The organism is Kribbella sp. NPDC050124, from assembly GCF_044460355.1.
Lineage (GTDB): Bacteria > Actinomycetota > Actinomycetes > Propionibacteriales > Kribbellaceae > Kribbella.
Genome location: NZ_JBITJU010000004.1, coordinates 337,019 through 394,689 on the forward strand (window position 1 = coordinate 337,019; position 57,671 = coordinate 394,689).

Annotated in this window: 49 protein-coding genes (2 of these 49 running past the window's edge); 37 read left to right on the forward strand and 12 right to left on the reverse strand. The window is 68.8% G+C overall.

The features are described from left to right. Positions 1-273: the final stretch of an HTH-type transcriptional activator IlvY gene (gene ilvY, locus ACIBL3_RS13980; protein WP_396353659.1), read on the forward strand. The gene continues 549 nt to the left of window position 1, outside the view; 273 of the gene's 822 nt are visible here — the last part of the coding sequence; its start codon lies off the left edge, out of view; its stop codon occupies positions 271-273. 41 nt (positions 274-314) lie between these two features. On the opposite strand, the gene ACIBL3_RS13985 is transcribed toward ilvY, so the two are convergent. Genes ACIBL3_RS13985 through ACIBL3_RS14005 form a run of 5 tightly spaced genes read right to left on the reverse strand, consistent with a single transcriptional unit; the run spans position 315 to position 5,235 of the window. Continuing rightward, positions 315-1,421 (reverse strand): Gfo/Idh/MocA family protein, encoded by a 1,107-nt coding sequence (locus ACIBL3_RS13985; protein ID WP_396353660.1) that lies wholly within the window; start codon positions 1,419-1,421, stop codon positions 315-317. Next, positions 1,399-2,190 carry a ThuA domain-containing protein gene (locus ACIBL3_RS13990; RefSeq protein WP_396353661.1) on the reverse strand — a complete coding sequence of 264 codons (792 nt, stop codon included), beginning with the start codon at positions 2,188-2,190 and terminating at the stop codon, positions 1,399-1,401. The genes ACIBL3_RS13985 and ACIBL3_RS13990 overlap by 23 nt, the downstream gene beginning before the upstream one ends. A gap of 19 nt (positions 2,191-2,209) precedes the next feature. Continuing rightward, positions 2,210-3,025 carry a carbohydrate ABC transporter permease gene (locus tag ACIBL3_RS13995; protein ID WP_396353662.1) on the reverse strand — a complete coding sequence of 272 codons (816 nt, stop codon included), beginning with the start codon at positions 3,023-3,025 and terminating at the stop codon, positions 2,210-2,212. A 15-nt stretch (positions 3,026-3,040) separates the two neighbouring features. Further along, positions 3,041-3,997 (reverse strand): carbohydrate ABC transporter permease, encoded by a 957-nt coding sequence (locus ACIBL3_RS14000; protein WP_396353663.1) that lies wholly within the window; start codon positions 3,995-3,997, stop codon positions 3,041-3,043. Between the two features lie 5 nt (positions 3,998-4,002). Continuing rightward, positions 4,003-5,235 carry an extracellular solute-binding protein gene (locus ACIBL3_RS14005; protein WP_396353664.1) on the reverse strand — a complete coding sequence of 411 codons (1,233 nt, stop codon included), beginning with the start codon at positions 5,233-5,235 and terminating at the stop codon, positions 4,003-4,005. Between the two features lie 188 nt (positions 5,236-5,423). Here ACIBL3_RS14005 and ACIBL3_RS14010 point away from each other — a divergent pair, with 188 nt between their 5' ends. The 7 genes from ACIBL3_RS14010 (at position 5,424) to murQ (ending at position 15,805) form a co-directional block, all read left to right on the forward strand. Further along, complete coding sequence (locus ACIBL3_RS14010; protein WP_396353665.1) at positions 5,424-6,440, forward strand: LacI family DNA-binding transcriptional regulator; 1,017 nt, start codon at positions 5,424-5,426, stop codon at positions 6,438-6,440. A gap of 99 nt (positions 6,441-6,539) precedes the next feature. Then, positions 6,540-8,342 (forward strand): glycoside hydrolase family 3 protein, encoded by a 1,803-nt coding sequence (locus tag ACIBL3_RS14015; RefSeq protein ID WP_396353666.1) that lies wholly within the window; start codon positions 6,540-6,542, stop codon positions 8,340-8,342. A 2-nt stretch (positions 8,343-8,344) separates the two neighbouring features. After that, positions 8,345-10,888 (forward strand): glycoside hydrolase family 3 N-terminal domain-containing protein, encoded by a 2,544-nt coding sequence (locus ACIBL3_RS14020; RefSeq protein ID WP_396353667.1) that lies wholly within the window; start codon positions 8,345-8,347, stop codon positions 10,886-10,888. A 25-nt stretch (positions 10,889-10,913) separates the two neighbouring features. Then, positions 10,914-12,197 (forward strand): exo-beta-N-acetylmuramidase NamZ domain-containing protein, encoded by a 1,284-nt coding sequence (locus ACIBL3_RS14025; RefSeq protein ID WP_396353668.1) that lies wholly within the window; start codon positions 10,914-10,916, stop codon positions 12,195-12,197. Beyond that, positions 12,194-13,918 (forward strand): serine hydrolase, encoded by a 1,725-nt coding sequence (locus tag ACIBL3_RS14030; protein WP_396353669.1) that lies wholly within the window; start codon positions 12,194-12,196, stop codon positions 13,916-13,918. The genes ACIBL3_RS14025 and ACIBL3_RS14030 overlap by 4 nt, the downstream gene beginning before the upstream one ends. A gap of 35 nt (positions 13,919-13,953) precedes the next feature. Further along, a complete protein-coding gene (locus tag ACIBL3_RS14035; RefSeq protein WP_396353670.1) occupies positions 13,954-14,841 on the forward strand; it encodes a MurR/RpiR family transcriptional regulator in 888 nt (295 codons plus the stop codon). Positions 14,842-14,911: 70 nt separating this feature from the next. Next, a complete protein-coding gene (murQ, locus tag ACIBL3_RS14040) occupies positions 14,912-15,805 on the forward strand; it encodes an N-acetylmuramic acid 6-phosphate etherase (RefSeq protein WP_396353671.1) in 894 nt (297 codons plus the stop codon). A 102-nt stretch (positions 15,806-15,907) separates the two neighbouring features. On the opposite strand, the gene ACIBL3_RS14045 is transcribed toward murQ, so the two are convergent. Beyond that, positions 15,908-16,486, reverse strand: a complete 579-nt coding sequence (locus ACIBL3_RS14045; protein ID WP_396353672.1) for a 4'-phosphopantetheinyl transferase family protein — start codon at positions 16,484-16,486, stop codon at positions 15,908-15,910. A gap of 90 nt (positions 16,487-16,576) precedes the next feature. Here ACIBL3_RS14045 and ACIBL3_RS14050 point away from each other — a divergent pair, with 90 nt between their 5' ends. Next, positions 16,577-17,746: an MFS transporter gene (locus ACIBL3_RS14050; protein WP_396353673.1), complete on the forward strand. Its 1,170-nt coding sequence runs from the start codon at positions 16,577-16,579 to the stop codon at positions 17,744-17,746. Here the strand turns inward: ACIBL3_RS14050 and coaA are convergent. Next, on the reverse strand, positions 17,722-18,675 hold the full coding sequence (coaA, locus tag ACIBL3_RS14055; protein ID WP_396353674.1) for a type I pantothenate kinase: 954 nt from the start codon (positions 18,673-18,675) through the stop codon (positions 17,722-17,724). The two genes, ACIBL3_RS14050 and coaA, sit on opposite strands and share 25 nt — an antisense overlap. Positions 18,676-18,898: 223 nt before the next feature. Here coaA and ACIBL3_RS14060 point away from each other — a divergent pair, with 223 nt between their 5' ends. From ACIBL3_RS14060 to ACIBL3_RS14090, 7 genes are all read left to right on the forward strand, one after another. Beyond that, on the forward strand, positions 18,899-19,831 hold the full coding sequence (locus ACIBL3_RS14060) for an ABC transporter permease (RefSeq protein ID WP_396353675.1): 933 nt from the start codon (positions 18,899-18,901) through the stop codon (positions 19,829-19,831). After that, positions 19,825-20,715, forward strand: coding sequence for a carbohydrate ABC transporter permease (locus ACIBL3_RS14065; protein ID WP_396353676.1), 891 nt, complete (start codon positions 19,825-19,827; stop codon positions 20,713-20,715). The genes ACIBL3_RS14060 and ACIBL3_RS14065 overlap by 7 nt, the downstream gene beginning before the upstream one ends. Before the next feature lie 51 nt (positions 20,716-20,766). After that, on the forward strand, positions 20,767-22,401 hold the full coding sequence (locus tag ACIBL3_RS14070) for an extracellular solute-binding protein (protein ID WP_396353677.1): 1,635 nt from the start codon (positions 20,767-20,769) through the stop codon (positions 22,399-22,401). Then, positions 22,401-23,006 carry a hypothetical protein gene (locus ACIBL3_RS14075; RefSeq protein WP_396353678.1) on the forward strand — a complete coding sequence of 202 codons (606 nt, stop codon included), beginning with the start codon at positions 22,401-22,403 and terminating at the stop codon, positions 23,004-23,006. The genes ACIBL3_RS14070 and ACIBL3_RS14075 overlap by 1 nt, the downstream gene beginning before the upstream one ends. Beyond that, complete coding sequence (locus ACIBL3_RS14080; protein ID WP_396353679.1) at positions 23,003-24,991, forward strand: beta-galactosidase; 1,989 nt, start codon at positions 23,003-23,005, stop codon at positions 24,989-24,991. The genes ACIBL3_RS14075 and ACIBL3_RS14080 overlap by 4 nt, the downstream gene beginning before the upstream one ends. Further along, on the forward strand, positions 24,981-26,921 hold the full coding sequence (locus tag ACIBL3_RS14085; RefSeq protein WP_396353680.1) for an alpha-glucuronidase: 1,941 nt from the start codon (positions 24,981-24,983) through the stop codon (positions 26,919-26,921). The genes ACIBL3_RS14080 and ACIBL3_RS14085 overlap by 11 nt, the downstream gene beginning before the upstream one ends. A gap of 70 nt (positions 26,922-26,991) precedes the next feature. Continuing rightward, positions 26,992-28,419 carry an ATP-binding protein gene (locus ACIBL3_RS14090; protein WP_396353681.1) on the forward strand — a complete coding sequence of 476 codons (1,428 nt, stop codon included), beginning with the start codon at positions 26,992-26,994 and terminating at the stop codon, positions 28,417-28,419. Here the strand turns inward: ACIBL3_RS14090 and ACIBL3_RS14095 are convergent. Then, entirely contained in the window at positions 28,416-30,704 is a 2,289-nt protein-coding gene (locus tag ACIBL3_RS14095; protein ID WP_396353682.1) for a glycoside hydrolase family 3 N-terminal domain-containing protein, read from the reverse strand. The two genes, ACIBL3_RS14090 and ACIBL3_RS14095, sit on opposite strands and share 4 nt — an antisense overlap. 110 nt (positions 30,705-30,814) lie before the next feature. On the opposite strand from ACIBL3_RS14095, the gene ACIBL3_RS14100 reads away from it, so the two are divergent. From ACIBL3_RS14100 to ACIBL3_RS14115, 4 genes are all read left to right on the forward strand, one after another. After that, positions 30,815-31,807, forward strand: a complete 993-nt coding sequence (locus ACIBL3_RS14100) for a LacI family DNA-binding transcriptional regulator (RefSeq protein WP_396353683.1) — start codon at positions 30,815-30,817, stop codon at positions 31,805-31,807. 9 nt (positions 31,808-31,816) lie between these two features. Further along, positions 31,817-32,167 carry a holo-ACP synthase gene (locus ACIBL3_RS14105; RefSeq protein WP_360530599.1) on the forward strand — a complete coding sequence of 117 codons (351 nt, stop codon included), beginning with the start codon at positions 31,817-31,819 and terminating at the stop codon, positions 32,165-32,167. Then, positions 32,167-33,564: an NAD(P)H-hydrate dehydratase gene (locus ACIBL3_RS14110; RefSeq protein ID WP_396353684.1), complete on the forward strand. Its 1,398-nt coding sequence runs from the start codon at positions 32,167-32,169 to the stop codon at positions 33,562-33,564. The genes ACIBL3_RS14105 and ACIBL3_RS14110 overlap by 1 nt, the downstream gene beginning before the upstream one ends. Positions 33,565-33,908: 344 nt before the next feature. After that, positions 33,909-36,842 carry a PIG-L family deacetylase gene (locus ACIBL3_RS14115; protein WP_396353685.1) on the forward strand — a complete coding sequence of 978 codons (2,934 nt, stop codon included), beginning with the start codon at positions 33,909-33,911 and terminating at the stop codon, positions 36,840-36,842. A gap of 54 nt (positions 36,843-36,896) precedes the next feature. Here ACIBL3_RS14115 and ACIBL3_RS14120 read toward each other — a convergent pair whose 3' ends face one another. Then, the gene (locus ACIBL3_RS14120; protein WP_396353686.1) at positions 36,897-37,679 is read right to left on the reverse strand and encodes an META domain-containing protein; all 783 of its coding nucleotides are present in this window, start codon (positions 37,677-37,679) and stop codon (positions 36,897-36,899) included. A gap of 304 nt (positions 37,680-37,983) precedes the next feature. On the opposite strand from ACIBL3_RS14120, the gene ACIBL3_RS14125 reads away from it, so the two are divergent. The 9 genes from ACIBL3_RS14125 (at position 37,984) to ACIBL3_RS14165 (ending at position 45,753) form a co-directional block, all read left to right on the forward strand. Then, entirely contained in the window at positions 37,984-39,201 is a 1,218-nt protein-coding gene (locus ACIBL3_RS14125) for a hypothetical protein (protein ID WP_396353687.1), read from the forward strand. A gap of 77 nt (positions 39,202-39,278) precedes the next feature. After that, positions 39,279-39,920, forward strand: a complete 642-nt coding sequence (locus tag ACIBL3_RS14130) for an HAD family hydrolase (protein ID WP_396353688.1) — start codon at positions 39,279-39,281, stop codon at positions 39,918-39,920. Positions 39,921-39,935: 15 nt separating this feature from the next. Then, positions 39,936-41,093 carry an alanine racemase gene (gene alr, locus ACIBL3_RS14135; protein WP_396353689.1) on the forward strand — a complete coding sequence of 386 codons (1,158 nt, stop codon included), beginning with the start codon at positions 39,936-39,938 and terminating at the stop codon, positions 41,091-41,093. A gap of 6 nt (positions 41,094-41,099) precedes the next feature. Then, on the forward strand, positions 41,100-42,215 hold the full coding sequence (locus ACIBL3_RS14140; RefSeq protein ID WP_396353690.1) for an alpha/beta fold hydrolase: 1,116 nt from the start codon (positions 41,100-41,102) through the stop codon (positions 42,213-42,215). Further along, positions 42,212-43,138, forward strand: coding sequence for a tRNA (adenosine(37)-N6)-threonylcarbamoyltransferase complex ATPase subunit type 1 TsaE (gene tsaE / locus ACIBL3_RS14145; protein WP_396353691.1), 927 nt, complete (start codon positions 42,212-42,214; stop codon positions 43,136-43,138). Before ACIBL3_RS14140 ends, tsaE begins: the two co-directional genes overlap by 4 nt. After that, positions 43,138-43,806 (forward strand): tRNA (adenosine(37)-N6)-threonylcarbamoyltransferase complex dimerization subunit type 1 TsaB, encoded by a 669-nt coding sequence (tsaB, locus tag ACIBL3_RS14150; protein WP_396353692.1) that lies wholly within the window; start codon positions 43,138-43,140, stop codon positions 43,804-43,806. Before tsaE ends, tsaB begins: the two co-directional genes overlap by 1 nt. Beyond that, positions 43,803-44,255, forward strand: a complete 453-nt coding sequence (locus ACIBL3_RS14155) for a GNAT family N-acetyltransferase (RefSeq protein ID WP_396353693.1) — start codon at positions 43,803-43,805, stop codon at positions 44,253-44,255. The genes tsaB and ACIBL3_RS14155 overlap by 4 nt, the downstream gene beginning before the upstream one ends. Then, positions 44,252-45,307 carry a tRNA (adenosine(37)-N6)-threonylcarbamoyltransferase complex transferase subunit TsaD gene (gene tsaD, locus ACIBL3_RS14160; RefSeq protein ID WP_396353694.1) on the forward strand — a complete coding sequence of 352 codons (1,056 nt, stop codon included), beginning with the start codon at positions 44,252-44,254 and terminating at the stop codon, positions 45,305-45,307. The genes ACIBL3_RS14155 and tsaD overlap by 4 nt, the downstream gene beginning before the upstream one ends. Next, on the forward strand, positions 45,304-45,753 hold the full coding sequence (locus ACIBL3_RS14165) for a GNAT family N-acetyltransferase (RefSeq protein WP_396353695.1): 450 nt from the start codon (positions 45,304-45,306) through the stop codon (positions 45,751-45,753). The genes tsaD and ACIBL3_RS14165 overlap by 4 nt, the downstream gene beginning before the upstream one ends. Before the next feature lie 298 nt (positions 45,754-46,051). Here the strand turns inward: ACIBL3_RS14165 and ACIBL3_RS14170 are convergent, their stop codons facing one another. Genes ACIBL3_RS14170 through ACIBL3_RS14180 form a run of 3 tightly spaced genes read right to left on the reverse strand, consistent with a single transcriptional unit; the run spans position 46,052 to position 48,615 of the window. Next, the gene (locus tag ACIBL3_RS14170) at positions 46,052-46,813 is read right to left on the reverse strand and encodes an alpha/beta hydrolase (protein ID WP_396353696.1); all 762 of its coding nucleotides are present in this window, start codon (positions 46,811-46,813) and stop codon (positions 46,052-46,054) included. Between the two features lie 29 nt (positions 46,814-46,842). Further along, positions 46,843-48,012, reverse strand: a complete 1,170-nt coding sequence (locus ACIBL3_RS14175) for a methyltransferase domain-containing protein (RefSeq protein ID WP_396353697.1) — start codon at positions 48,010-48,012, stop codon at positions 46,843-46,845. Between the two features lie 9 nt (positions 48,013-48,021). After that, entirely contained in the window at positions 48,022-48,615 is a 594-nt protein-coding gene (locus tag ACIBL3_RS14180) for a peptidoglycan-binding protein (protein ID WP_396353698.1), read from the reverse strand. Between the two features lie 323 nt (positions 48,616-48,938). Between ACIBL3_RS14180 and groES the strand changes: the two genes are divergently transcribed. The 8 genes from groES to ACIBL3_RS14220 all read left to right on the forward strand — a co-directional run. Next, entirely contained in the window at positions 48,939-49,235 is a 297-nt protein-coding gene (gene groES, locus ACIBL3_RS14185; RefSeq protein ID WP_130384566.1) for a co-chaperone GroES, read from the forward strand. 176 nt (positions 49,236-49,411) lie between these two features. After that, positions 49,412-51,031, forward strand: a complete 1,620-nt coding sequence (gene groL / locus ACIBL3_RS14190; RefSeq protein WP_396353699.1) for a chaperonin GroEL — start codon at positions 49,412-49,414, stop codon at positions 51,029-51,031. A gap of 280 nt (positions 51,032-51,311) precedes the next feature. Beyond that, positions 51,312-52,034, forward strand: coding sequence for a DNA alkylation repair protein (locus tag ACIBL3_RS14195; RefSeq protein WP_396353700.1), 723 nt, complete (start codon positions 51,312-51,314; stop codon positions 52,032-52,034). Between the two features lie 122 nt (positions 52,035-52,156). Further along, positions 52,157-52,777, forward strand: a complete 621-nt coding sequence (shbA, locus tag ACIBL3_RS14200) for an RNA polymerase sigma factor ShbA (RefSeq protein ID WP_360530661.1) — start codon at positions 52,157-52,159, stop codon at positions 52,775-52,777. Beyond that, positions 52,770-54,068 (forward strand): hypothetical protein, encoded by a 1,299-nt coding sequence (locus tag ACIBL3_RS14205; protein ID WP_396353701.1) that lies wholly within the window; start codon positions 52,770-52,772, stop codon positions 54,066-54,068. Before shbA ends, ACIBL3_RS14205 begins: the two co-directional genes overlap by 8 nt. A 160-nt stretch (positions 54,069-54,228) precedes the next feature. Continuing rightward, on the forward strand, positions 54,229-55,743 hold the full coding sequence (guaB, locus tag ACIBL3_RS14210) for an IMP dehydrogenase (protein ID WP_396353702.1): 1,515 nt from the start codon (positions 54,229-54,231) through the stop codon (positions 55,741-55,743). A gap of 186 nt (positions 55,744-55,929) precedes the next feature. Next, the gene (locus ACIBL3_RS14215) at positions 55,930-57,036 is read left to right on the forward strand and encodes a GuaB3 family IMP dehydrogenase-related protein (RefSeq protein ID WP_396353703.1); all 1,107 of its coding nucleotides are present in this window, start codon (positions 55,930-55,932) and stop codon (positions 57,034-57,036) included. A gap of 7 nt (positions 57,037-57,043) precedes the next feature. Then, positions 57,044-57,671: the 5' portion of an acyl-CoA thioester hydrolase/BAAT C-terminal domain-containing protein gene (locus ACIBL3_RS14220; RefSeq protein ID WP_396353704.1), read on the forward strand. 101 nt of this gene lie beyond the right edge of the window; 628 of the gene's 729 nt are visible here — the first part of the coding sequence; the start codon lies at positions 57,044-57,046; its stop codon lies off the right edge, out of view.

The following is a 57,671-nucleotide window of genomic DNA, read 5'->3' on the forward strand; positions in this document are numbered from 1 at the left end:
GGTCTGGTGCGCGAGGCAGCCTTCCGCTGGTTCCGTCGCCGGGGCATCAAGCCGGCGATCGCGGCAGAGCCGGATGGGCATGAAGCCCTGCTTGCGCTGGTGGCACTGGGTTGTGGCACCGGGATCGTGCCCCGGCTGGTCCTGGAGTCCTCACCCTCGGCGGACCGGCTGATCGAACTCCCCGCTGACCTCGAACCGCTCACGATCGGCCTCTGTGCCCGCCGGGCCGACCTGCGCAAACCCCTGATCGCAGCCCTCTGGGGACTGACCTGAAGTACGCGCGGAGAAGCCGGACCTCCTCCGCGCGTACTGCTTCAGGACTCCAGACCGACGGCCTTCAACGGATTCGGCCACGCCTGGAGGGCGGCGTGCAGCGTCGGGTCCTGGACGGTCGCCAGGGCTTCGGCGTACGCGTCGGTGATGACGTCGGCGATCTGAACCGGTGTGCCAAGGGATGCAGACCGTACGGCGGCCTCGACCATGGCGACGCTGACGACGTTGGAGTGCACCTCGGACTGCGGGACCGTCGACTCCCGGACGGCGTCGACGAACTCCGCCAGTGAGCCCGCGATCTGCTCGGGTTCGTCCAGCAACGCGGACGGCAACGCCTCGCCTGATTCCAGTTCGGCGACGGGTGGGTTGTCGCCGTCCCAGGTCGCCGTACCGCCGGCTGCGCTTGCCCGCCAGCGGCCGTTCCACGACGTCTCCAGGCCGGGTGCGCACCAGCTTCCGGTGAAGGCGAAACGAGTGCCGTCGGCAAAGGTGAACACGGCGTTGGCGGCCGCGTTGCCGTCGAACCAGCTCCAGTCCGGGTTGTAGGACTCGCAGTACACCGACACCGGTTCGGAGCCGATCAGCTTGCGGGACAGGTCGAACTGGTGAATCGCCATGTCGACAAGCAGTGGCTCGGCCATCCGCTCCCGGAATCCGCTGAAGTGTGGCGCCTTGAAGAACTCGCAGGACAGTGACCCGATCCGGCCGAGCTCGGCGAGTTGGCGGCCGAAGGCGTTGCCGGCCTGGAAGTAGCGCCGGGACTGCGACACCATCAGCAGCTTGCCGCTCACCTCGGACGCGGCGACCATCCCGAGGCACTCGCGGACCGTCTCGGCCAGCGGCTTCTCGCACAGCACTGGAAGCCCACGCTGCAAGGCCTCCACGCTCACCTTGGGATGCGCGACCGGCACCGTGACGTCGATGACCGCATCCGCCGCGTCGGCGAGTTCACCGAGCGACGCGGCCACCGGTACGGCGCCGTACCCGTGCTCGTCGGCCGCCTTCCGGGCCACGTCGACGTCGAGGTCGACCAGGCCGACCAAGTCGACATCAGGATTGTCGGCAATCGTCCGGAGCCAGGCCCGGCCCATGCCGCCGGCGCCGACCTGGAGAAGGCGCAATGGCTCAGGCATCAGCACGCTCTTCATGGGACTCAGCCTCGATGGGGCCGGTGTAGCCGTGGCCGTTGAAGAAGTCCTCGGTCTCGTAGCGAAGGAGAGTCGGCACCTTCCGCTCGGGCAGGTCGGTGTTCACCCACGCGACGCCGTTCGCGATCACCTTGCGGACGTCCTTGTGGTGGTAGACCGGGTAGTCCTGGTCGCCCGGCGAGAAGTAGAAGATCTTGCCGTGCCCGCGCCGGAACGTGCAGCCGGACCGGAACACCTCGCCACCGGAGAACGACGAGACGAAGATCAGCTCGTCCGGCACCGGGATGTCGAAGAACTCGCCGTACATCTCCTGCTGCTCGATGATGATGGGGTGCGGCACGCCCTGCGCGATCGGGTGCGTCGGGTTCACCGTCCAGACCAACTCGCGGTCCCGCTCACTGCGCCACCGCAGCGTGCACGACGTCCCCATCAGCTTGCCGAAGATCTTCGACCAGTGGCCGGAGTGCAGTACGACGAGACCCATCCCGGACAGCACGTGCTGGTAGACCCGCTCGACCACCGCGTCGTCGACCTCGCCGTGCGCCGCGTGCCCCCACCACACCAGGACGTCGGTCCGCGCCAGCACCTCCTCGGTCAAGCCGTGCTCGGGCTCGTCGAGCGTCGTCGTGCTGACCGACACCTCGGCGCCGAGGTTGTCGCTGATCCCGGCGGCGATCGTCGAGTGCATGCCGTCGGGGTAGATCTCGGCGACGTGCGGCTCGACCTGCTCGTGCCGGTTCTCGCCCCAGACGAGTACACGAATCGTCATAGTTATCTGTCCTTAAGGGTTATTTGACGGCTCCGCCGATGGCGCCGGCGGCGATGTACTTCTGCGCGGCGACCAGCAGCACGATGGCCGGGATCGCCGAGAGCACCGCGGTCGCCATCACCGCGTTCCAGTTCTGCACCTGGGTGCCGAGGTACTGGTAGATCCCGAGCGTCACCGGCCGCACGCCGCCCTTGGTGGTCAGCGTGAGCGCGAACAGGAAGTCGCTCCAGGAGAAGAGGAAACTGAACAGTCCCGCGGTGATCAGGGAGTTCTTGCTGATCGGCAGCACGATCGCCACGAACGCGCGGAACAGCCCGGCGCCGTCCACCCGCGCGGCCTCCACCAGCGACGGCGGCAGCGAGAGCATGAACGAGCGCAGGATCAGGATCGCGAACGGGATCCCGCTGCTGCAGTTGGCCAGGATCAGGCCCGGGATCGAGTTCAGCAGCCCGAGCCGCTCGTACGCCGTGTAGAGCGCGTTGGCGATCACGATGCCCGGGATCATCTGCGAGATCAGGATCGCCAGCAGCCCGACCGACACCCAGCGGGACCGGAACTGCGAGAGCGCGTAGGCGCACGGGGTGGCGATCGCCAGGCTGAGCACCACGGTGCCCGCGGCAATGATCATGCTGGTGACCAGGTTGCCGCCCTGCTCGCTGAGCGCGCGCTTGTAGCCGGCGAAGGTCGGGTCCAGCGGCAGGAAGCCGGCGGTCAGGGTGTTGCCGGACTGCTGCAGGGACGCGTTCACCATCCAGTAGACGGGGAACAGCATGACGCACAGGATCAGTACGCCGATCACGGTGTAGACACCGCGACGGACAGTTGAGTCGGTCATCGTCGTACCCCCTTCCTACTCGTCGACGGCGCGCCGGGTGCTGCGCAGGTAGAAGATCGCGAACAGGAACGAGATCGCGATCAGGATGTTGCTCAGTGCCGCGCCCTCGCCGAACTTGAAGTCGATGAACGACCGCTCGTACGACTGGGTCGCCAGCGTCTGGGTGGCGTTGGCCGGACCGCCGCCGGTGAGGCCGAGGATGATGTCCAGGACCTTGATCGTGTAGACCACGCCGAGCATCAGCAGTACGCTCGCCACCGCCCGCAGGTTCGGCCAGGTGATGTACCAGAACGCCCGCCAGCCGGTGGCGCCGTCCAGCTGACCCGCCTCGTACAGCTCGTCCGGGATCTCGGACAGGCCGGAGTACAGCAGCGTCACGTTGAACGGGATGCCGATCCAGATGTTCACCCCGATCACCGCGATCAGCGCGACCGACGGCGAGTTCAGCCAAGGCACCGGGTCGTCGATGATCCCGATCCCGGTCAGCGTGCGGTTGAGGATGCCGCTGTCCTGCTCGAGGATCGACCGCCAGGTCGCGCTGGACACGATCAGCGGCAGCAGCCACGGCAGCAGGAGCAGCGACCGCAGCACGCTGCTGAGCGGGAACTTCCGGTGGAAGAACAGCGCCAGTCCCAGCCCGATGACGAACTGGAAGCTGATCGAGCCGATGGTGAACAACGCCGTGTTGACCATCGCCTGCGAGAACAGGTTGTCGGTCACCACCGCGGTGTAGTTCTTCAGCCCGACCCAGGGCGCCTGCCCGGTGAAGAAGGTCCGCAGGCCGTAGTCCTGCAGGCTCATCATGAAGTTCTTCACCACCGGGTAGCCGAACAGCGCGACCATCGCCAGTGCGGCCGGCAGCACGAACAGGACCTTGGTCAGGTCCTCACCCCGGTGGCGCCGGCCCCGGAGCCTGCGAACAGGCTCCGGGCCGGGTGTCTCCGTCGTACGCGTCAAGGTCGCGTGCGCCATCGCGATCAGCCGCCGGAGGCCTGCTTGAAGGCGTCCTGGGCCGAGGCCTTACCGGTCAGCGCCAGCTGGATGGCCTGGTAGATCACCTTGGCGGCCTCCGGCCACTTCTCGCCCAGCTTGCCGGTCCGGGACCGCGCGGTCTTGATCTGCTCGGTGAACGCCTTCATCGACGGCACTTCCTTGACGTACTGGTCGAGCAGCGCGGTCTTGGTCGGCACCGTGTACCGGGCCTTCGCCCAGGCCAGCTCGTTCTCGTCCGAGTTCAGGCACTTCACGAAGTCGGCGGCCTTCTGCTGCTTGGCCTGGTCCTTGTTCAGCGGGACCGTCCAGGCCTCACCACCGAGCGGCGCGACCGGCGTCTGGTCCGGCTTGTTCAGCGGGAACGTGACCACCTCCCACTTGACGTTCGGGGCCTTCTCCAGCGCCGGGATCTGCCACGGACCGTTCACCATCATCGCGGCCTTGCCGGCCACGAACTGGTCCTTGGCGTCGCCCTGGGTCCAGTTGATGACGCTCTTCGACGCCGAGCCGGACTGCACCAGGTCGACCCACAGCTGCAGTGCCTCGGCCACCTGCGGGCTGGTCAGGTCGGTCTCGTCACCGCCGTTGGTCCACATCGCCGGCAGGAACTGCCAGGAGCCTTCGTACGTCGCGTTGGCGTTGAAGGCGATGCCGTACCGGCCGGGCTTGGTGAGCTTCTTGGCCGCGACCTTCAGCTCGTCCCAGGTCTTCGGCGGCTGGACGCCGGCCTCCTGCAGCATCTGCGTGTTGTAGAACAGCGCAATCGTGTTCGTCACCGGCGCCAGTCCGTAGAGCTTGCCGTCGTACGACGTCGCGTCGACCATGCCCTGGATGACGCCGTCCCCAGTCAGGCCCATGTCGTTCAAGGGCGCCAGCGCACCAGTTGCGGCGATCTGCTGCACGTCCGGGTTGTCCAGCATCAGCACGTCCGGCAGCGTCTTCGACGACGCCTGCTGCAGCACCTTCTGGATCAAGGTGTCACCAGGCACCGTCTCCCGCTGGATGGTGATGCCGAGCTGGCTGGCGCACGAGTCGAGACCCTTCTGGACCAGCGACTTGTCCGGGTCGTTGTTGTAGTAGTCCAGAATCGTGAGGCTCTTGACGGTGTCGCCGGACGAGGCCGAGGACTGGTCGCCGCCGTTGTCACCACAGGCGGCCAGCACGAGCGACAGGGCCGTCGCACCCGCCAGCGCAGCGGTGAGCCGCTGACTGATCATGACTTGCGCTCCTTCGGAGGGGATGGTCGGAGGCCACTCAGGGGTGCGTTGATCAAAACGCTTAACCGTGGGCCGCCGAGAGGGGCCGTTCACTTGTGGGATTGTCGGTAAACCGCTTAACTGAGGTGTCCAAGGACTATGTTCCTTGGGTCACACCGGTGTCAATAGTTCAGAGGGGACCGAATCGCATGGTGACCATGAAGGACGTCGCCCAGCGCGCCGGTGTATCGATCGCGACCGTCTCCTTCCTGCTGAACGACACCAAGCCGGTGACGGCGGCCACCCGGGCCCGGATCGAGCAGGCGATGGCCGACCTCGGCTACCGCCGCAATGTGGTCGCCCGGGCGCTGGCCAGCCGGCGGACGCACATCATCGCGATGGCGTACCCGGCGCTGGACCACAAGTTCGGCTTCTCGGCCGCGGAGTTCTTCACCAGTGCCGCCGACGCGGCTCGCAAGCAGGACTACCACCTCGTCCTCTGGCCGGTCGGCAACGACGGCACCGAGCTGACCGAGCTCGTCGGCCAGGGTCTGGTCGACGGCGTCGTGCTGATGGAGGTTCAGCTGGACGACCCGCGGGTCACGGTCCTGCAGCAGGCTGGGACACCGTTCGCGATGATCGGGCGGACGAGCACGCTCGAGGGGTTGTCCCATGTCGACATCGACTTCGATCGGACGGTCGAGGACGCGGTCGAGTACCTCTACGGTCTCGGGCACCGGCGGCTGACGCTGATCTCGGGCAACCTCAACGACCCGCTGTTCAGCACCTACGGACCCTACGTCCGTTCCGAAGCGGCCTACCGCCGGGTCGCCGCGGAGTACGGCCTGGAGACCGTCGTACTGGAGAGCTCCGGCTCTACGATGGCCGGACAGGACGCGATGGCCCGCCTCGTCCGCGAGTATCCGGACACGACCGCCGTCCTGATCGTCAACGAGTTCGCCGCGCTCGGCGCGGTGGCCGGCCTGCACCGCCTCGGCCGCCGGGTCCCCGAGGACATCTCGGTCCTGCCGTTGCTGATGGCTCCGGAGATGGCCGCCCTCACCAACCCCGAACTCAGCATCATGCGGACACCCGGCCCCGAGCTCGGCCAGCTCGGCACCGAAGCCCTCATTCGCCAGCTGGAAGGCGCTGACCCCCTGCCACCCCAACTGGTCCCGGCCAAGCTCCACCCGGGCGCGACCACCGCTCCACCCCCGGCTACGTAGCGTCAGTTAGTAGTTTGCCCTTGACCCGCTGTGGTGGTGTGGGTAACTTTCGCGTCGCGGGGGAGCGCCTGTAATTCAATAACCTGTAGGGGGTCTGTCATGTCCGCCTTGCGCCGATTGAGCCTCGCCGGCCTCGCCACCGCTACCGCGATTGCCGGGGTCGGAGTCTCCACCGCCGCCAGCGCTCAACCGCCCGAACCCGTCGGGAACGACCAGGCCGCCCAACTCGGCCGCACCATCCAGCGGATGTCGCTGGAGGAGAAGGTCGGGCAGATGTTCGTGCTGTTCGGCTACGGGCCGAACGCCAACCAGCCCGACGCCCGCAACACCAGCCTGTACGGCGTCGCCACGCCCGCCGAGGTGGTCGCCAAGTACAAGCCGGGCGGCTGGATCTACTTCAGCGCCCGCGGCAACGTGGAGAACCCGACGCAACTGGCGACGTACTCGAACCAGTTGCAGCAGACCGCCACCAGCGTGGGCCTGCGTGTCCCGCTGACGATCGCGACCGACCAGGAGCAGGGCGTCGTGGTCCGGATCGGCCCGCCGGCCACTCAGTTCGGCGGCAACATGGCGCACGGCGCCACCCGGAACACCGCGGACGCGCGGACCGCCGCCGGCATCACCGGCCGCGAGCTGAAGGCGATGGGCATTCGGCAGGACTACGCCCCGGTCGCTGACGTCAACGTGAACGCGCTCAACCCGGTGATCGGTGTGCGCTCGTTCTCCAGCGACCCGCAGCTGGTCTCGGACATGACCGTCGCGCAGGTCCAGGGCTACCAGCGCGACGCCGGCATCATGGCGACCGCGAAGCACTTCCCGGGCCATGGTGACACCCGCGACGACAGCCACACCGCGCTGCCGACGATCAACCACACCCTCGAGGAGTGGAACACGATCGACGCGCCGCCGTTCAAGGCCGCGATCAAAGCCGGGATCGACTCGATCATGACCGCGCACATCGTGGTCCCGTCGCTCGACCCGTCCGGCGACCCGGCGACGCTCAGCAAGCCGATCCTGACCGGAGTGCTGCGCGAGCAGCTCGGCTTCAAGGGCCTGATCATCACCGACGCGCTCGAGATGGCCGCCGTCCGCCAGCAGTACGGCGACGCCGAGGTCGCGGTCCGGGCGATCGAGGCCGGCGCGGACCAGTTGCTGCTGCCGCCGGCGCCGGACGTGCAGTTCAACGCGGTCCTGGACGCGGTCCGCTCGGGCCGGATCAGCGAGAAGCGGGTCGACGAGAGCGTGCTGCGGATCCTGCTGATGAAGCTGAAGAACGGCGTCCTGCTCAACCCGTACGTCGACCCCGCGAAGATCCCGTCCACGGTCGGCACGCCGGCCAGCCTGGCGACCGCGCAGAAGATCGTCGACAAGTCCGTCACGCTGGTCAAGAACGACGCGAACGCCGTACCGCTCAGCACCGACCCGCGGAAGATCCTGGTCACCGGGTGGGGCGTGAGCACGACGCAGTCGCTGGCCAACAGCCTGACCACCCGCGGAGCCACGACAACGGTCGCGCAGACCGGAGCGGCGCCGTCCGACGCGGCGATCGCGGATGCCGTGGCCAAGGCCAAGCAGAACGACGTCACCGTCGTGCTGACGATGAAGGCGTGGGACACCACCGTCACGGACAAGCTGGCCAAGCAGCAGAAGCTGGTGAAGGATCTGCTCGCCACCGGCAAGACGGTGATCGTGGTCGCCGTCCGCGACCCGTACGACATCGCGTACTTCGACGCGGCGCCGACGTACCTGGCCACCTACGGGTTCGCCGCGGTGTCGATGGAGTCGCTCGCGAAGGCGCTCTACGGGGAGATCAGCCCGACCGGCAAGCTCCCGGTCGACATCCCGGTCGCCGGCGACCCGGCGACGCCGCTCTACCCCTTCGGCCACGGACTGACCTGGTGACGATGGAGTTCACCCGTCGCCAAACCCTCGGCCTCGCCGCAGCTGCGGTCGCCGGCACCACCGTTGCCGGCACCACGGCTGCGCACGCAGGCAGCGACCGCTGTGTCCGCGAGACGCTGCAACGGATGACGCTGGAGCAGAAGGTCGGCCAGCTGTTCGTCTGCTACGCCTACGGGCCGACGGCGGACACGGCCGACCCGCGCAACACCAGCCTGTACGGCGTTGCCACGCCGGCCGAGGTGGTCCGCAAGTACCACCTCGGCGGGGTGATCTACTTCGCCTGGACGGACTCGACCAAGGACCCGCAGCAGATCGCCCGGCTCTCCAACGGGCTGCAGAGCGCGTCGATCGGCAGCACCGGGATCCCGCTGCAGATCAGCACCGACCAGGAGTACGGCGTGGTGTTCCGCGTCGGACCGCCCGCGACACAGTTCCCGGGCGCGATGGCGCTGGGCGCGACGCGGTCCGGGCAGTTCGCCCGGCTCGCGGCCGGCATCGGCGGCCGGGAACTGCGCGCGGTCGGCGTCACCACCGACTTCGCGCCGGTCGCCGACGTCAACGTGAACCCGCTGAACCCGGTGATCGGGGTCCGCTCGTTCTCGTCCGACCCCAGGCTGGTCGCCGAGCTCACCGCCGAACAGGTGAAGGGCTACCAGCGCGACGGCCGGATCGTGTCGACCGCGAAGCACTTCCCGGGTCACGGCGACACCCGGGACGACAGCCACACTTCGCTGCCGACGATCAACCACAGCGTCGAGGAGTGGAACACGATCGACGCGCCGCCGTTCCGGGCGGCGATCCGGGCCGGGATCGACGCGATCATGACCGCGCACATCGTGGTCCCGTCGCTGGACGCGTCCGGCGACCCGGCCACACTGAGCCGGCCGATCCTGACCGGGATCCTGCGCGAGCAGTTGCGCTTCGACGGGGTCGTGATCACGGACTCCCTGGGTATGAAGGGCGTCCGGGACAAGTACGGCGACGCGGAGATCCCACTGCGGGCACTCGAGGCCGGCGTCGACCAACTGCTGATGCCGGTGAACCCGCAGTTGGCATTCGACTCGGTGATCGGCGCCGTTCGCGCCGGCCGGATCAGCGAGGAGCGGATCGACCAGAGTGTCGAGCGCATCCTGAAGCTCAAGCTGAAGACCGGCGTCGTGGATCGCCCGTACGTCGATCTGACGCAGGTCGCGAAGGTGGTCGGCACTCCGTCGAACTACGCGGCCGCGCAGCGGATCGCCGACCGCAGTACGACGCTGCTGAAGAACGACGCGGGCATGCTGCCGTTGTCACCGGCGCCGCGGAAGGTCCTGGTCGCCGGGTACAGCCCGGCCGCCCTCGGGACCGCACTGCAGGGTCGGGGCGCGACAGTGACGGTCAAGGACACCGGCGCGACACCGACCGACGCCCGGATCGACGAGGCGGTGGCGGCGTCCGCGGTCGCCGACCTCACCGTCGTACTGACGATGAAGGCGTGGGACACCACAGTCACCGACAAGCAGGGCAAGCAGCAGAAGCTCGTCAACGCCCTGCTGGCGACCGGGCGGCCGGTGATCGTGGTCGCCGTACGGGATCCGTACGACGTCGCGTACTTCCCGTCGGCGAAGACCACGCTGGCCACCTACGGGTATGCGGCGGCGTCGATGGAGGCGCTGGCGAAGGTCCTGTACGGCGAACTCGCGCCGACCGGGAAGCTGCCGGTCGCGATCCCGGCGCAACCCGACCCGGCGCAGACCCTGCACCCGTTCGGGCACGGCCTCACCTTCGACCCGCGGGATACCCGGCTGACCGTTGCCTCGTACAACATTCATGCCGGCGCCGGGTCGGACAACGTGTTCGACCTGGAGCGGACCGCGCAGGCCCTGAAGGCGCTCGACGCCGACGTGATCGGGCTGCAGGAGGTCGACGTGCACTGGGGTGCGCGCAGCGAGTGGCTGGACACGTTGGCCGAGCTCGCGCAGAAGCTCGGGATGTACGCCGGGTTCGCGCCGATCTACGACCTCGACCCGCCCGCGGCCGGTCAACCACGCCGGCAGTACGGCGTCGGCGTACTGTCCCGCTTCCCGCTGGTCCGGATCGAGAACCACCCGATCACCCGGCTCTCGACCCAGGACCCGAACCCGGTCCCGGCTCCGGCGCCCGGCTTCCTCGAGGCCGAGCTCGACGTTCGTGGCCGCCGGGTGCACGTGTACTCCACCCACCTGGACTACCGCGCCGACCCGTCGGTCCGGCAGGCCCAGGTCGCCGACACGATGAAGATCCTCGCGCAGGACCGGCGGAAGGACCTGCAGATCCTGACCGGCGACTTCAACGCCGAGGCGAACGCTCCCGAGCTCGCCGGGCTGTGGAGCCGCCTCACCGACAGCTGGACGGCGGCCGCCTCGACGGACGGCGGTCCCAGCACGTACCCCGCGGTCGATCCGGTGAAGCGGATCGACTTCGCCACCGTCGGCGCCGGGTTCCGCGTCCGGTACGCCTCTGTACCCCCTGAGCAAGCGGCCAGTGACCACCGCCCCGTGGTGGCCGACCTGTTGTTCCGCCCGTAACGCCTTTGCCTGAAGGAGAAGACCGATGAAGCGCCGCAGTTTGCTCGCGGGCGCCGGTGCCCTGGCCGCCGCCCCCTTGATCGACGTACCGGCGGCCCAGGCCGACCCGACGCCCAGCAGGCGCAAGACGATGACGGGTGCGGAGGTGCTGGCCGCGGACGGCTGGCGCGCGCTGGCCGGCCAGAAGGTCGGCGTGATCAGCAACCCGACCGGCATCCTGCCCGACCTCAGCCACATCGTCGACACCATGCACGCGTCCGGGCAGGTCAACGTGGTCGCGGTCTTCGGACCCGAGCACGGCTTCCGCGGATCCGCGCAGGCCGGCGGGTCCGAGGGTGACCACATCGACCCGCGCACCGGGATCATGGTCTACGACGCGTACGGCGCGACCGCGACCAAGCTCGCCGACCTCTACACGAAGTCCGGCGTGGAGACGGTTGTCTTCGACATCCAGGACGTCGGCGCCCGGTTCTACACCTACATCTGGACGATGTACGAGGCGATGATCGCGGCCACCCGGACCGGCGCGAAGTTCGTCGTGCTGGACCGGCCGAACCCGGTCGGCGGGTACGCCCGCGGCCCGATGCTCAAGCCCGGCTACATTTCCGGCGTGGGCAAGGAGGAGATCATCCAGCAGCACGGGATGACAGTGGGCGAGCTGGCCCGGCTGTTCAACGCCGAGTACCTGCCGCTGGACGCCGACGGCAAGCAGCTGACCGAGCTCCAGGTCATCGAGCTGAAGAACTGGAAGCGGGACCAGTTGTACGACGACACCGGCCTGACCTGGGTGATGCCGAGCCCGAACATGCCGACCCCGGACACCGCGCTGCTCTACCCGGGCATGTGCCTGTTCGAGGCGACCAACATGTCCGAGGGTCGCGGTACGACGCGGCCGTTCGAGCTGATCGGGGCGCCGTACGTCGACTACAAGTGGGCCGAGGCGCTCCAGACCAAGGACATCCCTGGAGTGGAGTTCCGGGAGGCGTACTTCACGCCGTTCATCTCCAAGAACGCCAACGTGCTGTGCGGCGGCGTCCAGGTGCTGATCACCGACCCGCACAAGGTGGAGGCGATCACCGCCGCGACCCACATGATCGTGGAGGCGCGCCGGCTGTACTCAGGCTTCGCCTGGCGGACCGAGAACCCGCCCGGGCGCTGGATCGACCTGCTGACCGGGTCGGACCGGTTCCGGACCATGCTGACCGCGGGCGCATCGGCCGAGGAGATCGTGGCGGCCTGGAAGTCCGAGACCGACGCGTGGACCGCGCGGCGGGCGCAGTACCTGCTCTACAAGGGAGCGCACCGGTGAGACGTGTCGTCGGAATCGCGGTAGTCTCCACCGTGATGCTCGCCCTGACCACGCCGGCGGTTGCCAACGGCAACAGATCGGGCCGGTTCGACCGGCCGTACGACGGCTACGCACCGAAGACGACTCTCTTGCGCGAATCCACTCCGGCCCAGGCCGGTCTCGACCCCGCGCCGATCGACGCGGCGCTGGCCCAGGTGGACGCCTGGACCAGGCCGAACGGTACGGCGAAACCCCTGTACGCCGGCGCGGTCACGCTGCTCGGCCACGACGGGAAGATCGTCACCAAGACGGCCACCGGGATGGCGCTCAAGTACGCCGACGGAGCCGGCACCGAGCTGCCCGCCGACCAGCAGATCCCGATGCGCACCGACACCATCTTCGACATGGCGTCGGTGTCCAAGCTGTTCACCTCGATCGTGGTGATGCAGCAGGTGGAGAAGGGCAAGGTCGGCCTGGACACGCCGATCGCGTCGTATGTCCCGGAGTTCGGGGAGAACGGCAAGCAGGCGATCACGGTCCGGCAGGCGCTCACGCACACCACCGGGCTGCCGGCCTGGCTGCCGCTGTGGAGTGCCCGGCCGGATCCGGCCTCCCGGATGCAGATGGCGCTCACCGCGACCCCGACCAGCCCGGCGGGGACGAAGTACCTCTACAGCGACCTCAACCTGATCGCGCTGGGTGAGCTGGCGCACCGGGTGACCGGCAAGACGCTGGACAAGCTCGTTGCCGACGGCATCACCAAGCCGCTGCAGATGCGCGACACCGGCTACAACCCGGACGCCAAGAAGAAGCCGCGGATCGCGGCCACCGAGTTCCAGTCCGTGCCGCCGCGCGGGATGGTCTGGGGTTCGGTGCACGACGAGAACGCCTGGTCGCTGGACGGCGTCGCCGGTCACGCCGGCGTGTTCAGCACCGCGGACGACCTGGCGATTCTGGCCCAGACCTTCTTGAACGGCGGGAGCTACCGCGGCGCCCGGATCCTCAAGGAGTCGTCGGTGACCGCGATGATCACCAATTTCAACGGAGCCTTCCCGGGCAACGACCACGGGCTCGGGTTCGAGCTGAACCAGCGCTGGTACATGAACGGCCTGTCCGGTCCGCGAGCGGCCGGCCACACCGGGTACACCGGGACGTCGCTGGTGATCGACTTCGACTCGCGCTCGTTCGCGATCCTGCTGACCAACCGGGTGCACCCGAGCCGCAACTGGGGCAGCAACAACCCGGCGCGGCGGGCTGTCGCCCAGGGGCTGGCGCTCGCGCTCGGCGTCGGGCCGCGGCACGGGAAGGACGCCTGGTTCTCGGGTACGACGGACGGCGCGACCACGACCCTGGCCGCGCAGGTCGCCGTACCGGAGGGTGGGGCGAAGCTGTCGTTCGACATGTTCGTGGACACCGAGGAGACCGACCGGCTGTACCTGGAGACCTCGGCGGACGGAACCACCTGGACCAAGGTGCCGTTCACCGTGCTGGACCGGGGATCCGTGATCGAGCACGACGGGACGATCAGCGGCTCCGGCGACCGGCACTGGCACCAGGTGTTCGCCGATCTCGCGGCCGGTGAGCAGACGATCCGGTGGCGTTACACCTCCGACGCGCTCTACCAGGGCCGGGGTGTGTACGTCGACGGTGTGAAGATCACGAGTGAGAGTGGTGTTCTTCTCGACGGAGAACGAACGCCTGAGTCATTTACCGCCAACGGTTGGAGACTTTCGCGTCGGTGACACCACAGGGTGGTAAGTCGCCGTACCGTGCTGTCATGAACTCTGTTTCCTCTCCAGAACCCACGGGGCCGCTGCTGGTCCGGGTCCGCGCGGTGATGCCCGCGCTGGCGCCGGCCGAGCAGCGGGTGGCGAACGCGGTCCTCGCGGACCCGGGCGGAGTGGCGGCGATGACGATCTCCGAACTGGCCGAGGTGGCGTCCACCTCGGAGACCACGGTCATCCGGTTCTGCAAGCAGATCGGCGTCCCCGGCTACCCGCAGCTCCGCCTGCAGCTGGCGGCCCAGTCGGCGCAGGAGAGCATCCGGCCCGAGGTCGGCGGCGACATCGAGCCCGGTGACTCGCTGGCGGACGTGATCAACAAGGTCGCGTTCGCCGACGAGCGGGCGGTCCGCGAGACCGCCCAGCAGGTCGACGTCGACACCCTGGCCAAGGTGGTCGAGGCTGTCGTCAACGCACCGCGGGTGGATCTGTACGGCTTCGGGGCGAGCGCCTTCGTGGCGCTCGACCTGCAGCAGAAGCTGCACCGGATCCGCCGGGTCGCGTTCGCCTGGTCCGACGTCCACGTGGCGCTGCCCAGCGCCGCGTTGCTCGGCGACGGCGACGTGGCGATCGGCATCTCGCACACCGGTACGACGGTCGAGGTCGTCGAGGCGCTCGAGGAGGCGGCCAAGCACGGCGCTACAACGGTCGCCGTGACGAACTTCCCCCGGTCCCCGCTGGCTCGGACGGCCGACCTCGTGCTGACCACGGCTGCCCGCGAGACGACGTACCGCTCCGGCGCCATGTCGAGCCGGATCGCGCAGCTGACGGTGATCGACTGCCTGTTCATCGGCGTCGCCCAGCAGGTGCTGCCGGACGCCCGCAAGGCACTCGAGGAGACCGCGAGCTCGGTGCGCGGCCACCGCCTCAAGGGCTCCGAGTGAGCATGTCAATCATTTCCGTCAACGATCAACAGAATTGAAAATCCTTCAGTAGGAAACTAACATCGGAGCTGTGACCACGCCGACGGAGCAGCGCAACCCCAGGACGCTCGCCATCGATGCGGTGGGCACGACCGAGATCCTCCGGATGGTGAACGCCGAGGACGCCCGGGTGGCCGGCGCCGTCGGAGTCGTCATCCCCGAGCTGGCCCGCGCTGTGGACGCCGGCGTCGAGGCGGTCCGCAGCGGCGGCCGGGTCCACTACTTCGGCGCCGGTACGTCGGGTCGCCTGGCCGTCCTGGACGCGGCCGAGCTGCTGCCGACGTTCCACGCGCCGGAAGGCCTGGTGGTCGCCCACCACGCCGGCGGCATGGACGCGCTGCTCCGCGCGGTCGAGAACGTCGAGGACTCCGAGGAAGGCGGCGCGCTCGACGCGCGCACGGTCACCGCCACGGACCTCGTCATCGGCCTCGCAGCTTCCGGGAGCACGCCGTACGTCGCCGGCGCCCTGAAGGCCGCGCGAGCGGTCGGGGCGACCACCGTCCTGGTCACCTCGAACCCCGCCGCCCCCCTGGCGCCGCTGGCCGACATCGTGATCGCCGCCGACACCGGCCCCGAGGTGATCGCCGGCTCCACCCGGCTCAAGGCCGGCACCGCCCAGAAGATGATCCTGAACGCCTTCTCCACCACGCTCATGATCAAACTGGGCCGCACCTGGTCCAACCTGATGGTCGACCTGGTCGCCACCAACAAGAAACTCCGCGGCCGCATGCTCCGCATCCTCGCCGAAGCCACCGGCGCCGACCCCGAAGCCTGCGAATCCGCCTTGGCCGAAGCCGACGGCGAACTCAAACCCGCCCTCGTCCACCTCCTCACCGGCACCCCCATCCCCGCCGCCCGAGCCGCCCTTGAAGCCGCCCACGGCCGAGTAGCCACCGCCCTGACCACCCTCGGCGCCCCCGCCTAACCGGGAACTGGTGGGCTTGAACAGGCTATTTGCTGTTCAAGGCCAGGGGAGGGGTGGCCAGGTCGGGAGTTCTGGCACGGCGGCGGGCATCGAGCCGGGCGGTTAGTTGTCTCGGGCAATCACTGAGGGGTTCAGCGGGCGCGGGCCGTGGTACTCGGTTAGGTGGATCTCGGGGGTTGAGGTGGGGGCCGCGACGGCTAGTACTGCGTTGGGGGTGTTGGGGAGGTGTTGTACGGCGAGGGTTGGGGTGGTGGGGAGGGGGCCGGTGGGGAGGGGCATGGGGCGGTGGAGGGCTTCGGGGCTCAGGGGGTGGCCTAGGGCTTTGGTTACTGCTTCCTTGGCGGTCCATAGGCGGAGAAAGGCGCGCATGGTGTCGGGCTGGCGGGACATCCAGTGGAGTTCTGTGGGGGTGAACCAGCGGTTCGCGAGGGCGTTTACCTCGCGGGGGTGGATGTCTTCGATGTCTATGCCGATGGGGGCAGCAAAGGAGGCGGCGGCCGCGATCCAGGAATGGCTGCGGCTGAGGCTTACGGCGAGGCCGGCTATGCGTGGTTGGCCGGATGGGGCGTGGTGCAGGGATGGGGTGCCTCCGAGTAAGGAGGCGGCCAGGTCGAGCAGCAGCGTGTGGGCGGCCGACGAGTTGCCGGCCGGGGCCAACCAGACGTGTACCGAGTCGTCCACCGGTAGAAGGTAACTGCTTCAATACTGGTCCTCTGCAGCGGGGCGTAACTGGATCTGTAGGGGAGACCGGTCTGTTCTTAGCGTTGAAGCATGACCACTTGCGAAGTAGCTCTCAGCCCCGCGGCACCGCGTCTGCTCACCGGTCAGTTCGGCCGGCTGCTGTTCACCGTGTTCGGGTCCGCGCTGAGCATGTACCTGCTCACGTCGGTGGTCCCGCTCTACCTGGCCGCCAGCGGATCCGGTGGCATCGGGGCCGGGCTGTCCACGGGCGCGATGATGCTGTCCGCGGTGGGCGTCGAGCTGCTGGTGCCCAGGATGATCGCCCGTTGGGGCTACCAGGTCGTCCTCGGGCTCGGACTGGTCCTGCTGGGTGCGCCGTCCCTGGTCCTGCTGACCACCGCATCCCTGCCGCTCGTGCTCGCGGTCTGTGTCGTCCGCGGCGCCGGACTGGCGATTCTGGTCGTCGGCGCGGTCGCGCTGATCGCCGAGGTGACCCCGGCGCACCGGCGCGGTGAGGCGTTCGGTGTGTACGGCGTGGTCGTCGGACTGCCCGCCGCGATCGGGCTGCCGCTGGGCGTCTTCCTGACCGGCGTGATCGGCTTCGACGCCCTGTTCGTTCTCGCCGCCGCGTCCTCGCTGATCGGTCTGCTCACGCTCGGCGGGATGCCCCGGCGGCCCAGCGTGGAAGAGCAGCACGTCAAGGTCCTCGGTGGTCTGCGCGGGAGCGGTCTGCTGATGCCGACGTTCGTGTTCGCCGCGGTCACCGTCGCCGCCGGCATCAGCGTCACCTTCCTGCCCCTGGCGGTTGCCGAGGAGAACCAGTCCCTGGTGGCCACCGCCCTGCTGATGCAGGCCATCACGGCACCCGGCGCCCGCTGGCTGGCCGGTCGGTACGGCGACCGCGTCGGTCCGGCCAAATTGCTGCCGGTGGCGCTGGTCCTGGCCACCCTCGGCGCCGGCGCCCTGGTCCTGATCGGGAGCGCGACCGCGATCGTCGTCGGCTCCACCCTCTTCGGGATCGGCTTCGGCGCCGCGCAGAACCTCACGCTGTCACTGATGTACAACCGCGTGCCGAAGTCCCGCTACGGCCAGGTCAGCGCGTTGTGGAACCTGGCGTACGACGGCGGCTGGGGCGTCGGCGCCATCGTCTTCGGCGCGATCGTCGCGGGCACCGGCTACTCGGTCGCCTTCGCCCTGACCGCAGCCGTCGTCGCGGTCGCGATCCTGCCCACGCTTCAGAGCTTGCGCAGCCGGACGTAACGTACGGTGTGGTCGGCGCCCTTGCGGAGGACCAGGGTGGCGCGCGATCGGGTCGGGAGGATGTTCTCCCGCAGGTTCGGGCCGTTGATGCCGTCCCAGAGCGACTCGGCCTTCTTGACCGCCTCGTCCCGGCTCAGCTCGCCGTACCGGACGAAGTACGACTCTGGGTTGCGGAAGGCCGTCTCCCACAGCTTGAGGAAGCGGTGCACGTACCAGGACCGGACGTCGTCGGCGGCGGCGTCGACGTACACGGAGAAGTCGAAGAAGTCGCTGACCGCGAGGCCGCTCTTGCCGTCCGCGTGCCGCGGCGCCGGCTGCAGGACGTTCAGGCCCTCGAGCAGCAGGATGTCCGGCTGCTCGACGGTGGTCCGTACGCCGGGCATCCGGTCGTAGTGCAGGTGTGAGTAGACCGGCGCCTCGACCGTGTCCATCCCGGACTTCACCTCGACCACGAAGCGCAGCAGCGCTTTGCGGTCGTACGACTCCGGGAAGCCCTTGCGCATCATCAGGTTCCGGCGTTCGAGCTCGGCGTTCGGCCAGAGGAACCCGTCGGTGGTGACGAGCGCGACCCGCGGGTGCTCGGGCCAGCGGGCCAGCAGCTCGCGCAGCAACCGGGCGGTGGTCGACTTGCCGACGGCAACCGACCCGCCGATGCCGATCACGAACGGCGTCCGGGTCGCGGCCGGCTTGCCGAGGAAGCTCTCGGTGTCGGCGTGCAGGGCGCGGGCGTGCCGGACGTACAGCGAGAGGATCCGCGACAGCGGCAGGTAGACCTCGCGCACCTCGTCCATGTCGATCTCGTCGCCGAGACCGCGCAGCCGCTCGATCTCCTCGGCCGTCAGCGGGGACACGGTCGTCTCGGCCAGTTGCGCCCAGGCCGCCCGGTCCAGCTCGGTGTAGGGAGTCACCTCCCGCGTCGGCTGCAGCATGAGGCCATTCTTCCCACCCCGGCGGATACGACCCACCCCGGGCGGGCGTGGCTTACGTCTCAACTACCTCACCGGACCGACTCCGGAAACCGCTTGCTCGACCTATTGACGGCCTGTGGGACCGTGCGTACGGTGTGTCCACGTTCAAGTATCGAAGTTCTCGACGAAAGTTTCGAGACCTCCGTGTGAGCGACAGAAACGACTCGGTGAGGAGGCTGCGGGCGTGCACAACCGCCGTGTTGAGGTACAGCGCCGCCGGGGTGTCTGGGCGGACGTGAAGCGGGACTGGCGGCTGTACGCGCTGCTGGCGCTGCCGATCGCGTACTTCGTCATCTTCAAGTACCTGCCGATGGCCGGGAACATCATCGCGTTCCGCCGCTTCGTGCCCGGCGGGTCGATGTTCGGCGAGCAGTGGGTCGGGCTGCGCTACCTCCGGATGTTCATCGAGGACCCGACCTTCTGGCAGGTGTTCCGCAACACCGTGGTGCTCGGCGGCCTGAGCCTGCTGGTCGTGTTCCCGATCCCGATCGTGCTGGCGCTGCTGCTCAACGAACTGCGCGGGCAGCGGTTCAAGAAGTTCGTCCAGACCGTGTCCTACCTGCCGCACTTCATCTCGGTGGTGATCGTGGCCGGCATGATCCTGCAGCTGGTTTCGCTGCACGGCACGGTCAACCAGGTGCTGAAGGCAACCACCGGCAGCACGGTGAACTTCATCCAGGACGCGGACTGGTTCCGGGCCATCTACGTGTCCTCCGACGTCTGGCAGACGGCCGGCTGGGGCACCATCCTCTACCTGGCCGCGCTCACCCAGATCGACGACACCTTGTACGAGGTGGCCCGGATCGACGGCGCCAACCGGTGGAAGCAGACCTGGCACATCACCCTGCCCGGGATCGCGCCGGCCGTGGTGACGCTGCTGATCCTGAACATCGGCTCGTTCCTGTCGGTCGGGTTCGAGAAGATCCTGCTGCTCTACAACCCGCTGACCTACGAGACCGCCGACGTCATCTCGACGTACCTCTACCGGGTCGGCCTGGTGTCGAACAACTTCTCCTACGCGACCGCGATCGGCCTGTTCGAGGCCGTGGTCGGCCTGACACTCGTCTTCGGCGCCAACGCGATCTCGCGCCGCGTACTGGGAGCGGGACTGTGGTGAACCAGGCGGCCGGCATCAAGGACAGCACCAGCTACCGGGTCTTCCAGGTCTTCAACGTCGCGATCCTGCTGCTGGTCGTGGTGCTCACGCTCTATCCGTTCCTGAACATCGTCGCGCAGTCGTTCAGCAGCGAGTCGGCGATCAGCGCGGGCAAGGTCAACCTGTTCCCGGTCGGCTTCGACACCTCGACGTACCAGGTCGTGATGAACGACGCGATGTTCTGGCGCAACTACGGCAACACCGTGCTCTACACCGTGGTGGCGACCGCGATCTCGCTGGTGCTCACCACCTGTATGGCGTACGTGCTGTCGAAGAAGCACCTGCGGGGGCGGACGTTCATCATCGGGTTCGTCGTGTTCACGATGTTCTTCAACGGCGGGCTGATCCCGAACTACGTGCTGGTCTCCCAGCTCGGGATGAAGAACACGCTGTGGGCGGTGGTGCTGCCGAACGCGATCAGTGTGTTCAACCTGCTGGTGATGAAGGCCTTCTTCGAGAACATGCCGCCGGAGCTGGAAGAGGCGGCGATGATCGACGGCCTGACCACGTTCGGCATCCTGCTGCGGATCGTGCTGCCGCTGAGCAAGGCGATCCTGGCCACGATGATGCTGTTCTACGCGGTGGCGAACTGGAACGCCTGGTTCGGCGCCTTCCTCTACCTCGACGACAAGTCGCTGTTCCCGGTCACCATCTACCTGCGGAACATGATCGCCGGCGCCACGTCCGGCACCTCTGCCGGCGCGACCGGTGACGACCTCACCCAGATCGCGGCCAGCATCAAGGCGGTGACGATGGTGCTCACCGTCCTGCCCATCCTCTGTGTCTACCCGTTCGTCCAGCGGTACTTCGTCACCGGCGTGATGCTCGGCTCCGTCAAGGGCTGAGACGCCGGACCGCCCGTTGTGAAAGGCCAAACTCTTGAAAGGCAGGCACACATGATCAGCTTGAGAAGGGCGGGGGTCGCCCTCGCCCTGGTGGCCGCACTCGGTCTGTCCGCGTGCAGTGGCGGCGGCGGTGACGAGGAGGCCGACACCAGCAAGAACCGAACCGGTGCCATGGACAACTATGCCGTCGGCACCCAGTTCAAGGCGACCGAGCCGGTGACGTTCTCGGTGCTCTACAACGACCCGCCGACGTACCCGTACAAGAAGGACTGGCTGCTCTGGACGGCGATGGCCGAGCAGAACAACGTGACCTTGCAGCCGACCGTCGTACCGCTGAGCGACTACGAGCAGAAGCGGTCGCTGCTGGTGTCCGCGGGGGACGCGCCGCTGATCATCCCGAAGACGTACCCGGGCCAGGAGTCGGCGTACGTGTCGTCCGGCGCGATCCTGCCGGTGAGCGACTACCTCGACCTGATGCCGAACTTCCAGGACAAGGTGAAGAAGTGGAAGCTCGAGCCGGAGATCGACACGCTGCGCCAGCAGGACGGCAAGTTCTATCTGCTGCCCGGCCTGCATGAGGAGCTCTGGCCGGACTACACGCTGAACATCCGCGCCGACATCTTCAAGCAGCAGGGCATCCCGGTGCCGAAGACCTGGGAGGAGCTGTCCGCCGCGCTGACCAAGCTCAAGCAGGCCTATCCGGACAAGACGCCGTTCTCGGACCGCTATCAGGGCAAGAACCTGCTCAACCAGCTGGCCGTGGCCTACGGTACGGCGGCCGGCTGGGGGTACGGCGACGGAGTCAAGTGGGACGAGGGCGCCGGCGAGTTCAAGTCCGCGGCCGCGATGCCGCAGTACAAGGACATGGTTGCCTACCTCAACAAGCTGGTGACCGACAAGCTGCTCGACCCGGAGACGTTCACCCAGCAGGACGACCAGGCGATCCAGAAGTTCGTCACCGGCCAGTCGTTCGTGATCAGCGGGAACTCGCAGGAGATCACGACGTACCGCAAGACCATGGACAGCACGCTGGGCAAGGGCAAGTACGAGGTGGCCCGGATCCTGGTCCCGGGTGGTCCGGCCGGTCAGGTGATGGGCGGGTCCCGGCTGGAGAACGGGATCATGATCAACGCCAAGGCCAAGGAGCAGCCGAACTTCGTCGCGATGATGCAGTTCGTCGACTGGCTCTGGTACTCCGACGCCGGCCAGAGGTACGCCAAGTGGGGTGTCGAGGGGACGACGTACCAGGAGAAGGACGGCAAGCCCGCGCTGCTGCCGAACATCGACTACAACGGCCTGAACCCGGGCGCCGGGAAGAAGGACCTGCGCAAGGACTTCGGCTTCTCCGGCGGCGTCTTCGCGTACGGCGGGACGACCGAGCTCCTGCACTCGATGATGGTCCCGGCGGAGCTGAAGTGGCAGGAGGAGATGGCCGCGACGCACAAGCCGGTGGCAGTCCCACCGCCGTACCCGCTGAGTGACGCGGACCGGGAGCAGGCGACCCTGCTGAACACGCCGCTGACCGACTACGTCAACCAGCAGACCCTGAAGTTCGTGCTCGGGCAGCGGCCGATGGGCCAGTGGGACGCGTTCGTCCAGGAGCTCAACGGCAAGGGCGCGGAGAAGTACCTGAAGATGGTCAACGACGCGCACTCGAAGTACGAATCGGAACACGGCGGCAAGTGATGTCGACGCTGTCGACCGGGTTCGTCGACGGCAGGCTGTACCGGGCCTGCTCCTTCGTCTACCACCTGATGGTGGTCGAGGGCTGCCTGGTGATCGCGCTGCTGCCGACGTTCGCCACGGTCCTCCCGCTGGCGCCGGATCCGCGCAACGCGCCGCTGTTCGCCGTTGCGCTGATCCCTGCAGGCCCAGCAGTGGTTGCGGGCCTGTACGCCGTGTGCCGGAAGGACGGATCGCCGGCGCGGGATTTCGTTCGGGGGTACCGCTCGAGTTGGCGAGAGGTGCTCAAGGTGTGGGTGCCGGCGGTCGTGCTGATCGCGACCACGCCGGCGTTGGTCGCGGCTGTGGTGGCTGTATGGCTCGCCAACGCGGTGGTGATCACGTCCCGGTTCTCGTTCCGCGGGCGTGACACCGCGCGATTGGCGGCGTACTACCTCGGTGCGCGCTGGCGGTGCACGCTGAACGTCCTGGTCCTGGGCGCGGCGTTCACGGTCCTGGTGGCGCTCACCTCTGATTGGGTTGCGGTCTTGCTGTTGTCGCCGGCGCTCTACCTGCTGGCGCGAGTGACGCGACCACTGGTCGCCGACGTGGAGAAGAGGTTCGTGTGACGATCTGGTACGGCGGCGACTACAACCCCGAGCAGTGGCCGGCTGACGTCTGGGCCGAGGACGCGCGGCTGTTCGACCTGGCCGGGATCAACACCGCGACGATCGGGGTGTTCTCGTGGGGCCTGCTGCAGCCGTCCGAGGACGTGTACGACTTCAGCGTGCTCGACCGGATCACCGAGTCGCTGGACGGCCGCAACGTCATCATGGCCACCGCCACCGGAGCACACCCGGCCTGGCTGGCGCGCAAGTACCCGGAGGTCACGCGGGTCGACTTCGAGGGCCGCAAGCATGTGTACGGCGCTCGCCACAACCACTGCCCGTCGTCGCCGGTCTTCCAGCGGCTCTCGGTCGAACTCGCCGGCCGCATCGCCGAGCGGTACGCCGACCTGCCCAACCTGGTCGCCTGGCACGTCGGCAACGAGTACGGCGGCTCCTGCTACTGCGACAACTGCACGACCGCCTTCCGGGTCTGGCTGCAGAACCGCTACGGCACGCTGGAGGCGTTGAACCACGCCTGGTGTACGACGTTCTGGAGCCACACGTTCTACGACTGGGACGAGATCGTCGCGCCGTCCGCGTTGAGCGAGCACTGGCGTGGACCGAACCACACCGCATTCCAGGGCATCACGCTCGACTACCTGCGGTTCATGTCGGACGCGCTGCTGGAGAACTTCAAGGCGGAGAAGGCCGCCATTCGCCAACACAGCGACGCTCCGGTGACCACCAACTTCATGGGCTTCTACCGGCCGCTCGACTACTTCCGCTGGGCTGAGCACCTGGACGTCATCTCCTGGGACAACTACCCGCCGGACGACCGGTCGGCGCCGCGGATGGCCCTGACGCACGACCTGATGCGGGGTCTCAAAGGCAAGCCGTTCTGGCTGATGGAACAGACTCCCTCGACGACCGCCTGCCGGGACGTGAACCCGGTCAAGCGGCCGGGAGTCATGCGGCTGTGGAGTTACCAGGCGCTGGCGCACGGCTCCGACACCGTGCTGTTCTTCCAGTTGCGTGCGTCCCGAGGTGCGTCGGAGAAGTACCACGGCGCGGTGATCAACCACGCCTCCCGGTCCGACACTCGCGTGTTCGAAGAGGTCGCTGAGTTGGGCGCCGAGCTCCCGTTGCTCGAGGGCATCGTCGGCGCCGAGACTCGCAGCAAGGTCGCACTCATGCTCGACTGGAACAGCTGGTGGGCGGTCGAGATCTCCGACGGTCCGTCCCGGCACGTGTCCTACGTCCAGACCGCGATCGCCTGGTACACCGCCCTCCAACGCCTCGACGTGGATGTCGACGTCATACCGGTCGATGGCAACATCTCGGCGTACGACGTGGTCCTGGCGCCGTTGCTGCACATGGTGCCGGACGAGTTGGGGAAGCGGTTGAAGGGCTTTGTCGCGGGCGGCGGGAAGTTCGTGACCGGCGTGCTGTCCGGGCGGGTCGACGTCGATGACAACGCGTTCCTGGCGGACGTTCCGGGACCGCTCGCGCGGGTGCTCGGCATCCGGGTGGACGAAACCGACGCGCAGCCGCCGACGGTGGTGAACCCCGTGCAGTTGGACGGCGTCACGTCCGAGGGCTCGCTCGTGTTCGACCTGGTCATCCCCGAGCACGCGGAGGTGGTGGGGACGTACACCTCGGACTTCTACGCGGGTACGGCGGCGGTCACGCGGCACCGCTTCGGTGCGGGGCACTCCTGGTACCTCGGGACCATGCTGGACGCCGCCGGACTGGACGCCGTACTGGGGTCGGTGATCGAAGAGGCCGGGTTGACCGGGTCGTATGCGAGGATCGACGGCGTCGAAGCGACGCGGCGGTACAAGGACGGTCAGCGGTATCTCTTCCTGCTGAACCACGGGGACCGGGAGGTACGGGTGGCGGCCGACAAGTCAGGGACCGAGCTGCTCACCGGCTCGCAGATCGAGGCCGGCGACAAGCTGGTGCTCCCGGCGACCGGTGTGGTGGTGTTGCGGTCGGATGACGTTTGACCCGTGCTGGCTCGGTGGCCAGCGGTTGCCCGAGGTCACCATCCACGCATCCGGAGCGCTGGCGCAGACGATCCGGGCCGAGCTCCGGCAGACCCGCCGGGTCCGTCATGACGTAGAGGTTGCCCTGTGCACCCTTGGTCGGCTCGAAGAGACGCCGCTGGCTGCGTGGGTCGAGCAGGCATTGCCGGCCGACGGGCTCGGGTCCGAAGGCTTCGTGGTGACGCGACTAGGCAACCAACTGGTCGTCGCCGCCGAGGGCGGGCGCGGCCTGCTGTACGGGTACTTCTACCTGCTGCGGTACTTCGAGTGGATGACCGGCGACTTCACCGTGGTCGAGCGGCCGGCGGTCCCGGTTCGGATGGTCGCGCACTGGGACAACCTCGACGGCTCCGTCGAGCGCGGGTACGCCGGTGGATCGATCTTCTTCCGCGATGGCCGGGTGGTGCAGGACCTGACTCGGGTCCGCGCGTACGCCCGCCTGCTGGCCTCGGTCGGGATCAACGCGGTGGTGGTGAACAACGGCAACGTGCACGCGGCTGAGACCCGGTTGATCAGCGACTACCTGCCGGACCTGTCCCGGCTCGCCGCGGTGTTCCGCGAGTACGGGATCGTGGTCCACCTGTCGGTGAACTTCGCGGCGCCGATCGTGCTCGGTGAGCTGGAGACGGCCGATCCGCTGGACGAACGCGTGATCCGCTGGTGGTCGGCGGCCGTCAGCCGGGTGTACGACGCGGTGCCGGACCTCGGTGGTTTCGTGGTCAAGGCGGACTCGGAGAACCGGCCCGGTCCGTACAGCTACGGGCGGCACCACGCCGATGGCGCGAACCTGCTGGCTCGGGCGCTGGCGCCGTACAAGGGGACTGTCTACTGGCGGTGCTTCGTCTACGACTGCCATCAGGACTGGCGGGACCGGAGTACGGATCGGGCGCGGGCGGCGTACGACCATTTCGTCCCGTTGGACGGGTTGTTCGAGGACAACGTCGTACTGCAGATCAAGCATGGGCCGCTGGACTTCCAGCCGCGTGAACCCGTTGCGCCGTTGCTGGGGGAGTTGCAGGAGACCCGGTCCGCGGTCGAGTTGCAGGTGACACAGGAGTACACCGGTCAGCAGAAGGACCTGTGCTACCTGGGTCCGTGGTGGCGGGAGATCCTGCAGTTCGACACCACCGGCTCCGGTGGGGCGACGCTCGCCGAGCGCGCCGATGCGGTCGTGGGTGTCGCCAACGTCGGTGACGATCCGAACTGGACCGGCCACAAGCTTGCCCAGAGCAACCTCTATGCGTACGGACGGCTGGCCTGGGATCCGGCCGCCGATCCGGTCAGCCTGCTGCACGAGTGGGCCGCGGCGACGTTCGCGGTGGACGACCGGACCCGGGCCGAGCTGGTCGAGATCATGGCGGACTCGTGGCGGACGTACGAGCGGTACACCGTGCCGATGGGCGTCGGGTTCATGGTCACGCCGGGCACGCACTACGGGCCGAACGTCAACGGGTACGAGTACTCCGAGTGGGGGACGTACCACTTCGCCGACCGGTACGGCGTCGGCGTCGACCGGACCGTGGCGACCGGATCAGGCTTCACCGCGCAGTACCCGGAGCCGCTCGCCGGCAGCTACGAGAACGTCCACACCTGCCCGGACGAGCTGCTGCTGTTCTTCCACCACGTGCCCTACGACCACGTGCTGCAGAACGGTCGCACGGTCCTGCAGCACATCTACGACACCCACTTCCAGGGGTACGACGAAGTCGAAGCGATGCTCGCCCGCTGGAAAGGCATCGCCGACCGCCTCGACCCCGCCACCCGCGAGAACATCTCAGCCCGCTTCGAGCTGCAACTGCGCAACGCCCGCGAGTGGCGAGACCAGGTCAACACCTACTTCCACCGCCTCAGCGGCATCCCCGACGCAGCCAGCCGCACCATCTACCGGTAGTCGACGGCATCAAACTATGATTGAATCAAACTATGATTGAATCATAGTTACTCCGAAGGGTGGGCGGCTGATGAGGTTCAAGGGACGGGCGGCTGATCTGGATCTGCTGGACCGGCAGCTCAGCACGGTGGCCGCCGGGAACGCTGACAGTCGTGGGCGGGCCGTGATCATGACTGGGCGTCGCCGGGTCGGGAAGTCTCGGCTGGCCCAGGAGTTCTGCGACCGGTCCGGTCGGCCTTACGTGATGTTCCAGGCCACCCGCGGCCGGCGGCCGGAAGCCGAGCGGGCAGACTTCGTCTCGGCGCTGTCCGGACTGCCCGAGGCCGACCTCGTGGCCGGTTTCCAGTCCGGAGATTGGAACCAGGCGCTGCGTTCGCTGGCGATCGCGCTGCCCGACGACACCCCGAGCATCGCGGTGATCGACGAGGTTCCCTGGCTGGTGGAACAGGATGCAGAGTTCGAGGGAGCGCTGCAGACGGTTTGGGACCGTTACCTCTCGGCCAAGCCTGTCCTGCTGGTCCTGGTCGGCAGCGATCTGTCGGTGATGGAGGCGCTGCAGGCCTACGGCCGGCCTTTCTTCGGGCGGGCAGCGAAGATGACAGTACGACCGTTGCACCTGGCTGATGTGCAGGAGATGACGGGCCTGGATGCCGCCGACGCGGTCGACGCACTCCTGATCACCGGCGGCTTTCCGGAGGTCGTCCAATCGTGGCGGGAGGGAATGAGTCGCCAGGCCTTCTTGCAGGAAGCCGCGAGCAATCCGCTCGCGCCGCTCCTGGTCGCGGGCGAACTGTCGTTGCTGGGGGAGTTTCCGGAGACGTCGCAGTCGCGTGCGGTCCTCGAGGCGGTTGGTACGGGCGAGCGGACGTTCTCGGCAGTCGCTGCTCAGGCCGGCGGTGGCGGTGGGATGCTCCCGGGAACCCTTTCGCCACTCCTGTCCACTCTGCAGACCAAGCAGGTCTTGGTCGCTGATCTGCCGCTGTCCACCAAGGCGGACAGCAAGAACAAGCGGTACCGCGTCGCCGATCCGTATCTGAGATTCTGGCTGGCCTTCCTGCAGCGCGGAATTCCGCTGATCGAGCGCGGTCGCGGCGACCTGGCGCTGGAGCGAATCGAACGCGGCTGGACAAGCTGGCGGGGTCGGGCAGTCGAGCCGCTCATCCGCGAGTCCCTGGTCAGACTGCTACCTGACGAGGGGTGGCCCACCACCGAGGCGGTGGGCGGGTGGTGGAACCGGCAGAACAATCCCGAGATCGATCTGGTCGGGGCCGATCGGGAGCCGGTTGCTCGCGCGGTGCACTTCGTGGGATCGATCAAGTGGCTGGATTCCAAGCCGTTCGGCGGACGCGAGTATCAGGCACTGGCGCGGGACATGGTGGTGGTGCCAGGCGCCGGGCCGGATACGCCGCTGGTTGCCGTGTCGCGATGCGGTGTGGAGAAGGGCATACCTCTCGCTGTTCACTGGGGTCCGGACGACTTGGTCCGCGCCTGGCGCTAGCTGATCTCGCGGGAGTCGGCGCGCAGGGAGCGGGTGTGGTCGACGTGGCGCTCGGGTCCGGTGATTGTCACGGTGTGGGTGGATTGGACGTCGGCGCTGGACTTCGCGAGTCGGAGGTGGATCTCTCCGGGCTCGACGATGCGCGCGCCGGTGCGGTCCGCGAACGAGGTGAGGTCGGCGTGCACGGTGAATTCGATGGTGCGGGATTCGCCGGTGGGGATGTCGACGCGGTGGTAGCCGATCAGGCGGGTGACGGGGCGGGTGACTCGGGCGACTGGGTCGCCGAGGTAGAGCTGGACGATCTCGGTGCCGTCCGTCGCGCCGGTGTTGTGGACGGTGACCTGGACGGTGACTGTGCCGTCGGTGGGCACGCTGTCGCGGTCCACGATCGCGTTGGTCCACTCGAAGGTCGTGTACGACGTTCCGTGGCCGAACGGGAAGAGCGGTGTCGGGTCGACGGATGAGACCTTGTTGCGGCCGCCGAGCGGTTGGTGGAGGTACGTCCCCGGCTGAGCGCCTTCGCTCCGCGGCAGGCTGACCGGGAGTCGACCGGACGGGTTCACGGCTCCAGTGAGGACCCGGGCCAACGCCGGTCCGCCTTCCTGGCCGGGGAAGAACGCTTGCACGATGGCCGCCGTACGGTCTGCGAATCGGCCGAGTGCGTACGGGCGTCCGGACAGCAGTACGACGACGACAGGCGTACCGGTGTCGAGGACTGCGTCGAGCAGGTCGGCCTGGCGTCCGGGGAGGGCCAGGGTCTCCACGTCACAGCCTTCGCCCGAGGTGCCGCGGCCGAACAGGCCGGCCCGGTCGCCGAGCGCGACGATCGCAACGTCGGCCTCGGAAGCTGCGGTGATCGCCTCCTCGAAACCGTCGTCGGAGTCGTCGTCGACACCGCACCCTTCGGCCGTCTTCAGGTCGATGCCTTGCGCAACGAGCGCCTCGGCGAGGGTGAGGATCGGGACGCCGTCGTCGGTCCCGGGATAGCGGGGCGCGATGTGGATCGGGAACGTATAGCAGCCGAGCATCGCGTGCGCATCCATCCCGCGCGGGCCGACCAGCGCGACCTTCTTGCCCGGGGCAACCGGCAGTACGCCGTCGTTCGCGAGCAGCACGATCGACTCGTCGGCCAACCGCGCCGCGATCTCCCGGTTGGCCGGCGTGTCCAGCTCGACCGGGCCCGTCGGCTCGAGGTCCAGGTCGGCGTCGAGCAGGCCGAGATCGCACTTCTGCCGCAACACCCGGCGGACAGCCTGATCGACGTACTCGACGTCTAGTCGCCCCTCCTCCACCTCGGCGATCAGCGCGTCGGCGTACGTGTGCACGGTCGGCAGTTCCACGTCGATGCCGGCCTTCAGCGCCAGCGCGGCCGCCTCGCCGTCGGTGCCAGCGACCTGGTGCAGAGTGCGCAGGAACGCGATCGCGAAGTAGTCCGCGACGACCGTCCCGTCGAAGCCCCAGGTGTCGCGCAGCAGCGTGGTCAGCAGCTCCGGGTCGGCGGCGACCGGTACGCCGTCGATCTCGGCGTACGAGTTCATCACCGTCCGGACACCGCCCTCGACCACGGCCAGCTCGAACGGCGGCAGGATCACGTCGGCGAGCTCGTGCCGACCCATCGAGACCGGCGCGAGGTTCCGGCCGGCGCGTGAGGCGGAGTAGCCGGCGAAGTGCTTCAGCGTGGCGTGGACGCCGCCGTCCTGCAGGCCACGGACGTACGCCGTACCGATCGTGCCGACGAGGTAGGGGTCTTCGCCGATCGTCTCCTCGGTGCGGCCCCAGCGGTAGTCGCGGGTGACGTCGAGGACGGGGGCGAGGCCGAGGTGCGTGCCGGCCGACTTCATGTCCGTGCCGATGTGGCGGGCCATGGTCTCGACGAGTTGCGGGTCGAAGGTGGCGCCCCAGGCGAGCGGGGTCGGGTAGATGGTGGCGCCGTACGCCGCGAAGCCCGTCAGGCACTCGTCATGGGCGATCGCCGGGATGCCGAAGCGGTTGGCGGCCATGATCTGCCGCTGTGCCGCGGCCAGCGACCGGGCGCCCGTGGTCGGGTCGACCGGCCGGGTCCCGAACGGGCGGGTGAGCTGGCCGAGACCGTCCCGGATCACGTCGTCCCAGACCGGCGGGTCGGCGCTCATGTCGTGCTGGTACGGCGCGACGTCCTCGCCGCTGTCCCCGGCGCCGACCCACAGGCCGGCCAGCTGGGAGACCTTCTCCCGCAGGGTCAGCTCGGCCAGCAAGGCCTCGACCCGGTCGTCCGGACGTGCGGTCGTGTCGCGCCAGGCGGCCATCAAGCTCCTCGAAAGTTTCGGACAAAGTCACGATACCTCCGACGAGGTTAGCTTGTATTCTGCTGCTTGCACAGCCTCGAACCGGGTGGAGGAACGTCGTGGGTCAGCGGATGACCATCTCGAAAATTGCGGAGCAGGCGGGGGTCTCGGTGCCCACCGTGTCCAAGGTGCTGAACGGCCGCTCCGACGTCGCCGAGGAGACCCGGGCGAAGGTCGAGAGCATCATCCAGGAGCACGGCTACCGCCGCCGGACCACCAGTACGGCGAGCAGCCCGATGATCGACCTGGTGTTCCACGAGATCGGCGGCGCGTGGGCGGTCGAGCTGATCCGCGGCGTCGAGGAGGTGGTCCGCGCCGAGGGCGTCGAGCTGGTGCTGTCCGAGTGCGGCGGCGCCCGGCGGCCACGGCAGGAGTGGATCGAGTCCGTCCTGCTCCGCCGCCCGCTCGGCGTGATCATGGTGTTCTCCGACCTGGACGCCGACCAGCGGGCGCAGCTGGAGGCGCGACGGATCCCGTTCGTGGTGGTCGACCCGGTCGGCGACGAGGGGGACGACGTACCGTCCATCGGCTCGGCCAACTGGAACGGCGGCCGGATGGCGACCCTGCACCTGCGCAAGCTCGGGCACACCAGGATCGGCATGATCGGCGGCCCGGTGGAGACACTGTGTTCGCGGATGCGGGTCGACGGCTACACCGACGCGCTGCGGTCGACCGGGGTCGAGATCGATCCGGCGCTGATCCGGGCGGCGGAGTTCGAGGTCGACAGCGGGCACCGCGAGGCGCTGGCGCTGCTGAAGCTGCCGGAGCGGCCGACCGCGATCTTCGCGGGCAGCGACCTGCAGGCGCTGGGGGTGTACCAGGCGGCGCGGGAGCTCGGGCTGGAGATCCCGCGCGACCTGTCAGTGGTCGGGTACGACGACCTCCCGGTGGCGCAATGGGTCTCGCCGACACTGACCACCGTCCACCAGCCGCTGCGCCAGATGGCCGAACTGGCCACCCGGATGGTCCTGGACCTTGCCCGCGGCGTCACCCCCGCCGCCCTCCGCATGGACCTCGCCGTGGACATGCGCATCCGCCAGAGCACCTCGGGACCGCCCAGCTAGGGTGGTCGCATGATCGTCGGCGTAGGTATTGATGTGGTCGACGTTGAGCGGTTCATGAAGACCCTCGAGCGCACACCGGGTCTTCGGGATCGCGTCTTCACCGCTTCCGAGGCAGCCAGACCACCGGCGTCGCTCGCCGCCCGGTTCGCAGCCAAGGAAGCGCTGGCCAAAGCACTAGGCGCGCCGGCCGGCATGCACTGGCACGACGCCGAGGTGCAGACCGACGAGACCGGCCGCCCGTGGCTGGAGATCAAAGGCACCGTCGCCGATCAGGCCGGCCGCCTCGGCGTACAGAGCCTGCACCTGTCTCTGAGCCACGACGCCGGCATCGCCTCCGCCGTCGTCATCCTGGAGGGCTGATGCGCCGCGCGCACACCGTCGAGCAGGTCCGGACGGCCGAGGCCGACCTGATGGCGCGCCTCCCCGAGGGCACCCTGATGCAACGCGCCGCGACCGGCCTCGCGGTTGCCATCAGCAACTTCCTCGGTCACACGTACGGCGCTCGTGTCGTCCTGCTGATCGGGTCCGGCGACAACGGCGGCGACGCCCTGTACGCCGGGGTCCGGCTGGCTCGACGCGGTGCCCGGGTGGTCGCCGTACTGCTGTCGGACAAAGCACATGCCGCCGGGCTGGAGGCGCTGCTGGCGGTCGGTGGACGTGTCGGCTCGACGGATGACATCGCCTCCGCGGATGTGGTCGTGGACGGGATCGTCGGGATCGGCGGGCGTCCCGGCCTCCGCCCGAACGCGCTGGCAGCCGTCGAGGTCGCCGCTCAGAAGGGCATCCCGATTGTCGCCGTCGACACCCCGTCGGGCGTCGACGTCGACACCGGCGAAACCCCCGAACCCCACGTCCGTGCTGCTCTTACCGTCACCTTCGGCACCCACAAGATCTGCCACTTCATCGACCCCGCCGCCACCGCTTGCGGCCCGGTCCATCTGGTCGACATCGGTCTGGACCTCCCGCCTGCGCCGGTCGAGTCTCTCCAGGCCTCCGACGTACGAGCGCTGTATCCCGTCCCGCATGGCGAGTCCGACAAGTACTCCCGCGGCGTACTCGGGTTGATGGCCGGATCCGCGCAGTACCCGGGAGCGGCCGTCATCGCCACCGCCGGCGCACTCGGCGGCCCGCTCGGCATGGTCCGGTACGTCGGCCCCGACGCAGTAGCAGCCGAGGTCCGGGCGGCCCACCCGGAGATCGTTGCCGGTGAGGGGCGCGTGCAGGCGTGGGCAGTCGGCTCCGGTCTCGGCGACGAGCTGGACGTCAGCCGGGTCCGCGACCTCCTCGACGCCGAGGAGCCGATCGTCCTCGACGCCGACGGCCTCCGGGCACTCGAGGACTCCGGCGACCACACCGGCGTACTCGCGACACCACACGCGGGCGAGCTGGCCCGACTGCTAGGCGTCGACCGCGCCACCGTCGAAGCTGAACGCCTCAAACACGCCCGCCTGGCAGCCGAACGCTACGACGCCACGGTCCTCCTCAAAGGCTCCACCACGGTGATCGCCGCCCCCGACGGCCACGTCCGCGTCAACACCAACGCCACCCCCTGGCTAGCCACCGCCGGCGCCGGCGACGTCCTGGCCGGCCTCTGCGGAGCCCTCCTCGCCGCCGGCGTGACCACCCTGGACGCCGCCAGCCTCGCCGCCTACCTCCACGCCGCCGCCGCCAACCTATCCTCCGCCTCCGGCCCCACCACCGCCCTCGCCGTAGCCGCCACCCTCCCCCAAGCCACCCGCCAACTCCTGCACGGCTAATTCCCCCACGCAGCCGCCACGCCCGCTCCTGCGCCGCGTGCTCGCCAGCTGCTCCCGCCCGCCCCGTATCTGTGCGGCTATCGCCGCGCGCTCCGTGGTCCCGCGGGGTCAGCCCACCAGAGCGTGGGTTGGCCCACCGGATTCTGGTTGGCCAACCCACCGCGAGATGGGCTGGCCCACCACCCGCGCGCCCATCACCCCCTTCTCGCAACCCCGCTGACCGATCACGACTCACGGGACCACGAGGCAGCCGAAGGGCGGGGGACACCACGGGTGCGGTTGCGGGGGAGGCGTGCGGCGGATAGGACTGGAGGGCTGGTGTCTCCGCCGCCCTAGGAGTTCACATGAAGCGGTTCGTCGTCCTTCTGGTTTTGGTGCTGGTTGCCGCGTTGCCGGTGCCTGCTGAGGCAGCGAGCACGGAGTACGTGGCTGATGCGGGGACGAAGATTCATGTGATGGGGGAGTGGGCCCATCCGGATGACGACACGAGCATCATCGGGCCTTGTGGGGTGTGGCATCAGCGGTACGGCGTGAAGTGTGGCGTCATCATGGTGACGCGGGGAGAGGGTGGGGGGAACGCGGTCGGGACCGAGCTCGGGCCGGAGCTCGGGTTGCGGCGGGAGAACGAGGACCGGGTGGCGCACTACCGGTCCGGGACCGTGGACATCTTCAACCTGGACCGGATCGACTTCTTCTACAACCAGAGTGCGCCGCTGACGCAGTACTTCTGGGACTCCGACGAGACGCTGCGCCGGGTCACCCGGGTGATCCGGGAGACGCAGCCGGAGATCTACATCGGGTTCACGCCGACGCTCGCGGCTGGGCACGGCAACCACCAGCAGGCGGGCCGGCTGATCTGGGAAGGCGTGCTCGCGGCCGCCGACCCGACGCGGTTCCCCGAGCAGCTCAAGGGGCCGCGCGCGCTCAGCACCTGGCAGGTCAAGAAGGTGTTCTCCGGCGGCAGTACGGCGGGAACCGGCGGTACGACGTCCGCCGCGAACTGCACCACCGGCTTCACCCCGAGCGGCCTGGACGCCGTCGCGGGCGTGTGGACCGGCTACGAGTCGCCGTACAAGTGGCCGGCCGGGAACCTGCAAGGACAGCCGGCGGGTTCGGCCAAGATCTGGCAGCAGGTCGCGGACGAGGGCCGGGCGGCGTACCCGACGCAGAGCCGGGTGATGTTCAAGGGAACGTCGGCCCCGGCGTGCCCGCGGTTCGCGATGACCCAGTCGTTCGTGCCGTTCCAGCCGAACACGAGCTCGTCGGCCGGCCTGGACGAGGCGATCCTGTTCGGTGCGACCAAACCTGATCGGGGCGGCCTGCCGCTGGGCACGCTGCAGTACCTGACGTTCAGTCGCTTCTACAACGTCGCCGGCGAACCGTTCCAGGCCACCGTGCACCTCAAGGCGGCACAAGGAAAGCTTGCCCCAGGCAACATCAATCTGACCGTCCCGCCGGGCTGGGCCACCGACGGCCCCAAGCCGGTCCCAACCCAAGCACAAGCCGAGGTCACGTTCACAGTCACACCCGCAGCCAACGCCCAGGTCGACCAGAACGCCAAGATCGCCGCGACCTACACCACCGCGAAGGCGACCGGCTACACCGACAACGTCGTACGCATCGTGGCTGCCGCCGAGGGCCGCTTCCAGCGTTGGGGCAACTGGCAGGAGTACGACGAATGGCTGGCGACGACCGCGCCGCAGGCCAACCGCCTCGGCCGTTCGCAGGCGATCCAGTCGATGGCGATCGGCAGCACGATCGACGTCCCGGTCGTGGTCCATAACTGGTCCGCGCAGCCGCAGAGCGGTGCTGTATCGCTGGATCTCCCTGCGAACTTCACCGTGGACGCGCCGTCGAAGCCCTACGATCTCCAACCCGGCGGCGAGACCACAGTCACCTTCAAGCTGACCAACACCGACACCACCCTGCCCGCGACGCAGAACGTTTCCATCCCGATCCGAACCGCGACCGGCAGCGAGACCCTGACCCTGACTCTGGTGCCGACGACAACCATCCCGCAGGCGCAGCCGGTCGTCGATGGGAGGGCCGAGTCGGGTGAGTACCCGGGCCCGGCCCTCGACCTCGGCCGGATCTGGCAGGGTGCGGCGAACTGCGCCGGCGTGGACGACTGCGGCGTTTCGTCAACAGGTGAAGGCAATTCGGCCAAGGTCAGCTGGTCGGACGACGCGCTGTACTTCTTCATCCACGTCCGCGACGACTACCAGTCGTACGCCGTGACACCGGCCGAGTGCGTCGGTCACTGGCAGGCCGACTCGGTCGAGATCCTGCTCGACCCGCGCGGGACCGCGTCACAGGCCCTGATGGACACGGCCAACACGTTCAAGCTCGGCATCTTCCCGTTCAGCCAGAGCGGCGGGCCGTGCTGGTCGCGGGACGCGGACAACCACCAGGGCTACTCCAGCGGTGAGCTCGACACCGGCAACGCGCCCGGCGTCCAGGTCGCCTCGACGGCCCAGTGGGTGGGCAGCAACGAGACCACAGTCCCGCATGCGTACGCCGGTGGCGGCTACGACCTCGAGGTGAAGATCCCGCTGGCCACGCTGCCCGCCGCTGTCGACCCGTCCAGGTTGGGGCTGAACATCACGCCGTACGACAACGACGACACGTCAGCAGCCGGTACGACGACCTTGCGGCATATCGACGTGAGCACGCGACTCGGCTGGTCCGCACTCGGGTCCGTGCAGTCCGACCCGTACCGCTGGGGCCTGGCGACCCTGCCCGGCTACACCCCGCCCGCGGATCGCCCGACCACCCCGGCGCCGCCGAACGTCTCGAACCCGAACCTCAACGGCGCGCTCTCGCCGCAGACGATCGCCCAGTCCGCGCGCAACGGCGTACCGATCTCCGGTCGCGTCCCCAGCACCGACCTCGAGATCCTGTACGCCGACCTCGGCCAAGCCGGCGTGGACATCTATGCCCGGTCGGCCGGCACCGGCACAGCGCGGGCGTTCCTGACCACCGGGTTGATCGACGCCATCCCGGTTTGGACGACCAGTTGTTCACCGGCCGCCGACCCGCCACCCTACTACGGCCTGACGCCCTGCGCCGTCACCGACGGCGCCACGCCGCCGTGGTCACCCGACATGAGTGGCCGCGTCGTGAAGCAGGCGACCAAGGACATCACCCGCGGCACGAACCGCTGGTCCATCCCGCTGACCCCGGCTCAGCGCGAGAAGCTGGCGGCAGACGGTCGCCTGCTCGTCTCCTACGAAACCCCGCAGAACACCGTCCAAGCCTTCGACCTGCGCCTGCGCTGATCTTCGGGAAGAAAGTGGTCGCTAGGCGACCACTTTCTTCCGGAGAGCGGTGGCTCAGCGGGCGGCGGTGAAGTCGAGGCCGTTGGCGCCGGAGCGGAGCTTGAGTCGGTTGGAGTCGATCTGGTAGCTGACATCGCCCTTGAGCCCGCTCAACAGGGTCTGCTCGAGCTTGCCTGCATGACCGGGACAGGCACGGCGAGTCGTGGCGATCTCGCCGAACGTCAGCTTGCCGGTCGCCTGCGCGACCTTGCCCTGGAGTTCGTTGCACCCGGTGGAGCCGGTGACGCGTTCGCCGTTGATCGTGATCCAGGCCTTCTCGGAGCCGACCTGGTGGGAGGCGGTGTCGTTGCTGACCACGGTCTCCAGCGACCACTTGGTGCCGTCGAGGGCGAGGTCGGGCTCGGCGGTCTCGCGGTCCGTCAGCGAGATCGTCGTACCGCCGGAGGTGAGGGTGAGCCGGTCGCCCTCGAGCTTCCAGGCTGGATCGGAGGTCAAGATCTTCGACAGCCAGCCGTCCTGCCGGTGCCGGGGTTCGTCGCAGCCCATCGCGGTCATCGCGAGTTGCTTGTCCAGCGACAGCTTGCCGTCACCGGTGTCCACCGCCGACTGCATGGAGTTACATCCGGCTTCCGCGATCAGTCGCCCGTCGTCGGAGAAAGTGAGCCGGATCCGGGAGTTCGGGACCAGTTGCTTCGGCTTCCCGTCCTCGGTCACGGCGGTGGACAGATAGGTCCGGCCCTGGAGCGACGCACCGGTGCCAACACCGGCGCCGGACTCGTTTCCGCAGCCCGCCAAACCCAGTAGCAGACCGGCTCCGGCGACCGCGATCATCCGCATCTTCACACCCTGAGGACGCGGTCGAACGAGCGAGCGTTGCAACGTGCACTCTGCGTAAAATCGGTACCCCGGGGTTGGCGTTTCACATCACGGTTGGATAACGTCGGGCGCCGTACGCGCGAGAGCGAAACGAGAAGGACAGGGCCGGCGCCCCCTCGGCGCCTGGTCTGCCCGGATCGGTACGGCGAATCGGGGACGTCGGCTGGTCCTGGCCACCCTGGGGAAACCAACCGAAAAGCTGAGGGCCGCGCTGGAGTGCTGGGGCAGGCAGTGGGGCCCATCGAGCAGACGAGGAATGTTTCGCATGCCCCCCACCCGAACTGCCCGAAGCCGCATCGTCGTGCCGGCGGTGTTCCTTGCCATGGGCGCGCTTGTCGCAGCGCCCATCGCCGTTCAGGCGGCCAAGGACTCCCCTGTCGCCGCGACCACTGCGAGCGCTGCGACGGACAGCACGGCTTCGACCCTCCCAAGCGTCGGACGCGTCGAGTCCTGCGTCCTGGACTCCAACTCCGGTTGCACGGTGGTGCACGGCTTCGGCACGAAGCCGGTTGCCATCACCGCGACCGGGGCCGGGCCGTCGATCCTGTCGATCGACCCGACCCAAACCAACGACAAGACGTACCGCCTCCGGGCCCTGAGCCGCAACGGTGACAGGTACGCGGCCGGCACGAAGCTGCGTTACACCGCGCACTACGACTTCGTCCAGGCCCCGGCGCAGCCCACCACGCCGACTCCGACGTCGAGCCCGACGGCCACGTCGACGCCGACCACGACGCCGACGTCGAGCCCGACCACCACCTCCACCCCGACCGCGACGTCGACCCCGACGACAACGTCGACTCCCACCGCGACGTCGACCCCGACGTCGACGAGTAGCCCCTCGAAGAGCTGCACCAGCCCGGTGTGGACCACCACCTCGAGCAACAACCAAGGCGAGGGCCGGACGTTCGGCTCGTACTACGTCCACAACAACATGTGGAACAACGACAACGGCACCTACACGCTGGGCGCCTGCAGCTGGGACAACTGGTGGGTCGACGTGACCCAGCCGCTGCCCGGTGACAAGGGTGTCCAGGCCTACCCGAACGTGCACAAGGACTACGCCGACGTCCCGCTGTCGAAGATCCAGTCGGCCAAGTTCGCGGCCACCACGCCGGCCAACTGCCCGAGCTGCATCTACAACGTCGCGTTCGACGCGTGGATCGGTGATGGCCTGAACAACGAGCTGATGATCTGGACGGACAACAAGGGCCAGGTCCCGGCCGGCAGCAAGGTGGGCACCGTGACCTTCGGCGGCTTCACCTACGACGTCTGGCACCAGAACGGCTACACCGCGTATGTGTCCCAGGTGACGCAGAAGGCCGGCACGATGCCGCTGGCCGACTTCTTCAACGACATGGTCAAGCGCGGCTGGGCCCCGAAGGCCACGACCTGGCAGGTCGACTTCGGCGTCGAGGTGGTGTCGACCGGCAACACCAAGCAGCGCTTCAGCTTCACCGACTTCTCCATCCAGGAGAACTGACCCCTCACACTCTCGCGTGAACCTCGGCGGCCGCCGCAACACCTGTTGCGGCGGCCGCATTGCATAGGGTTGCCCGCGTGACCGGACTGGTGATCTTCGACAACGACGGTGTGCTGGTGGACTCGGAGCGGCTGGCCAACACGATCCTGGCCGAGCTGCTGACCGAGGCGGGCCTCCCGTACACCTTCGAGCAGGCGGTCCGCGACTTCATGGGCGGCAGCATGGCCTCGATGCGGCAACAGGCCGAGGCGCAGCTGGGCGGTCCGTTGCCGGCCGACCTGGAGGACCGCTACCACCAGCGGCTGTTCGACGGGTTCGCCAACCTGCAGGCGATCGCCGGCGTCGAGGTCGTGCTCGACCACCTCGACGCCGTCGGCGTCCGGTACTGCCTGGCTTCGTCCGGCACGCACCGCAGGATTCGTACGGCGCTCACCGCGGTCGGTTTCCTGGACCGTTTCGAGGGCAGGATCTTCAGCGCGGAGGATGTTGCCCACGGCAAGCCCGCACCGGATCTGTTCCTGCACGCAGCGAGCCGGCTGGGTGTGAAACCCGCTGACTGCGTGGTGGTCGAGGACAGTCCGCTCGGCGTCGCCGCGGCCAACGCGGCCGGCATGAAGGTGTTCGGGTACGCCGGGATGACGGACCCGGCGAAGCTGTCCTCGGCGGACGCGGTTTTCCACGACATGGCCGCCCTGGCGGAACTGATCGACTGGGCCTGAGACACTGGAAGCGCTATGACTACTCTCCAGTCACATGGCGGCGAGCGCCCGGTCCGTGCCGAGGCGGTCGTCGACCTTGCCGCGATTCGTCACAACGTCACCACCCTGCGTGCCCGCGCCGAGGGCGCCCAGCTGATGACCGTGGTCAAGGCCGACGGCTACGGCCACGGCATGGTCCAGGTCGCCCAGGCCGCCCGCGAAGCCAGCGCCGACTGGATCGGCGCGGCCGTGCTCGAGGAGGCGCTCGCGCTGCGCGACGCCGGCGACACCGGCCCGATCTTCTGCTGGCTGACCACCCCGGGCGAGCCGCTGTCCGAAGCCATTGCCGCCGGGATCGACCTGTCCGCCGGCGCGCCGTGGGAGATCGACGAGCTCGCGGCCGGCGTCGAGGACCGGCCGGCCCGGGTGCACCTGAAGATCGACACCGGCATGAGCCGCGGCGGCGCCGTACCGGAGGAGTGGCCGGCGCTGATCCGGGCCGCGCTCGCCGAGGCGAAGACGGGGCGGATCGAGATCATCGGGATCTGGTCGCACCTGGCGTCGTCGGACGAGCCGAAGAGTGCGGCCAACGAGGCGCAGTTGGCCACGTTCACCGAGGCCGTGGAGATGGCTGAGACGTTCGGTATCGACGCCGAGTTCAAGCACCTGGCCAACTCCGGCGCCACCCTCGCGCTGCCCGAGACACACTTCAACCTGGTCCGCCCGGGCGTCGCGACGTACGGGCTCTCACCGTTCGGGCACGCGCTGCCGTCGGCCGAGCTGGACTTGGTCCCGGCGATGACGCTGAAGGCCCGGCTCGCGATGGTGAAACGCGTCCCGGCCGGCGCGGGTGTCTCCTACGGCCTGACGTGGACCGCGCCGCGGCCGTCGACCCTCGGCCTGATCCCGCTCGGGTACGGCGACGGCCTGCCGCGGCACGCCTCGAACGGCGGCCCGGTCCAGGCGCGCGGCGAACGCCGTACGATCGTCGGCCGGATCTGCATGGACCAGTGCGTGGTCAACCTCGAGGACGACGAGGCAGCCGCGGGTGACGAGGTCGTGCTGTTCGGCCCCGGGACCGGCGGCGAGCCGACCGCGGACGACTGGGCCGACGCGGCCGGCACCATCAACTACGAGATCGTCACCCGGCTGGGCGCCCGCATTCCGCGCCGGTACGTCGATAGCGAAAGGTAGACCGGCATGTCCAAAGCAGGGCGGACTGCCGGTTTGATCGGAGCCGCGGTCGGAGTGCTGGCCGCGGGCGCGGCAGCCGGGGTCGCGGTCGAGCGGCAGGTGATCGGGCGCCGGTCGAGCCAGCGCGCGCAGCTCGAGGCCGAGCCGTTCGGCTCGCTGCGCGGTACGCCGCACGTGTTCACGGCCGACGACGGCGTCGAGCTGTACGTCGAGGTCGACGAGCTCAAGCGGTCCCGCCGGCCCGCGCCGCCGAAGCGCCGCTTCGGGAGGAAGCTGCCGTTGCCGCCCGAGGACCTCACGGTGATCTTCGCGCACGGCTACGGGCTGAACATGGACTGCTGGCACTTCGAGCGCCGCGACCTGGCCGGGATCGGCACGATGGTGTTCTACGACCAGCGGTCGCACGGCCGGTCCGGGCGGTCGCCGAAGGAGAACGTCAGCATCGACCAGCTCGGCCGCGACCTGTACGGGATCTTCCAGGAGTTCGCGCCGACCGGTCCGGTGATCCTGATCGGCCACTCGATGGGCGGCATGTCGATCATGGCGCTCGCCGAGCAGCACCCGGAGCTGTTCGGCGACCGGATCATCGGCGTCGGCCTGTGCTCGACCAGCGCCGGCGCTCTCGACCGGGTCCCGATCGTGTTCCCCGGCAAGGTCGGCATGCTGGCCCGGGCGCTGGCGACCCCGACGGTCGCCGCGCTGGCCCGGATCCCGGACGTGGTGGAGCGCAGCCGGAAGGCCGGCACCGACATCAGCTATCTGCTGACCCGGAAGTACTCGTTCGGCTCCGAGGTGCCGCCGGCGTTCACCGAGTTCGTCAACGAGATGATCGCCGCGACGCCGATCTCGGTGATCGCGGAGTTCTACCCGATCTTCGCGCTGCACGACAGGTTCCACGCCCTGGAGCCGCTGCAGAAGGTGGAGTGCGTCGTGATCGGCGGTGACAAGGACCACCTGACCCCGTTCGAGCACGCCGAGGAGATCGTCCGGCACGTGCCCGGGGCGGAGCTGGTCGAGGTGAAGAACTGCGGGCACCTGGGCCTGATCGAGCACCACCGTGAGTTCACGGCCGCGCTCCTTGGCATGATCGAGCGAGCCGAACAATCCCTGGGACACACATGACCGACTTGCACGTCGTCGACGCCGCCGCTGAGCACGCGGCGGAGATCGTCGCGGTGATCCACCACGCGTTCTCCACGCGGCGGGTGCTCGACCCGCCGTCGACCGCCCTGTCCGAGAACGCGACCACCGTCACCGACGCGGTGACCAAGCACGGCGGGCTGCTGGTCCGGGTCAATGGCGCCCCGGCTGGTGCGGTGCTGTTCGAGGAGACCGGTGACGTCCTGAACCTGCGCCGGGTCTCGGTCGATCCGCGGCACCAGGCGCGCGGCGTCGCCTCGGCGATGGTCGGTTGCGCCGAGGAGGTCGCCGTACGGCGTGGGTTGAGCCGGGTGCAGCTGGTCGCTCGGGTGGAGTTGCCGGACACCGTGGAGTTCTGGCGGCGGCGTGGGTACTCGGTCGTCGAGCAGCACGACCACAACCTGATCTACGCGAAGGCGATGCCGGCCGAGCTGACCGTGCCGACAGCCGACGACATGCGGGCGATCGGCGAGGAGATCGCGGGTCAGTTGCGCGCGGGCGACGTACTGGTGCTGTCGGGTGACCTGGGCGCGGGCAAGACGACGTTCACGCAGGGCCTCGGAGCCGGGTTGAAGGTGCGCGGCAGCATCACGTCGCCGACGTTCGTGATCTCACGGGTGCACCCGTCGCTCGCGGGCGGGCCGGCGTTGGTGCATGTGGACGCTTACCGGCTGGGCGGGTTCGCCGAGCTCGACGATCTCGACCTCGACGCGAGCCTGGACGACGCGGTCACGGTCGTCGAGTGGGGCCACGGGCTGGCCGAGTCGCTGGCGCCGGACCGCTTGGACATCGTGGTGACCCGCGGCGACGACGACACCGACGAGACCCGGGAGATCCGGGTCACCCCGGTGGGCACCCGCTGGGCGGCGTCCGGCCTTCGCGTGTCTGTACTGGAGAAGAACTGATGTTGCTTGCTTTCGACACCTCGAGTGCCGCGGTCACGGTTGCGCTGGCTGATCCGGTCAGCGGGGAGATCCTGGCGTCGTCCACGACCGTCGACGCGCTGCGGCATGGTGAGTTGCTCGCGCCTGCGATCGCCTCGTGCCTGGAGACCGCGGGTTGCTCGGTGCGGGACCTGACGCGGATCGCGGTCGGCGTGGGACCTGGCCCGTTCACCGGGCTGCGGGTCGGTCTGGTGACCGCGCGGACGATGGCCGACGTACTCGGGATCGAGGTGGCCGGCGTGTGCAGCCTCGACATCCTGGCGCGGCAGACCGACCTCGCACTCCCGGTCGCGGTCGCGACCGACGCGCGGCGCAAGGAGATCTACTGGGCCCTGTACGACGGTCCCGCCGCGGACGGCAGCCGTCGTCGGCTGGAAGGGCCGGCCGTGGACAAGCCGGCCGAGGTGGCACACGTCCTGTCCGGCCTGCCGGTGATCGGGCGTGGCGCGGTGCTGTACGCCGAGGCGCTCGGGGTCGCGGATGTCGCGGTCGCCGAGTACCCCTCGGCCGAGGTGCTGGCGACCGGCGTCGCGACCGGGACGCTCGACGTCGTCGGACCGGACCCGCTGTACCTGCGCCGTCCGGACGTGACGCTGTCAGGCGGCCCGAAGAGCGTGCTACCGAAGTGAGACCTGCCATTCGACCGGCGACCGCGGGCGACCTGCCCGCTCTGGTCGCGCTGGACGAGGTGTGCTTCGGGTCGGAGGCCTGGAGTACGGTCTCGTGGACGGGCGAGTTCGAGCGGCGGTCCGAGGACCGGGTGATCCTGGTCGCGGACGAAGGAGCCGTCGTCGGGTACGTCGTACTGCTGGTGCCGCCGGTGGCCCTGGACGTGGTCGAGTTGCTGCGGATCGCGGTGACCCCGGCCGAGCGCCGTACCGGGATCGGCGGCCAGTTGATGACGGCGGCGCTGGCGAAGTGCCGCGGCCGGACGGTTCTGCTGGAAGTTGCTGCGAGCAACGAGTCGGCGGTCGGGCTGTACGCCGGGTTCGGGTTCGAGGAGATCAGCCGGCGGCGCGGGTACTACGCCGGTGGCGAGGATGCGGTGATCATGCGGTGGCGGGAGGACGAAGAGTGAGCGGCAGTGAGCCCCTGATCCTGGGGATCGAGACGTCGTGTGACGAGACCGGGGTCGGAATCGTCCGCGGGCAGACGCTGCTCGCCGACGCGATCGCGTCCAGCGTCGAGGAGCACGCCCGGTTCGGCGGCGTCGTACCGGAGGTCGCGAGCCGCGCGCACCTGGAGGCGATGGTCCCGACGATCCGGCGCGCCTGCGAGACCGCCGGTATCAAGCCGACCGACGTCGACGCGGTCGCCGTCACCAGCGGGCCCGGTCTGGCCGGCGCGCTGCTGGTCGGTGTCGCCGCGGCCAAGGGACTCGCGCTGTCCCTCGACAAGCCCTTGTACGGCGTGAATCACCTCGCGGCGCATGTCGCCGTCGACACGTTGGAGCACGGTGACCTGCCGAAGGGCTGTGTCGCGATGCTGGTGTCCGGCGGCCACTCGTCGCTGCTCGCGGTCGAGGACATCACCGAGGGCGTGGTGCCGATGGGCAGCACCATCGACGACGCCGCGGGGGAGGCCTTCGACAAGGTCGCGCGGGTGCTGGGCCTGCCGTTCCCGGGCGGTCCATATGTCGACAAAGCGGCCCGGGACGGCGGTGACCGGCTGTACGTCACGTTCCCGCGCGGGCTGACGTCGCAGCGGGACCTGGAGCGGCACCGGTTCGACTTCTCCTTCTCCGGCTTGAAGACAGCCGTGGCGCGCTGGGTCGAGGCCCGGCGCCGGGACGGCGAGGACGTGCCGGTGAACCACGTCGCCGCGGCCTTCCAGGAGGCGGTGTGCGACGTGCTCACCCGGAAGGCGATCGACGCGTGCAAGGACCGTGGGTTCGAGCACCTGCTGATCGGTGGCGGGGTCGCGGCGAACTCACGGCTGCGGGCGATGGCCGAAGAACGCTGCGCCGAGGCGGGAATCGCCGTACGCGTGCCGCGGCCCGGGTTGTGCACGGACAACGGCGCGATGGTGGCAGCGCTCGGCTCGGAGTTGGTCCGGGCCGGAAAGGCGCCGTCGCCGCTCGGGTTGCCGGCGGACTCGTCGATGCCGATCACCGAGGTGCTGAACAAGTGAGGTGGACCGGGCCGGACGGCTTCGAGGCCGACGACTCCACCGAGCGCGTCGACGTCGAGGTGGTGCACGGCTTTCTGAGTACGTCGTACTGGGCGGAGGGGATCCCGCGGGAGGTCGTGGAGCGCTCGATCGCGGGGAGTCTCAACGTGGGCGTGTACGACGCGGACGGAGCGATGGTGGCGTTCGCGCGGACTGTGACGGACCGGGCGACGTTCGCTTGGCTGGCTGACGTGTTCGTGGTGCCAGAGCGGCGGGGGCATGGGCTCGGCAAGTTTGTGGTGTCCACGCTGCTCGACCACCCGGAGCTGACGGGGATCCGCCGGTTCATGCTGGCGACCGCTGATGCGCACGAGCTCTACCGCAGTTACGGCTTCGCGGAACTCGAGGACCCGAGCCGGATCATGGTCATCCGGCGGGATGCTGCCGAGTTGTACGGCACAGCCTGAGTTCTGCAGCGCGGGGAAGGGCGCGGCAGAGACCTGGGGCTGGTGCGCCGCTCGATCCCCAGGTGAACGGCCAGCGGCAAACCGGTTCTGCCCCGCAGCCTGCCCGACCCAGGTGAACGGCCGAAGTCACCAGCGTGACACCCAGTCGACGTCCGGCTCCTCATCCGGATGTCGACTTTAGTGGCGGGCCTCCGGGAGGCTGCAGCAGCAGACGCAGCACCTCGCCCACCGGAAGCCTCCCGAAGGCCCGCTCGTAGAATCGATCATATGTTCGACTGTGCTCCCAGCGCAAGTTCGTCTATCGAGTGATCCGGTCCAGGAAGGCGAACAGCGCCGGTTTCGCGGCCGTCCCGGTCTCGTCCAGGAGCTCGACGCCGTGCGCGGTGGAGCCGGTGACCACGACCAGCTTCTTGTCCTTGGCAGGTACGGCGGCGAAGTCCTTGCGCACCTCCGCGACCGGCAGGCTGTCGCCGTCGCTGGCCATGTACAGCGAAGGCACCTGGAGCTTTGCGGCCAGTGGCGTGGTCGGCATCCGATGCTCCACGTCGTACCAGGACGCGCAGCTCAACACCGCGACACCGGAGACCGCTGGGGTGATCATGGAGCCGCCGATCATGGAGACGCAGCCGCCGATCGAGCCACCGGCCAGCACGACCTCGGTCGCGCCGGCGGCCCGGACCTGGTCCACAACGGCCTGCAGCTCCTTGACCCGATCCAAGCCGGTGAGGGTGCCGTACTCCCACAGCGCGACCCGGTAGCCTCGGGCGACGAGCTCGGTCGCGACACCCGACCAGTCGCACGGCGATCCGCCCCACTCGTACGACAGCACGACGGCCCGAGTGGCGTCACCCAACTGCACGCCGCTGACCGCGGTGCCGCCGGCAACCGGCGCGGTGAACGCCTTCGCGTCCTGGGACGGGCATGCGGCCATCATCCCGATCGCGGCGGATGTCGTCGGCGAGCTCGGTGGCGGTACGGCTGGATCGGACCCGGACCCGCATCCGGCCAGTCCGAACGCGACGATGACGAAGAGGACCGCGGACCGACCGACGTTCAGCATGGCCACCTCCCAGACGGCAGTTATACAGGTCAAGCGGCCGACTGGCTGGGCGCGACTCGACGGCAGGAGTAGGCAACCGCATCGCGATTGATGCGCGTGATGATGAGAGTGGCGCTTCGAGAGCCCCTGGGTGCCAGCTTCTTCCGCAACTGGGCCGGGTCCACGTCAACGCCGCGCTTCTTGATCTCGAGGGTGCCGATGTCGTGGCTGTGAACCCAGGAGCGCAGCGCCTTCTCCTTGTAGGGCAGCTCTTCCACGACCTCGTACGCCGACGCGAGCGGAGTCGGCACCAGGTCGTCAGCGGTGACGTAGGCGATCCGCGGGTCCAGCAGCCAGCCGTCGACCGCGCCAGCCACAGCAGTCACCAGACCGGCGCGCACCACAGCGCCGTCCGGCTCGTAGATGTACTGACCCACCGGACCGGTCTCGGCCTCGGGTGCCTCGGTGACAGTCGCGCCGCTGGGCAGCAGCGTGGCCCTACGCGTGGTCCCGGCGTAAAGGCGACCGGACCACAGTGCCGCCTCCTTCACCTCGCCGGCGTCGCTGATCCACTCCGCCTCCACGCCATCCGGTACGGCGTCGTGCGGGATGCCGGGCGCGACCTTCACACACGCAGTGCGGCTCAGGAGCTCGGTGACAAAGGACCACGGCGGCGAGTAGGCGTTGTGGTCGAACACGCGTCGCCCGTCCGCCCGCCGTGCCGGGTCTGCGAACACCACGTCGTACGGCGCGAGGTCGAAGGACTCGGCGTCGCCGACGACCACCTCGCCGGGCAGTCCGAGTGCGGTCAGGTTGGCGCGGGCGGCGTCAGCCGTGGCTGGGTCGCGTTCGACGCCAGTGACCCGTAAGCCGGCGCGTGCGGCGCTGATGAGGTCGCCGCCGATGCCGCAGCCCAGGTCGACCACAGTGCTACCCGGTAGCGTCGCCGCGATGCGCTGGGCCCGGTGTGAGCCGACAGTACTGCGGGTTGCCTGCTCCAGACCGTCTGGCGTGAAGTACATCCGTGCAGCGTCTTGGCCGAACTTGGCGATCGCCCGGTGGCGCAGTGAGGCCTGTGTGACCGCAGCACTCACCAGCGTGGCGTCGTACTGCTTGCGAAGCTTCTCGACGAGCTGGAGCTCGCGGCCTGGCTGGAAGTGCGCGCATGCCTCGGCAAGTAGCTCAGCGCCAGCGCCGTCCAGCAAGCCCGTGACTGTCACCCCGTCACTTTAGAGGGGGCTCGAGCAGCTCCTGCTCCAGCTTCGGGTGGCCATCGAGTAGAGGCGCCAGTTCATGGCTGAGCGGGTCTTCGGGCCGTAGATGCCGTCCACGGTGAGCCCGTGCTTGCGCTGGACCATCCGGACCACTGCGCGGGTGTTGGTGCCGTAGATGCCGTCGACAGCGAGCTTGGTGCCGTAGCAGAAGTTCAGGTTGCGCTGGAGCACGCGGATCGCGGTGTCCGGGTCGCCGAACACGGTGGAGCCGCGGTGTGGGTCGTCGCCGTACATCAGGTTGCAGTAGGTGCTGGAGGCGCCGTACACGGACGGCATCGGGATGCCCCACGTCCTGTTGACCGGCACGAGCATGGCTGACCGGCACTGCGGCAGTGCAGCGGCCGCGGCGGCGGCTCTGGTGCTGGCAGTGTCCGCAGCCGGCGCCTGCTCCGCCGGAGCGACGGCTGGTGCGTTCGCACCGGGCGCCGAGGTGGGCTGGTCCTTCGAGGCACCTGCGGCGACCGCGCCGACCGCGAGCCCTCCGACCGCGGCCAGAACCACGACAGCGCGACCGGACAATTTGGGCAGAGAGGGAAAGCTGAAGGCCATAGTCTCTCCTCGTGACGCCGTTAACACAGAACGGTCCCACGCCAACCCCGGCTTGACCACATTCCGCACCTACGTGATCACAGTGCGACGGGTCAGCCGATGCGGTCGAGTAGTGAAGGGTGCCCATCCGTGTCCGGGCCCGGATTTCCGCCGTTGGCGAGATCTTGGCACTCGAGTTGACCGAGTGCTAAAGGCGGCCTAGATTCGGAGTTGGCACTCTCCGGTGGAGGGTGCCAGCGGTCCGGCCCTTGACCCCCGCGACGGCAGGGGAGCGCGACCATCGGAGAACCACAGACAAGCGAATCGACCGTGGAGGTCAGCAAGTGTCGGTCACGATCAAGCCGCTCGAGGACCGCGTCCTCGTCGCGCCGCTCGAAGCCGAGCAGACCACGAAGTCCGGCCTGGTGATCCCGGACACCGCCAAGGAGAAGCCGCAGGAGGGCGAGATCCTCGCCGTCGGTCCGGGCCGGATCGACGACAACGGCAACCGCGTCCCGCTGGACGTCGCCGTCGGCGACAAGGTCATCTACTCCAAGTACGGCGGCACCGAGGTCAAGTACGACGGCCAGGACTACCTGATCCTGGGCGCCCGCGACATCCTCGCAGTCGTCAGCAAGTGACGATCCCAGGGCGTGAGCCGACGGCCCGGCGTCGCCGGGTCGGCGCACGCCCTGCCCGCTGTTCCTGACTGACACCGCCCTGGTGCCGAGCCCGGCGCCGGGGCGGAGTCGGTCCGGTGCCGCGGGACGTCTGCCTGCTGCAACGAAGACATTTACGAGAGGGACTGGTTTTTTCCATGCCGAAGATCCTCGAGTTCGACGAGAACGCGCGGCGCGCCCTGGAGCGCGGCGTCGACAAGCTCGCGAACACGGTGAAGGTGACGCTGGGGCCGAAGGGCCGCTACGTCGTGCTGGACAAGAAGTGGGGCGCCCCGACCATCACCAACGACGGTGTCACCGTCGCCCGTGAGGTCGAGCTGGACGACCCGTTCGAGAACCTTGGTGCGCAGCTGACCAAGGAGGTCGCCACCAAGACCAACGACATCGCCGGTGACGGCACCACCACCGCGACGGTGCTGGCGCAGGCGCTGGTGCACGAGGGCCTGCGGGCGGTCGCCGCCGGCGCCAACCCGATGGGCCTGAAGCGCGGTATCGAGGCGGCCGTCGAGGCCGTGTCGGCCAAGCTGGTCGACACCGCCCGCGCGGTGGACGACAAGGGCGACATGGCCCACGTCGCCACCATCTCCGCCCGGGACGCCGAGATCGGCACCCTGATCGCGGACGCCTTCGACAAGGTCGGCAAGGACGGTGTGATCACCGTCGAGGAGTCGAACACGTTCGGCACCGAGCTCGAGTTCACCGAGGGCATGCAGTTCGACAAGGGCTACATCTCGCCGTACTTCATCACCGACGCCGAGGCCGGCGAGGCGGTGCTGGAGGACCCGTACATCCTGATCCACCAGGGCAAGATCTCCGCGATCGCGGACCTGCTGCCGCTGCTGGAGAAGGTCGTGCAGTCCGGCAAGTCGCTGCTGATCATCGCCGAGGACGTCGAGGCCGAGGCGCTGTCCACCCTGGTGGTCAACAAGATCCGCGGCAACTTCACCTCGGTCTCGGTCAAGGCGCCGGGCTTCGGTGACCGCCGCAAGGCGATGCTGGAGGACCTGGCCGCGCTGACCGGCGCGCAGGTGGTCGCTCCCGAGGTCGGCCTGAAGCTGGACCAGGTCGGTCTGGAGGTGCTCGGCACCGCTCGCCGGATCGTCGTCACCAAGGACAACACCACCGTCGTCGAGGGCGCCGGCGCGGCCGACGCGATCGAGGCCCGGGTCAACCAGATCAAGGCCGAGATCGAGCGCACCGACTCCGACTGGGACCGCGAGAAGCTGCAGGAGCGGCTGGCCAAGCTGGCCGGCGGCGTCTGCGTGATCAAGGTCGGCGCGGCCACCGAGGTCGAGCTCAAGGAGAAGAAGCACCGGATCGAGGACGCCGTGTCCGCGACCCGGGCCGCGATCGAGGAGGGCATCGTCGCCGGTGGCGGCTCCGCTCTCGTGCACGCGGCGACCGTCCTGGACGACAGCCTCGATCTCGAAGGTGACGAGGCCACCGGTGTCCGGATCGTGCGTAAGTCGATCGTCGAGCCGCTGCGCTGGATCGCCGAGAACGGCGGTTACGAGGGCTACGTGGTGACGTCGAAGGTGGCCGAGCTCGAGTCCGGCAGCGGCTTCAACGCCGCCACCGGTGAGTACGGCGACCTGCTGGCCCAGGGCGTCCTGGACCCGGTCAAGGTGACCCGGTCCGCGCTCGCCAACGCCGGCTCGATCGCCGCGCTGCTGCTGACCACCGAGACGCTGGTGGTCGACAAGCCCGAGGAAGAAGAGCCCGCCGCCGCCGGTCACGGCCACGGCCACGGTCACTGACCCTCAGGTCGAACGACAGCCGCCCGGCCGGTCCTCGGACCAGCCGGGCGGCTTCTTTTGTGCGCGTGTGGTTGGGTTGGGGCGTGATTCGGGAGCGGGTCGAGGCGGATCTCGAGAGCTGTGCCGGGATCCTGCGGGAAGTGCACGAGAGCGCCGGGTATCCGGTGAACTGGCCGGACGATCCGGCCGCGCGAGTCCGGTCGTACCCCTGTCGACTGGGGTGGCGACCACGCGTCCGCCGTACTCCACTTCGAACCCCCGCAGTGACTACGCTCCCAGGATGGAGCTGACGGCATCGGCGCTGGTAGGCGAGTTGCGGTCGCAGGCGCGGCCGGACGAGTTCCCGCAGAAGCACTACCACGGCTCGGCTGCGGTGCTCGGGGTCCGGATGGGGACCCTGTTCGAGATCGCCAAGCGCTTCACCGCGATGCCGTTGACCGAGGTCGACCGGCTGCTCGACGTCGCGGAGTACGAGCCACGCCTCGCGGCGTTCTGCGTGCTCGATTTCAAGGCTCGCAAGGCGAAACTGCCGGCCGCGGAACGTCGCGGCTGCTACGGCCTGTACCTCGGCCGGCACGACCGGATCGACACCTGGGACATGGTCGACCGGGCCGCACCCCGGGTCGTCGGCAGCTATCTGCTCGACAAGCCGCGGACCCCACTGTTCGAACTGGCCCGCTCGACCGACCCGCTGCGCCGACGGACCGCGATGACGGCGCCGCTCGCCTTCACCGGCTCCGGCGATCGCGACGCGCTGGCCGACCTGTTCGCGCTGGCCGAGGTGCTGGTCGACGACACCGACCCAGTGGTATCGAAGCCGGTCGGCATCGCACTCAAGTACGCCGGGACCGCCGACGAGCCCGCTCTCCGCGCCTTCCTCGACAAGTTCGCCGCCCGGATGCCGCGGCCCGCCCTGCGGTACGCCGTGGAAAAGCTCGAACCACACGTCCGCCGGTCCTACCTCGAAGGACCACGCGCCGCCGGCGGATCGCGCAGTATCTGAACCCGTGGGTAGTGACAGATCGTGATCAAAAACCTGGTGTGATCACGAATTGCCACTAGGCAAGAGAAGATGAGCGCCGTACCATCTTTCAGGCTGACCGGTCCAACACGAGGGGGCGAGGGGTGACCGAGGTCCAAGTACCGCACACCCACGACCGGGTCGAGCTCAGGGATCTTGCCGCGCTTGCGAGCGAAGGCGACCGGACAGCTCTCAACGACCTGTTGACAAGGGTGCGCGCCGTGGCTCACCGCTACGTGCGGTCCCGGCTCTGGACGTACCCCGGCGGCGCCGACATGGTCGACGACGTCGCGCAAGAAGTTTGTGTCGCGGTGTTCGGCGCGCTCAGCCGGTACCGTGATGAGGGGAGGCCTTTCGAGGCTTTCGTCTACGGCATCGCGGCCCGCAAGGTCGCCGATGCCCAGCGTGCGTTCGCAGTGGCCGACGTTTCGACGCCGGACCTGCCGGACGGCGCGGACGAGTCACCGACGCCGGAAGAGCACGCGGTCCGGCATTCGGAGGTCCAGCACATCATGGGCCTGCTGGACAAGTTGCCGGAGAAACTGCGGGAGATCCTGCGGCTCCGGGTGGTAGCGGGGATGTCAGCCGAGGAGACCGGCCGGGCACTGGGAATGACACCGGGGGCGGTGAGGGTCGCACAGCATCGAGCGTTGAACACGCTCAGGGGGTTCGTGGGGCATGAGGCACAGCTGGAACGAGGAGCAGGGGAGGGGAATCATGGCTGACCGTTTCGACCTGGACGCGATCGACGCCGATGACGCTCTTCTCGACCTGCTGGCCGCTGGTGGGGAGTCCGCGCGTATCGCGGGAGAGAATGACCCGGCCGTCAAGCTGCTGGCCGAGCTAAGGCTCGCGGTGGAGGTCGAGGACGAGCTCCCGGTGGAGACGATCGACGACCCGGAGAGCTTCCTGGCGCGCTGCGCGGCGCTGAACCCGGTGACGGACCCGTTCGCCCGCAAGGTGGCGGCGCGTGGTCTGGCGCTCGGGGTCGCCGCGGTGGCCGCGCTGTCGGTCTCCGGCGTCGCGGCGGCCGTCACCGGCGATCCGCTGTCGCCGTACGAGAAGGTCATCGAGAAGATGGTCGACGCGGTCCGTCCGCAGACCAGCTTCCCGAAGGAGCAGCTCGACGGAATGCCGGTGGTCGACAAGACGAAGATCGTCAAGGTCGCCAAGGACTTCCAGAAGAAGCAGGAAGAGCGTCGCGAGGCCGAGGAGCAGGCCGCCGAGAAGGTCGCGCCGACGCCGCCGGCCACGGTCGAGCACGCCCTGCCGGAGGTGCTGCAGCGGGTTCTGCCCAAGCAGAACCCGACCGTCACCTCGGTCGCCCCGAAGCCGGTCGAGACGACCAACCCGACGGAGACCGGCACCGGGAAGACCGACGAGAAGCCGGCCGACGACCCGACGACGGCGCCGAGCACGGATCCGACGACCGAGCCGTCGACCGAGCCGTCGACCGAGCCGACCACGACGCCGTCGACCGACCCGACCACGCCGCCGCCGAGCGAGCCGACCCAGGACCCGACGACGACGCCGAGCGCGCCGCCGAACGAGGAGACCGGGACCGGCGACACCGGGAACAACCCGGTCACCGACCCGACGACGACGCCGACCACGGTGCCGAGCAACGACACGGGCTCGGACCAGGGGACCGAGACCGGTACCGGGCAGGACTCGACCGAGGACAGCACGCCGCCGGCGGATGACCCGGCTGAGGAGCAGAACCCGCTCGACGGGCTCACCGACCTCATCGAGAAGGTCCTGCCGGACGTGCTCCCGACGCCGACCGGTGCGCCCGTCGACGTGCCGGGCGCGCTGGAGATCTTCGGCAACGAGGCGAAGCACTCCAGCGGACAGGTGGCGACCGGCTCGGTCAAGCAGACCTACGCCAAGGGCAAGCACTCCAGCGGCAACTACGCCGAGGGCAAGCACGCCGCCATCAGCCGCACCCACGGCTCCACGGACGACACCGAGGTCCTCCAGATCCTGGACGTCGTCAACAAGCCGACCAGCAGCTGACACCGTCCGCCCGGGCCTGACCCGGGCGGACTTCGCGGGGCCGCCGTACTGCCTGTGTACGGCGTGTGACGGCTGCCTGTGGATGGCGGATTCGGGCGTTGGCTGTGGGCGGCATACGATGGTGTCCCGTTCTCGCCGTGTAAAGGTGCCTGTTTTACCCATGGACATCACACCCGCTGGAGTTCCCGACAAGTTCGCCGTCCTCGGCCTCACCTTCGACGACGTACTGCTGCAGCCCAACGAGTCCGACGTCATCCCCTCCGAGGTCAGCACCCGGACCCGGGTGAGCCGTAACGTCGAGGTCAACATCCCGCTGCTGTCCAGCGCGATGGACACCGTCACCGAGGCCCGGATGGCGATCGCCATGGCCCGGCAGGGCGGCCTCGGCGTCCTGCACCGCAACCTTTCGATCGAGGACCAGGCCCAGCAGGTCGACCTGGTCAAGCGCTCCGAGTCCGGCATGATCGCGCAGCCGATCACCATCGGCCCGGACGCCAGCATCGGCGAAGCCGACGCGCTCTGCGCGCAGTACCGGATCTCCGGTGTGCCGGTGGTCGACAACGCCGGCGTTCTGGTCGGCATCGTCACCAACCGCGACATGCGGTTCGAGACCGACCTGTCCCGGCCGGTGCACGAGGTGATGACCAAGCAGCCGCTGATCACGGGCAAGCAGGGCATCTCCGCCGACGACGCGATGGCGCTGCTCAGCCGGCACAAGGTGGAGAAGCTGCCGCTGGTCGACGACGCCGGCAAGCTGACCGGCCTGATCACGCTGAAGGACTTCGTCAAGCGGGACAAGTTCCCGCTGTCCACCAAGGACTCGACCGGCCGGCTGATGGTCGGCGCCGCGATCGGCTTCTTCGGCGAGGCGTACAAGCGGGCCATGACCCTGGTCGAGGCCGGCGTCGACGTGCTGGTCGTGGACACCGCGCACGGTCACTCCCAGGCGCAGCTCGAGATCATCCGCAAGCTCAAGGCCGACCCGGCCACCCGGGGCGTGGACGTGATCGGCGGCAACATCGGCACCCGCGCGGGCGCCCAGGCGCTGGTCGAGGCCGGCGCGGACGGCGTCAAGGTGGGCGTCGGCCCCGGCTCGATCTGTACGACGCGAGTCGTGTCCGGCGTCGGCGTACCGCAGGTCACCGCGATCTACGAGGCGTCGCTGGCCTGCAAACCGGCCGGTGTCCCGGTGATCGGCGACGGCGGCCTGCAGTACTCCGGTGACATCGCCAAGGCCCTCGTGGCCGGCGCCGACACGGTCATGCTGGGGTCGCTGCTGGCCGGTTGCGAGGAGTCGCCCGGGGATCTGGTGTTCATCAACGGCAAGCAGTTCAAGGCGTACCGCGGGATGGGTTCGCTCGCCGCGATGTCGTCGGCCGGCGGGCTACGCAAGTCGTACTCCAAGGACCGCTACTTCCAGAGCGACGTCGGCACCGACGAGAAGCTGATCGCCGAGGGCGTCGAGGGCCAGGTCCCGTACCGCGGCCCGCTGTCCGCCGTGGCCCACCAGCTGATCGGCGGCCTCCGCCAGTCGATGTTCTACTGCGGCTCCCGCACCGTCCCCGAGCTCCAGGACAAGGGCCGCTTCGTCCGCATCACCTCAGCCGGCCTCCAAGAGTCCCACCCCCACGACATCCAAATGACCGTAGAAGCCCCCAACTACTCCGGCCGCTGACCCCAACACCCCCGCGAACCCGCGGGGGCGTTCTTCATCAACGGGTGACGGCAGGGCGGGAACACGCCTGGGAGCCTGCCGTGCGGCGGGGTTGGTGAGTGTTGGGGGTTCGCGGAGCTCGTGAGGTGGCTGCCGCCGGGTGGACTCGATGTCTGGGGGAGCGGGGGAGATCGGTAGATTGTCGGTATGAACGAGATTGAGATCGGGCGGGCCAAGCGGGGGCGGCAGGCGTTCGCGTTTGACGACATCGCGATCGTGCCGTCGCGGCGGACGCGGGATCCCGAGGAGGTCTCGGTGGCCTGGCAGATCGACGCCTACCGGTTCGAGCTGCCGATCCTGGCCGCGCCGATGGACTCGGTGATGTCGCCGGCCACGGCGATCGCGATCGGCAAGGCCGGCGGTCTCGGTGTGCTCAACCTCGAAGGTCTGTGGACCCGGTACGAGGACCCAAGCGGCCTGCTGGAGGAGATCACCTCCCTCGGCAAGGAGCAGGCGACGCACCGGCTGCAGGAGATCTACTCCGCGCCGATCAAGCCCGAGCTGATCTCGCAGCGGGTCCAGGAGATCCGCGACTCCGGTGTCACCGTGGCCGGAGCGCTCTCGCCGCAGCGGACCAAGCAGTTCGCCAAGCACGTCGTGGACGCGGGCGTCGACCTGTTCGTCATCCGCGGTACGACGGTCTCGGCCGAGCACGTGTCGGGTCAGGCCGAGCCACTCAACCTCAAGCAGTTCATCTACGACCTCGACGTACCGGTGATCGTCGGTGGGTGCGCGACGCACCAGGCCGCGCTGCACCTGATGCGGACCGGGGCAGCCGGCGTGCTGGTCGGGTTCGGCGGCGGCGCAGCGCACACGACCCGCAAGGTGCTCGGGGTCGCGGTGCCGATGGCTTCCGCGGTCGCCGACGTGGCTGCGGCGCGCCGGGACTACATGGACGAGTCCGGCGGCCGGTACGTGCACGTGATCGCGGACGGCTCGGTCGGCCGGTCCGGCGACGTGGCGAAGGCGATCGCCTGCGGTGCGGACGCGGTGATGGTCGGCTCGCCGCTGGCGCGGGCGAGTGACGCCCCGGGCGGCGGGTACCACTGGGGCGCCGAGGCCTGGCACGCCGATCTGCCCCGCGGCGAGCGGGTCGAGGTCGGTGTCACCGGAACGCTGGAGCAGATTCTGTTCGGCCCGTCCTGGGTGCCGGACGGCACGATGAACCTGGTCGGCGCCCTCAAGCGCGCGATGGCGACCACCGGCTACACGGAGCTCAAGGAGTTCCAGCGAGTCGAGGTCGTCGTCGGTTGACGACCCCATGAGCACCGGAGTCCTGCTCCTGCACGGATCCAGCGGTACGCCGGATCTGGAGCGGGCCCGGATCCTCGAGGCCGAGGGGTACGACGTCCTCGCCCCGCAATGGTTCGACGCCAGGATCAGCGAGATCCCGCTGGAGTCGTTCCCGCTGGACGAGCTGACCGAGCGTAACGACCGCATCGTCGTGATGGGCGTGTCCCGCGGCGCCGAGGCGGCCCTGCTCCTCGGCGCCCTCGACGAGCGCGTCGACGCGGTGATCGCGCTCGCCCCGACCGCGTACGTCTGGGCCTGGAACGACGCCGGCCACCAGACGTCCGCGTGGACCTGGCAGGGCGAACCCCTGCCGTTCGTCCCGCTCGATCTGTCCTGGCAACCGGACGACGACCCACCCAGCTTCACCCCCTGGTACCGGCAGAGCCTCGAGCGGTACGGCGCCGAGGCCGAGGCCGCCCGGATCCCGGTGGAGCGGATCCGTGGTGAGGTCTTGCTCACAGCCGGCGGTGACGATCGGGTCTGGCCGTCGGTCGAGTTCGCAGAGCGGATCGCGTCGGCACGCAACCATCTGCCGACCCGCATCATCGCCGCCGCGCGGGCCGGACATCGCCTGATCTTCCCCGGTGAGACCCCGA

Bases quoted from the DNA above. Each gene is read 5' to 3' on its own strand.
- ACIBL3_RS14195 (WP_396353700.1), top strand. From the start codon at position 51,312: ATGGAGCTGACGGCATCGGCGCTGGTAGGCGAGTTGCGGTCGCAGGCG.
- ACIBL3_RS13985 (WP_396353660.1), bottom strand. From the start codon at position 1,421: ATGAAGAGCGTGCTGATGCCTGAGCCATTGCGCCTTCTCCAGGTCGGC.
- ACIBL3_RS14005 (WP_396353664.1), bottom strand. From the start codon at position 5,235: ATGATCAGTCAGCGGCTCACCGCTGCGCTGGCGGGTGCGACGGCCCTG.
- coaA (WP_396353674.1), bottom strand. From the start codon at position 18,675: ATGCTGCAGCCGACGCGGGAGGTGACTCCCTACACCGAGCTGGACCGG.
- ACIBL3_RS14090 (WP_396353681.1), top strand. From the start codon at position 26,992: ATGAGGTTCAAGGGACGGGCGGCTGATCTGGATCTGCTGGACCGGCAG.
- ACIBL3_RS14140 (WP_396353690.1), top strand. From the start codon at position 41,100: ATGTCCAAAGCAGGGCGGACTGCCGGTTTGATCGGAGCCGCGGTCGGA.
- ACIBL3_RS14205 (WP_396353701.1), top strand. From the start codon at position 52,770: ATGGCTGACCGTTTCGACCTGGACGCGATCGACGCCGATGACGCTCTT.
- ACIBL3_RS14000 (WP_396353663.1), bottom strand. From the start codon at position 3,997: ATGGCGCACGCGACCTTGACGCGTACGACGGAGACACCCGGCCCGGAG.
- guaB (WP_396353702.1), top strand. From the start codon at position 54,229: ATGGACATCACACCCGCTGGAGTTCCCGACAAGTTCGCCGTCCTCGGC.
- ACIBL3_RS14110 (WP_396353684.1), top strand. From the start codon at position 32,167: ATGCGCCGCGCGCACACCGTCGAGCAGGTCCGGACGGCCGAGGCCGAC.
- ACIBL3_RS13995 (WP_396353662.1), bottom strand. From the start codon at position 3,025: ATGACCGACTCAACTGTCCGTCGCGGTGTCTACACCGTGATCGGCGTA.
- ACIBL3_RS14100 (WP_396353683.1), top strand. From the start codon at position 30,815: ATGACCATCTCGAAAATTGCGGAGCAGGCGGGGGTCTCGGTGCCCACC.
- alr (WP_396353689.1), top strand. From the start codon at position 39,936: ATGACTACTCTCCAGTCACATGGCGGCGAGCGCCCGGTCCGTGCCGAG.
- ACIBL3_RS14010 (WP_396353665.1), top strand. From the start codon at position 5,424: ATGGTGACCATGAAGGACGTCGCCCAGCGCGCCGGTGTATCGATCGCG.
- ACIBL3_RS14105 (WP_360530599.1), top strand. From the start codon at position 31,817: ATGATCGTCGGCGTAGGTATTGATGTGGTCGACGTTGAGCGGTTCATG.
- ACIBL3_RS14075 (WP_396353678.1), top strand. From the start codon at position 22,401: ATGTCGACGCTGTCGACCGGGTTCGTCGACGGCAGGCTGTACCGGGCC.
- ACIBL3_RS14085 (WP_396353680.1), top strand. From the start codon at position 24,981: ATGACGTTTGACCCGTGCTGGCTCGGTGGCCAGCGGTTGCCCGAGGTC.
- tsaE (WP_396353691.1), top strand. From the start codon at position 42,212: ATGACCGACTTGCACGTCGTCGACGCCGCCGCTGAGCACGCGGCGGAG.
- ACIBL3_RS14115 (WP_396353685.1), top strand. From the start codon at position 33,909: ATGAAGCGGTTCGTCGTCCTTCTGGTTTTGGTGCTGGTTGCCGCGTTG.
- ACIBL3_RS14035 (WP_396353670.1), top strand. From the start codon at position 13,954: ATGAACTCTGTTTCCTCTCCAGAACCCACGGGGCCGCTGCTGGTCCGG.
- ACIBL3_RS14095 (WP_396353682.1), bottom strand. From the start codon at position 30,704: ATGGCCGCCTGGCGCGACACGACCGCACGTCCGGACGACCGGGTCGAG.
- ACIBL3_RS14170 (WP_396353696.1), bottom strand. From the start codon at position 46,813: ATGCTGAACGTCGGTCGGTCCGCGGTCCTCTTCGTCATCGTCGCGTTC.
- ACIBL3_RS14120 (WP_396353686.1), bottom strand. From the start codon at position 37,679: ATGCGGATGATCGCGGTCGCCGGAGCCGGTCTGCTACTGGGTTTGGCG.
- ACIBL3_RS14050 (WP_396353673.1), top strand. From the start codon at position 16,577: ATGACCACTTGCGAAGTAGCTCTCAGCCCCGCGGCACCGCGTCTGCTC.
- groL (WP_396353699.1), top strand. From the start codon at position 49,412: ATGCCGAAGATCCTCGAGTTCGACGAGAACGCGCGGCGCGCCCTGGAG.
- tsaB (WP_396353692.1), top strand. From the start codon at position 43,138: ATGTTGCTTGCTTTCGACACCTCGAGTGCCGCGGTCACGGTTGCGCTG.
- ACIBL3_RS14180 (WP_396353698.1), bottom strand. From the start codon at position 48,615: ATGGCCTTCAGCTTTCCCTCTCTGCCCAAATTGTCCGGTCGCGCTGTC.
- ACIBL3_RS14025 (WP_396353668.1), top strand. From the start codon at position 10,914: ATGAAGCGCCGCAGTTTGCTCGCGGGCGCCGGTGCCCTGGCCGCCGCC.
- ACIBL3_RS14215 (WP_396353703.1), top strand. From the start codon at position 55,930: ATGAACGAGATTGAGATCGGGCGGGCCAAGCGGGGGCGGCAGGCGTTC.
- ACIBL3_RS13990 (WP_396353661.1), bottom strand. From the start codon at position 2,190: ATGACGATTCGTGTACTCGTCTGGGGCGAGAACCGGCACGAGCAGGTC.
- ACIBL3_RS14020 (WP_396353667.1), top strand. From the start codon at position 8,345: ATGGAGTTCACCCGTCGCCAAACCCTCGGCCTCGCCGCAGCTGCGGTC.
- ACIBL3_RS14125 (WP_396353687.1), top strand. From the start codon at position 37,984: ATGCCCCCCACCCGAACTGCCCGAAGCCGCATCGTCGTGCCGGCGGTG.
- ACIBL3_RS14015 (WP_396353666.1), top strand. From the start codon at position 6,540: ATGTCCGCCTTGCGCCGATTGAGCCTCGCCGGCCTCGCCACCGCTACC.
- ACIBL3_RS14070 (WP_396353677.1), top strand. From the start codon at position 20,767: ATGATCAGCTTGAGAAGGGCGGGGGTCGCCCTCGCCCTGGTGGCCGCA.